This is a genomic window from Corynebacterium sp. TAE3-ERU16 (assembly GCF_019209935.1).
GTDB classification, from domain to species: domain Bacteria; phylum Actinomycetota; class Actinomycetes; order Mycobacteriales; family Mycobacteriaceae; genus Corynebacterium; species Corynebacterium antarcticum.
In genome coordinates this window covers 1-57671 of record NZ_JAHUTN010000008.1, presented here as the reverse complement: position 1 = coordinate 57671, position 57671 = coordinate 1, and the positions used below count along the sequence as shown (strand labels likewise).

Genomic DNA, 57671 nt, shown 5'->3' with positions numbered 1-57671 from the left:
GTCCCGGATGTGTCCGGTGCACCGGATGATCCCGTCGAACCCGGGACGGCGGGTGCCGCCGGATCGGATGTCGAGGTGCCGGTCCTTGGTTCCGGTCCGCTGCCGGTGTTCCGAGGGTCGTTCTTGCGGGCGCGACCATGCGAGCGACGTCGCCGACGGCCACGTCGGCGACGTCCGGGCTGCTTCTCGGCGTGCTGCCGCTCGCTGTCGCTCATATCCCATGATCGTAACCTGCCGGACACCCGCGTGGAACTCCGACCCGCTGCGGCCGGATCCCGACGATCTCCGGCGGGGCCGCTCCGATCCCGCCTGCGCCTGCCTCCGCGCGGTTCCGGGGTCCCGGCACGCCGGGTAGACTCGACCGGGTGAAAAACGAGGAAGCAACAGGACACCCCGGCCAGCGTCCCGGCACCGACACCGGAACGGTATCCGTGCTCGCAGATGCGGAGAGGGCTTTCGCCGAACTCAGGCCCGTGCTGCAGCCTCTTGCACAACGTTTCGCCGACCACGGTGTGGCGCTCTACCTCGTCGGAGGATCGGTCCGGGATGCGTTGCTCGGTCGGCTCGGAACCGATCTCGACTTCACCACCCCCGCCCGCCCTGATCTCGTCAGGAAGATCCTCGACGGCTACGCGGACACCGTCTGGGACACGGGCATCGATTTCGGGACACTCTCGGCGGAGAAGGCCGGAAAGCAGATCGAGATCACGACGTTCCGGTCCGACACCTACGATGGTCAGAGCCGAAATCCTGAGGTCAGCTACGGCGACACCCTCGACGGTGATCTGATCCGACGTGACTTCAGGGTCAATGCGATGGCTGTCGAGTTGCTCCCCGACGGATCCTTCCGGTTCCACGATCCCGTCGGCGGGCTCGCGGATCTCGCTGCGGGTGTCCTCGACACCCCGGCGACACCGGAGCAGAGTTTCAACGATGATCCCCTGAGAATGCTGCGTGCGGCCCGTTTCGTCTCACAGCTGGATTTCCGGCCCGCGGAACGGGTGCATTCCGCGATGAGTGCGATGGCCGGTCAGATCGGCAGGATCACCGTTGAGCGGGTTCAGGCGGAACTCGACAAGATGATGCTCGGTCGGGTCCCCTGGTTGGGTATCGACCTGATGGTCGACACCGGTATCGCGGACATCATCTTCCCCGAGATCCCGGCCCTCCGACTCACCCAGGACGAGCACCGCCAGCACAAAGATGTCTACGCGCACTCACTGCAGGTCCTCCGCCAGGTCATGGACAAGGAGGAGGACGGCCCCGACCTCGTCCTCCGTTGGGCGGCCCTGCTCCATGACATCGGCAAGCCCGACACCCGGGCCTTCAACGGGGACGGGGCGGTCACCTTCCACCAGCACGAGGTCGTGGGTGCGAAGCTCGCCCGACGACGCCTCCGGGCACTGAAGTACCCGAAGCACGTGATCAACGAGGTCAATCAGCTCGTGTTCCTGCACATGCGGTTCCACGGCTACGGAGAGAGCCGCTGGACCGATTCCGCCGTCCGCCGCTACGTCACGGACGCCGGGGACCAACTGCAGCGACTGCACAAGCTGGTCCGCGCTGACGTCACCACCCGGAACCGTCGGAAAGCGGAACGTCTCGCCCGGACGTACGATCACCTCGAGGAGAGGATCGCGGAGATCGGGCAGAAGGAGGATCTCGCCCGCGTCCGACCGGATCTGGACGGCAACGAGATCATGAGACTGCTCGACATCTCCCCCGGCCCGGAGGTCGGTCGGGCGTGGGCGTTCCTGAAGGAGCTGCGACTGGAACGCGGCCCCCTCGAACACGATGAAGCGGTGGAGGCACTACTCGCCTGGTGGTGTGGGCAGAGCGGTGGATCCGTGGCACCGGACACGACGGAGGATCGAGACAATGAGTGAGCTTTTCGGAGACCGGCTCTTCAACGCCCTGGAACGCACCGATCCCGCCCCCGGCATGCTCCTCGTCGCGGCCCCCGGCCTCGTCGCGGGTGAGTTTACCCGGAGTGTGGTGTTCGTCATCGAACACGGCGACACCGGGACGTTCGGTGTCAACCTCGTCGCGCGCAGTGAACTGGCCGTCGACGAGGTCATGCCGGAATGGCTCGCGATCACCGCCAAGCCGAAGGCCCTGTACGTCGGTGGTCCCCTCTCCCGCGACACGGTGCTCTGTGTCGGGGTGACGAAGAACGGGGTCGATCCCTCCGACAATCCGCAGTTGACCCGCTGCGCGAACCGCATCGTGTACGTCAACGGCGCCGCCGATCCGGCGGAGCTCGCGACCCAGCTCGATGGCGTCAGACTCTTCGCCGGTTTCGCGGAGTGGGCACCGGGACAGCTCGACGAGGAGATCGCGCGGGGCGACTGGTACATCGCGCCCGCCCTGCCGGGCGACATTCTCGCCCCGGGGCCGGCCGACCTCTGGAGTGATGTCATGCGTCGACAACCGGCACCGCTGCCCGCTTTCGCCACGTTCCCCGTGGATCCGAGAGACAACTGACGGCCCCCACCGACTTCAGCCGGTCGATGTTTCACGTGAAACCACCGGGGAACGGTGGGCTACCCGGTGGAGCGTCAGGTTCGGTCGATCGTCCCGCGGACGGGTACCGACTCCGGCTGCCGAGCAGCGTAGTGCGATGCCAGGGCGGCGCACATCATCAGCTGAATCTGGTGGAAGATCATCAGCGGCAGAATGAGCAGGCCGAGTTCCCCGGTACCGAAGATGACGGCGGCCATCGGCAATCCGGTGGCGAGGGACTTCTTCGTACCACAGAACTGGATGGCGAGGGTGTCTGCCCGGTTGAACCCCAGTCGTTGCGCGCCGAACCGCGTGAGCCACAGCATGAATGCGACGAGGACGACGGAGAACAGCACCAGTCCGATCAGATCCAGCGGTGTCACCCGGGACCAGATGCCCTCCACCATTCCCGCCGAGAACGCCGAATAGACCACCATGGTGATGGAGCCGCGATCGATGATCTTCGCCGCGGAATGAGACACGATCGATCTGATCCACGGCCGTGCGAGTTGCCCCAGGAAGAACGGCAGGAGGAGCTGTATCGCGATGTCGAGGAACACCTGACTACTGACATGGACGTGACCGCCCTGGCTCATCAGGAGCATTACCAGCACCGGTGTGAGAACCACGCCGAGCAGATTCGACGCTGAGGCACTGATGATGGCCCCGGCGACGTTTCCCCGGGCGATCGAGGTGAATGCGACCGAGGACTGGACGGTGGACGGAACCAGTGTCAGATACACGATCCCCAGGAACAGGCCTGTCGGGAACAGGTTCTCGAAGGGCATGAGTGCCACACCGATCAGCGGGAAGACCACGTAGGTGAAGGCCAGTATGGTGACGTGCAGCCGCCAGTGCCGGAGACCGGCGAGAGCCTCGGTGGGTGAAAGGCGCGCACCGTAGACGAAGAACAGGAGCGCGATCGCGAGCTTCGTCGCCACGGAGAACACCGTCGCCGCCTCACCCCGCACGGGCAGAATCACGGCGAGGAGAACGGCGAGGAGAATGAGGACGATCAGCGGGTCGATCCGCGGACGTCTGATACGACTGAACATGGTGACAGTCTAGGTGGCGCTCCGGAACCGGACAGCCATCCGGGAGCTCACGCGGATCGCATCGGCTGCTGCACATCGTCGTATTCCTGTGGAAACATGGGTTCATGAACTCCAACCGTCCCGAGGCCCCGGTATCCGCAGCGCGAACGACAGTGGACCGGGCGGCGCCCGTCGCGGCAGGCCCCCCGTTCGTGGCGAAGAAAGGCGTGGCATGGGCCACGATCCTCGGGTTTCTGCTGCTTTTCGCGGGACTGCAGTTCCTGAGTGCCGGAGCCGGAGACTCCGACGGGGCTCCCCAGGGTCTGCCGGGCACAGCCGAGTCCGCCCGGGCCGGGCAACTCCAGGAACGCTTCCCGGGCGGCGACAACCTGCCCGCTGTCCTGGTGTACTCCACTGACGGCACGCTGGGTACCGAGCGGTTGAAGGCCATCGACGGATCGGTGGAACGCCTCGCGGGCATGGACCTGCCCGATGGGCGGGCGCTGCGACGTGCGGGTCCGACGGTGCCGCTGTCGGAGCGGGCCGCGCAGGCCACGGTCCTCCTGCCGGCGGACCTGAACGGCTTCGGACTCAACGATGCGGTGACCGAGCTCCGGTCGTCCGCCCGGGAGGATCTTCCCCGGGGTGTCCGCGTCGAGGTGACCGGACCGGCGGGCTTCGCGGCCGACACCGCGGCGGCATTCTCGGGGGCGAACGTCACATTGCTCGCTGTCACCGCCGCGGTGGTCGCGGTACTGCTCATTCTCACCTACCGCTCCCCCATTCTCTGGCTCATCCCCCTGGTCGTCGTGGCGCTCGCGGACCGGGCCGCTGCCGCGGTCACCGCCTGGCTCTCCTCCACCACGGGATGGTTCGCCAACGACGGCTCAACAGCGGGAATCACCTCGGTGCTGGTGTTCGGTGCCGGGACGAACTACGCGCTGCTGCTGGTGAGCAGGTACAGGGAGGAGCTGAGGACGCGGCCGTGCCACCGGCAGGCCCTGGGTTGTGCCCTGCGGAGTGCGACCCCGGCCATTCTGTCGTCGAACCTGACGGTCGTGCTCGCGCTGCTCACCCTGATCGCAGCGACGGTTCCGGCGTTCCGGAGCCTCGGTATCTCGAGTGCGATCGGTCTGCTGCTCGCCCTTCTCTTCGCACTCGTTCTCCTGCCCGCACTGCTTTCGGTCTGTGGCCGGGGGCTGTTCTGGCCGAGGGTTCCCCGTGCTGACGGACACCCGCAGACAGACGACGGTGGAGTTTTCGGGCGGGTCGCCGGGGCGGTCTCCCGACGTCCGGGTGCCGTACTTGCCGTGATGGTCCTCGTCCTCCTCTGCATGACCGCCGGTCTCGCCGGTACGCGATTCGGATTGTCCACGACCGAACAGTTCCGGACCGACTCCGAGGCCGTCGCAGGACAGCGGACCCTCGCCGAGAACGCCCCCGCGGGCGCGTCTGCGCCGCTACTCGTCATCGCTGACATCGAGGCGGTGTCGGGGATCAGAGACGAAATCAGCGCACACCCCGACCTCACCGTGCTCGGCCCACCGGTGGAGAGCACCGACGGAGCGCTCGCCCGGCTCACGGTTCTACCGGACGCGGAACCCGCCTCGCCCCGGTCCTTCGAGCTGATCCACGAGACCCGGGACATCGCACGTGCGGCGGACCCTGATGCCGTCGTCGGTGGTGCGGCAGCCCGAGATCTGGACAGCCGTGACGCCACCCTGAGGGATCTACGCGTCTGCGTACCCCTGATCCTGCTGGTGGTGTTCCTGGTTCTCGTGGTGGTGCTGCGTGCCGTTCTGGCCCCGCTTCTGCTGCTCGCGGCCGCGGCGCTGTCCACCGCCGCCGCCCTCGGTGTGGGCACCTGGATCTCCGACCACGTCTTCGGGTTCCCGGGCCTGGACACGGCCGCCCCCCTCTACTCCATCCTGTTCCTGATCGCACTCGGGATCGACTACACGGTGTTCCTCGTGCTCCGTGCCAAGGAGGAGAGCGGGGGAAGGGGCGTCCGACGTGGGATGGTGCGCGCGGTGGCGCTCACCGGTGGGGTGATCACCTCGGCCGGTATCGTTCTGGCCGCGGTGTTCGTGGTACTCGGGGTGCTCCCTCTCATCACCCTCACGCAGGTCGGCATCATCGTCGGCTTCGGCATCCTGCTCGACACCTTCCTGGTCCGGACCCTCGTCGTGCCGGCACTCTTCGAGCTCATCGGTGAGCGGATCTGGTGGCCGGCGCGGTCGGCGGAACCCGTGGCTGCGGGTACCACGGAGTAGGCGAAGGACGACCGAAGACCCAGGGCCCATGGGCCCTGGGTCTTCTGCATTGTGCGGACGGCCGATTCCGGCGCCGATGTTCCACGTGAAACATCGGCCGCGGCGGGACCGGGTGGCCGCGACTAGGATGCGGTGAGAGTGGTCCCGGCGGCGCTGAGCTTGGCCGGATCCAGCGGCGCCCGTGCGGGTCCCTCGACGACGCTCCCGTCCTCGATGCTGAACACGGAGTTGTGCTTCGGACAGCGGACGGTGTCGCCCTCGACGACCTCCACCTTCGCACCCTGATGGGGGCAGACGGTCGAATAGGCGTGGAAGACACCCGATGTCGGCTGCGCGATGATGAAGTTTCCCACGACGACCGCACTCCCAACCGGTACGTCCTCCGCCTCCACTGACGCGGGAGTCTCCTTCCCGCCGCATGCGGCGAGGACGGCGCCGGCGAATGTCGTGGCGGTCCCGACCAGGAACAGGCGGCGGCTGCAGGACGGTGTGTGGGCTTTCGGGAAGTCATCTTGGCAGCTCATGGGCCCAGTATCTCCCATCCGGACAGCTGTGTCACAAACGGTGAGGCTGACCTATCTCCTCCGGTGCCCGCCGACGGTACGGGTCATCATCCACCACCCGGGTCACCTGATCTCCCGCCGGGACGCAGCCCCGGCACCGGCAAGGGTGCACGCGACGCCGATGGCGACCAGCAGAGTGGTCGTCCACCCGGTTTCGGAGACATCGGTGCTGGTCGGGGTGTGGCTGAATACCGAGACATCGATGACCCAGTCCGGTGCGTTGAACACGGGCCCGAAGATCCAGATCAGTGCGCAGACGATGAGCGGCAGCCAGGCGAGTGTCGCGAACCGGGGACTCGCTCCAACCAGCAGCAGCGCGATTCCGGTAAGGGCTGCCGCGGGGCCGATCTGGGTGAGGAAACTCACGGTGATCGCCGTCGTGGTCTCCCCAGCGTCGTCGGCACCCGGGATCCCCCCGATGAGACCTCCGACTGTTCCGAGCACCACGAGCAGGACCACCGTCACCCAGCTTGACCGGGCGATGGACCGGTACGGGGCTCCACGGGAGACACCACACGATCGGATCAGGTCCACTGTGCGGTGGTTCTCCTCCGACCTGAAGTGGAGCGATGTCTGGACACCCGCCGCCCCGATCAGAATTCCGATCTGGGCCGCGCAGTAGGCGAAGAACGAAGGCACGACATCGTCGTTGCCGAAGATCGTCCCGACCCGTTCGGCCAGCGCCGTCTGTTGCCCGTCGATGGTGAGAGAATCGATCACGGTCTGGAGGAGTGAACACAGCACCACCGCGAACACCACGACCGGGATCAGCCAACCGATCCTGGTGCCACGGTCGAGTACCCGGCGCAGTGCGACCAGGCCGTTCAGGCGGCGGGGCGCCTTCGGCTTGGGGTCTCCGAACGCGATCAGAGGCCTTCCGAACTCGCGGTGTTTCTCCACCGCCACGAGTCCGAGGCTGCAGCCGAGACACAGGATCGCGAGGCCACCGAGGGCCGCCCAGTTGTTCGAGTCGTAGGGCGACGCAATCGCGCGCCACCCCAGTGGGCTGACCCAGTTGAGGTGCGGAAGATCCCGACTGTCCGCCACCGCGCGGATGACGAATTGAACAGCGAGAGCTCCGAAGGCCGCACGGCGGAGGTTCGCGGGATCCCGGACGAAGAGTGTGCACGCGGCGGTCAGGAAAGCTGTTCCGAGGACGGACAGGAGGACGGTTGCGCCGAGAACCAGGGAGCCCTCCAAGGGAAGATCCCCGACAGCCGAGTTCGCGGCGATCATCACGGCGCTGGTGCCCGCGCCGAGGAGCAGACCGCCGATTGCTGCGGTGGTCAGGGCAGCCGCGGGTACGGATCCGGGGCGAAGGCCCGCCGCGCGGATCAACTCACCGGCTCCGGCCTGTTCCGGTCCCCTGAAGAGGCCGGTCACGAGCAGCACCGTCATTACTCCGGCGAGCAGCGTCAGGAGCGCTCCGCCCTCGAGCGACACCAGCTGCCCGAGTGAATCACCCTCGGGTGCCCGACCGTACATCGCCTCGATGACGGCATTGCCCCGGAAGGCGTCGGCGGCGAGCTTCCGGGACGCGGGATCCGGGTACTGGTTGTCGTATCCGGGAGGCAGCGCGCCGATCAATCCCAGGAGCGGGACGATCCACAGCAGAAGAAAGCGGCGACGCAGTCGGAGATTGAATCTCGTCAGGGACAGTGTTTCGGTGATCATCGTTCCTCCCCGTAGTGGCTGAGGAAGATGTCCTCCAGTGATGCCGGTGTGCTCGTGATGTCGTGACCGCCGCTCTCGATGATCCGGTGGAGGAGACCCGTGCTCCCATCCCGGTCGACGGTCGCGGTCAAACGGGATCCCTCCACGGTCACCGCCGCGAGAGCACGGAAGGCTTCGGGTACTCCCCCGTCGAACTGTGCGGAGACATGATGGGCCGAAATCTGTTTCAGATCGTCGACCCGGCCCCTCAGTACCACCCTGCCTGATTTAATCACTGTGACGGAATCGCAGAGCTTCTCCACCTCGCTCATAATGTGACTGCTGAGCAGTACGGTCGCTCCCCTCCTCGCCTCCACGGTGAGTTGTTCCGCGAAAACCTGTTCCATCAGTGGATCGAGTCCCGAGGTGGGCTCGTCGAGGATCAGAAGATCCGCGCCCGCTGACAGAGCGGCGATGAGGAGAATCTTCCGCCGGTTACCCGTGGAGTAGTCCCGGTTCCGGCGGTTGACGTCGAGCTGGAAAACCTCGATCAGCTCCTCCCGTCGCGCCGTGTCCGCACCTCCGCCCCGCAATTTGGCCAGAAAGTGGATCGTCTCCGCTCCGGTGAGCTGCGGCCACAAGGTCACCTCGGCGGGCACGTACGCCACGCGGCGGAGCACCTCCGGGTCTGATCGTGGATCGCTCCCGAGGACCCGGACTTTCCCGGAATCGGGGTGCAGCAGTCCGAGCAGGATTCTGAGCGTGGTTGATTTTCCGGCGCCGTTGGGCCCGAGGAAACCGTGGACGCTCCCCTCCCCCACCTCCAGGGTGAGTCCGTCGAGGGCGCGGACGGTGCCGAACGTTTTGGAGATGCTCTCACAGAGCAGTGGTTTCACGTGAAACTCCCTTGTCGATCGAGCGGGTCTGAGGTGTGTGGGGTGTCATCGGGTTCGGGGCGGGATGGGGCGATTTCCGCGATCCGGGTACACAGGCGGCGGATTCTCGCATCCACGTACCGTGCCTCTACCGGGTCCGGGAAAGCGAGGAGTACGAGCTGCCGTGCGGGCTCCCGTTCAAGAGATCGGAGGTGCCGGGAAATGGCGTCTATGGTTCGCCGGTCACCGATTGTCCGCAAAACGTCAATGAAGTGGTCGGCGGTTGCTTCGGCTGTTTCGATGACCGCTTCGGGATCCAGCTGATGGATGCGGGCGAAACGGTTGATGTCGTCCCGGAATCCCTTCAATGCGGATTCGTCGAGTTTGGACACCGATTTGAACACGTCACCGGGTATCAGGCCGCGGTGGAGAAACAGCTGAATGAGTTGTTTCTCTCTTCGGATGAGTGCCATGGAACGCTCATCGTCCACCCCTGCGGTCAAACGAGCATAGAGGTCGTCGAGCTGGCTGGGAAGCGGAGGAATCAGCTCGAACTGCGTCTCTGTTCGTTTCCCGACGCACCGGTCCGGCAGCATCGAGCGGAGGCTCCGGAGGCGGTCCCGCTGATTCTCCAGATCAGCTATCTGCTGATTGATGGAGTTCTCCGTGGCTTGGAGTTCCCGGGCCACATCGATGCGGTCGTCCGCGATGAGGGTCTGGATTGACGCGAGCGAGAGGCCCGATCGACGCAGGTGACGTATTCTCTCGACCCTGATGAGGTGTTCGAATCCGTAGTCCCGGGGGCCGTCACCTTCGGGTACCGGGAGCAGGCCTACCTGGTGGTAGTAGCGGATGGTCCGCACCGTGGTGCCGGTGTGCTCGGCCAGCTCTTTCACCTTCATGCCTCAATGGAACACTGTGACGTTACGTCACGGTCAAGGGCTCACAGAAACTGTGATGAAGCTGATATTGCACAAGATACCGCTCCGTGCCGGTGGCGGACATGCGAGGACCCCATGTTTCACGTGAAACATGGGGTCCTCGGTGCCGGGTCTATCGCCGGGTCGCGGCTTTCATATCGGCCGTGAAATCACGCAGCTCCCCGAGGAGAGCCGGGAGATCGTCGACGGTACGGGTCGCCGGGGAAGCGCCGGAACAGTGCCGCTCGATGATCCGCGTGATCGCGGAACCCGAGATCGCACCGGCGGCACCGGCGTCAATGGCAGCCCGGACGTGTTCGGGGGTGGAGATCCCGAACCCGAGCAGGGCGGGGGCTCCGCCGAAGCGCCGCAGGTTGGCGACCACATCGGCGAGGCCGTCGGTGCTGGAGGCATTCTCCGCTCCGGTGACACCGACGCGGGAGACCGCGTAGATGTAGCCGCGGGAGTGGGCCGCGACGCCGGCGAGGGTTCGCTCCGAAGCGTGGGGCGGGGCGATGAAGATCTGGTCGACACCGGCTTCCTCAGCGGCCGCGGAGAACGCCGCGCCCTCTCGGACGGGAACATCCGGGATGAGCACCGAGTCTGCACCGGCCTCCGACACGGAGGCGTAGAACTCCCCGCTCCCCCGGGCGAAGGGAACGTTGCCGTAGATGAGCAGTCCGATGGGGAGATCCGGCCACGTATCGCGGATACGGCGGATGATCGAGAACGAGGTGTCCACGTCCACACCGGCGTCCAGTGCCCGGATGTGGGCGGCCTGGATCGTGGGGCCGTCCGCGACCGGATCGGAGAACGGCACGCCCAGCTCCAGGGCGTCCGCGCCGCCCTCGACGAGGGAACGGACGATCTCGAAGGAGGTCTCCGCGTCGGGGTCACCGAGCATGACGAAGGGAACGAAGGCGCCCTCCCCGGCGGCGGCGAGACGCTCGAACAGTGCGGGATAGCGGCTCATCGGTTGTCCTCCATGACGAGTTCGGGGTGATCGGCGAGGGTACGACGGACGTGATCGACGTCCTTGTCGCCCCGCCCGGAAAGTGAGACGAGGATGGTGATCTCCCGGCCGTCCTCCTCGGCTGCCGCGGCTCGCTTGAGGGCGTAGGCCAGTGCGTGCGAGGACTCAAGAGCGGGGATGATCCCCTCGTATCGGCTGAGCAGCTGAAAGGCCTCCAGCGCCTCCGCATCGGTGATACCGACGTAGGTTGCTCGCCCGGATTCGTGCAGATACGCGTGCTGGGGTCCGACACCGGGATAGTCCAGGCCGGCGGAGATGGAGTAGCTCTCCTCGACCTGCCCGTCCGCCGTCCTCATCAGGTAGGAGCGGGCACCGTGGAGGATGCCGATCTTCCCGGCGTGGATGGGCGCGCCGTGGCGTCCCGAATCCAGGCCCTCCCCCGCTGGTTCCACCCCGACGAGTTCAACGGACTCCTCGTCGATGAAGTCGGCGAAGATGCCAATGGCGTTGGATCCGCCGCCGACGCAGGCCGTCACCACGTCCGGCAGTCCGCCGGTCCGTTCGAGCATCTGCGCCTTCGCCTCGGTCGAGATGATCCGGTGGAACTCACGGACGATAGTCGGGAAGGGATGCGGACCGGCCGCGGTGCCGAGGAGATAGTGGGACTCGTGGAACGTGGCCGTCCAGTCGCGGAGCGCCTCGTTGACGGCGTCCTTGAGAGTGCCCGCCCCTGAGGTCACGGGAATGACCTTCGCGCCCATCAGCTCCATCCGGTAGACGTTGGGCTGCTGGCGCTGGACATCCTCGGCGCCCATGTAGATGACGCACTCGAGGTCGAGCAGGGCGCACGCGAGCGCCGTGGCGGTGCCGTGCTGGCCGGCACCGGTCTCCGCGATGATGCGGGTCTTGCCCATGCGCTTCGCCAGGAGCGCCTGGCCGATGACCTGGTTGGTCTTGTGCGCACCACCGTGGACGAGATCCTCACGCTTGAGGAAGATGCGGGCCAATCCCCGACCTCTTCCTTCCAACGGCAGATTCGAGCATTCCGTCAGCGGGGTGGGTCGACCCAGGTAGTCGCGGAGGTAGTCGGCGAGTTCCGTGCGGAACCCGGGGTCGTCCATGGCGTCGACGAAGGCCTGCTCCAGCTGGTCGAGCGCCGGGATCAGCAGCTCGGGTACGTACTGTCCGCCGAACTGGCCGAAGTAGGCTGGCAGAATGGTCGCTCCCCCGGACGTGTCCGGGGTCGTCGAGTGGTGTTCGGGAGGGGTCATTTCTCTACCGCCTGTTCATCGTTGAAGGTGCGTATCGTGGTGAAGGCCGAGGCGAGCCGCGCGGTGTCCTTGTGCCCGGCCCAGGCCGCCGCGTCCGGCCCGTATTCGAGTGCGGAATTCAGATCGAGTCCCGCGCAGCCGACGTCGAGGGCGTCGCGGAGATTGTCCACCCCGATGCCGCCGGCGAGGAACGACCGCTGCTTCACGTTCTCTGGGATCATGGTCCAGTCGAACGCGGTTCCCGTGCCGCCCGAACCGGAGTCCAGAACGAACCTGTCGACGAGTGGTTCTCCCTCGGCGAGTGCGGAGACGGTCTCGGCGGCGTCGCGTGTCGACATCGAGACGGCCCGCCACAGTTCCACGTGGTCGGGAAGCTCGGTCCGGATGCGTCGGATCAGTTCGCCTTCCTCGTCGACCGTGCCGAGGGGGCAGTGGACCTGAACCGCCGCGACGCCCTCGATGCAGAGCTCACCGTAACCGGAGGAACGCCGGCTGACCGCGACGTAGCGCAGCCCGGGTTCCGCTGCGATGATCGATTCCGCCGTACCCGCGTCCACCGCGCGGGGAGAGTTCTCCTCGAAGATGAGCCCACCGTAGACCGCACCGGCCGCGCGGGCGGCCTGCGCGGCACCCGGTGTCCTCAGCCCGCACACCTTGTTCGGACCGTAGACGAGCTCCCGCGCGGCGGCGTCGATGTCGGGCTCACCCGTGAGCTGGGAGCCGACGAGAAAACCGTTCACGGGTGCCCCGATACGACGGACCGTCGCGTTGTCCCGGATCCCGGACTCGGCGATGAGCACGGCGTCATCCGGGGCGAGCGACGCGAGGCGCGCGGAACGGCCGAGATCGATGCTCAGGTCGTGGAGATTTCGGTGGTTGATCCCGATGATCCTCGCGCCGAGGTTGCGTGCGCGGTCCATCTCCACCTCGTCGACGACCTCGGTGAGGATGTCGAGGCCGAGTCTGTCGGCTTCGCCGGCGAGGCGTGTGTAGGTCTCATCGTCGAGGACCGACAGCATGAGGAGGATCGCGTCGGCGCCGAAGTAGCGGGCGGCGTGTATCTGCACCTCGTCGATGATGAAGTCCTTGCACAGGACCGGAAGGTGCGTGGACATTGCCACGGTTGCCAGGTGATCGTAGTCGCCACCGAATCGGTCGGGCTCACAGAGGACGGAGATCCCCGAGGCGTAGCGGGAGTAGATCCGCGCGATGTCGCCGGGCTGGTAGTGCTCACGGATGAGCCCCAGCGACGGGGAGGCGGACTTGCACTCCATGATGAAGCGGTTGGTCCCCCTACCCCGCTCTGGCAGGTCGCCGCCGAGGCTGGCGACGAGGCTGCGGGTTGAGCGGGGCAGCGCCTCCGGGTCCACGTGGCTGATGCGGTGGCGGATGCCCTCGAGGTGCCCCCTGCGGGCGGTGACTATCCCCTCGAGGACCGTCGGCATCGAATGGGTGTCAGGCATAGTCCGCCTCCTCGTGGGTCGCGAGCCAGTTCTCAACCGTCCTGTCGGCGAGAAGCTGCTTCGCCTTCGTCACACCGTCGGCGATGGTGTCCGTGTCACCGTTGAGGTAGAACAGGGCACCGGCGTTGGCGGTGATCGCGTCCAGATGGGCGTCGGGACCTGTCCCGGCGAAGGCGGCCCTGAGGTGGTCGGCGTTCTCTTCCCCGTCGCCCCCCGTGAGGTCTTCCAGGGAGTGCGTGCGCACCCCGAGGTCCTCCGGGGTGAGTTCGTAGTCGGTGACGGTGCCGTCGCGGAGCTCCCAGACGGTGGTGGGCCCGTGGACGGCGATCTCATCGGTCCCCGAGCCGTGGACGACCAGTGCCCGGCTCCGGCCGAGTTCACGCATCACCTCGATGATATCGGGCCCCAGTTCGGGACGCGCTATCCCCATCAGCTGGAGCTGGGGTTTGGCCGGATTGAGCAGCGGGCCCAGGATGTTGAAGATCGTGGGAACCTTCAGTTCCTTGCGCACGGGCATGACGTGGGCGATCGCCGGGTGGTAGGCGGGCGCGAAGAGGAAGGTGAAGTTGGAGGCCCGGAGCTGACGTTCCGCCCGTGCCGGATCGAGGTCGAGGGGGATGTTGAGTGCCTCGAGGACATCGGCGGACCCTGACCTGGAGCTGACGGAACGGTTGCCGTGTTTGACCATCGTCACTCCCCCGGCTGCGGCGACCAGTGCCGCCGCGGTGGAGATGTTGATGGTGTTGGCGCCGTCGCCGCCGGTGCCGCAGGAGTCCATGACGCCTTCCCCGGTGACGGGGAAGGGTCGTGCCGCGTTGATGAATGCCTGGGCCGCTCCGGTGATGTCGGAGACGGTTTCGCCACGGGTGCGCAGGGTCGCGAGGAGCGCGGCGATCTGGGCGGTTGAGTAGGAACCCGTCGTCAGCGGATCGAAGACGGCTCGGGCCTCCTCGACGGAGGGATCGCTGTTGTCCAGGTAGGCGGTGAGCAGTGTGCTCGGATCAGTGTGGGTCATCTGTGGTTCCTTCTCGGTTCTGGGTGAGCAGCGTTTCCACGCTACGGGTGAGGATGTGGGGGCCGGAGGGGCTGAGCACCGATTCGGGGTGGAACTGCAGTCCGAGGGCGGTTCCGTCGACGGTGCGGGCCGCCATGGTGACCTCCCCGATCTCCGAGGGGCAGGTCGCGAGGGACACCATGCCGTCCGGGATCGTGGTGCAGCCGAGTGAGTGGTATCGGGCGATGGGGACCTTGCGTCCGGTGACACCGGGAAGGTCCGGTCCCGCGTCGACGGTGAGACCGCGGAACACGGGACTGTCGAGGCCCTCGTCCGTCAGGGTCATCAGGTCCGACGTGCCGTGGACGGGTCCGCAGGGCTCGACCCTGCCCCCGTGGTGGTCCAGGAGGGCCTGGAATCCCAGGCAGATCCCGAGGAGCGGAATCCGCCCCAGAACGGCGTCGATCAGCTCCATCATCGTGCCCGCGTCACGGGGATGCCCGGGCCCGGGTGACAGGCAGATCAGGTCGGGGCCACTGTCGAGGATGGTGGGCACGGGCACGGTGTTCCGGTAGACGGTGCAGTTGAATCCGGCGACGGCGAAGGCGTCGACCAGGTTGTAGACGAAGGAGTCCTGATTGTCGATGAGGACGATGTGGGGTTGCGTGTCAGTCACCGGATGACCTCCAGGTTCGCGTCGGCGGCGAGGGCGATGGCGTTGAGGACGGCGAACGCCTTGTGCAGTGATTCATCGGCCTCGGCCTGCGGTTTACTGTCACGGACGACCCCGGCCCCGGCCTGGACCACGGCTCGACCGTCGCGGACGAAGGCCGACCGGATGACGATGCAGGTGTCCATGTCGCCGTTTCCCCGCAGGTAGCCGACGGCCCCGCCGTAGGAACCCCTTCTCTTCCCCTCGGTCTCCCGGAGGAGTTCCATGGCGCGCAGTTTCGGTGCCCCGGTCAGTGTGCCCATGTTCATGCAGGCACGGTAGGCGTCGAGGGCGTCGAGTGTCGGGTCCAGGTCCGCGGTCACCCGGCTGACCAGGTGCATGACCCTGCTGTACCTGTCCACCTGGAGGAGGTCGGCCACCCGTCGGGTGGCGGGTACGGCGACGCGGGCGAGGTCGTTTCGTGCGAGATCGACGAGCATGGTGTGCTCCGCGATCTCCTTGGCGTCCGTACGGAGTTCGAGTTCGGCCCGGATGTCCAGTTCGTCATCGACGCTGCCATCCGGATTGAGCCCCCGGGGTCGGGTCCCGGCGATGGGGTACAGCTCGACCTGACGCGTCGCGGCCGTGAACTTGAGGTTCGATTCCGGCGACGCACCGAACAGCTCGTAGGGTTCGCCGTCGGCACGGCCCCGGACATAGAACATGTACGGACTGGGGTTGGTGGCCCGCAGGGCCCGGTAGGCGGCGAAGGCGTCGGGACACGGGGCGAGGAAGCTCCGCGCCGGAACCACCTGGTAGATGTCGCCCACCTCGATGTTCTTCTGGAGGCGGGTCACCTGCTCCCGCACCGTCGCGTCGTCGGTGTCGGTGGTGATCGTCAGCGTGTCGGTGTGATGCGCCGTGGGTACGTAGGCGTCGGCGTGATCGGGTTCCGCTGATTTGATCGCCTCGGCCAGCTCGGCGAGTTCTTCGGCGAGGCGGGTCGCCTCCGTCTCGCCCACGCTGACGCCGACGAGTTCAGCTGTACCGGACTGGTGGTCGATGGTGAGGAGCACCTCGGCCACGAGGAACTGGTAGTCCGGATAGGTGTTCTCGCCCTGCGCGACTCCGGGTAGGGACTCAAAGGTCTCGATGTAGTCGAAGGCGAATCCTCCGGCGATGAACGGGAGGGCGCCCCCTTCATCCCGGTAGCCGGGATCCTGCTGGAGTCGCCGCAGTGGCTCAATGGTGGAGATCTCGGTGAGCCGGCGGCGTTCGTCGAGTTCCGTCCCCGCGGGGAAGCGGAACGAGACCCGGCCCTCTCCCCCGTCGGACGAGGGGGTCTCGGCCACCCGGTCGGCCAGAGCCTCCCGGAGACGTTTCACGTGAAACATTCCGGATTCCGTGAGCGGTCGGGCGCAGACCGTGTTCCCACGGCAGGTGACCCGGACCGAGCCACGGAGGACCGCGACCGACGTGAGGCCCTGCTTCGAGGTGATGTCTGCGCTCTCGAGAAGCACCGAATCGTCGACGGAGGTACCGCCCAGGAAGGCGAAGAGAGTTGAGGCGTTCTCGTGGTAGCGGACGGGGACCCGGTGGATGGTCGCGCCGGGAACCGGGGGTGGGGATGTTGCCCCGTCGGTGGTGGAGCCGGTGTCAATCAACTCGAATGGCCTTCCTGTGTTGTTGGGGTCGGGAGGTTCGGCCGCGTCACCCCGGGCGTTCTTTCTCCGGTGGGTCTCCGGTGGGTACCGGCATGAAGAAAGGCTCGCTGCTTGGGGTTCAAGCGGGCGAGCCCTCGGGTGTTCGATTCTGACGGTGAGAAGACCGTCGCCTACATTCCGCGGCTCGCCTCGAAAGCGTGCCACCACCACTGGGTGTGAAGGGTTACGGAAATGTTGGACATGGAGAACAGTTTAGCACCGGTCGCGGCCGCGTGTGCAAGCATCCCGGCACGGCACATCATCCCGTCGGGGGTGCGTCGGGGTCGACTGTGGAGGCGTCGCAGGAGCGATATGTAGCGGTATCAGTTTTCAGTAGATGCGGTATTCACGCGGACCCGGGCTATGGGGTCGAATAACGTCGGTGACGTAAAAACGGTGTTGAGTCTCCCCTAACACTGATAGACTAAAAATGAAATACGGGGGTGCGAACTCTCGCGGGTTTCCGGTTCGGGATCCGACACGCCGCCCCCGCCACCCCAGGAGAAAGGTGACCACCGTGACCACAACCGACTGCAGGACAGTGCTCGAGGAAGCAGGCGTCCACAATCAGCACATCATCGACTTCGTCAGTGAATGGACTGCGATCCTGGAGCCCGATTCCATCGAGGTCATCTCCGCTGCCGATGATCAGAGACTGATCGACTCCGCGCTCGCGGACGACGAGATCCAGCCCGCCGGCGAGGGTCGCTACTACTCCCGGAGCTACCACAAGGACACCGCCCGGACGGAGGAGAAGACCGTCGTCGCCACCCACGACCCGGCGGACCGGGGCGAGTACAACAACTGGCGGGATGCCGCGGAGGTCACCGCCGAACAGAAGGAGAAGATGGCGGGCGCGTACCGGGGCAAGACGATGTACGTCCTCCCCTACCTGATGAGTCCGAAGGACTCCCCGTTCGCCCCGTGGGCCGCCGGTGTCGAGCTCACCGACAACCGGACCGTCTGCCTGCACATGATCCGGATGGCCCGGGTCGGGATCGACTACCTCAGCGATCTCGAGGACCCGGACCACTTCGTCCGGGCCGTCCACGTCACCGGAGACCTGGAGAACCTCGGCCAGGGCACCGATGACGACCAGCGCTGCTTCGCCACGGTGGCCGACGAGCGCACCATCCTCCACTACGGCTCCTCATACGGCGGCAACGCACTGCTCGGAAAGATCGCTCACGGCCTGCGGCAGGCCTGCTACGACGGCTGGGCCTCCGGGGAGTTCCTCGCCGAGCAGTTCATGCTCATCGGAATCCACGACAAGGTCACCGGTGAACACCGCTACATCTGCGGCGGGTTCCCGTCCGCCTCCGGCAAGACGAACCTCGCCATGATGCTTCCCCCGGACGGCCTGGGGGACCGCTACGAGGTGTTCTTCTACGGCGACGACATCGTGTGGCTGCGGGTGGGGGTCGACGGCCGTCTCTACGGCATGAACCCGGAGTTCGGTGCCTTCGGCGTCGCACCCAACACGAACCGCAACACCAACCCGACCGCGATCGACGCCATCGACGAGGGCACCGGAACGCTCTTCACCAACGTCGCCTACAACACGAAGACCCACCAGGTGTGGTGGGAGGGTATGACCCCGGACTACCCGGAGGACCTGGATGGATGGCTGGACTGGAAGGGTGAGCCGATCGCCGACCGCCCCGTCGAGCACCAGCGTTCGGACGCGAAGGGTGATGAATGGGCACACCCCAATTCCCGCTTCACCACCACGCTGGCCAACGTCCCCAACGTCGCACCCAACTACGAGGTGCCCGGGGGTGTACCGGTCGACGCCGTGATCTTCGGTGGCCGTGTCCGCGACCGGGAGCCGCTGATCCGTGCCTTCCGTGATCCGGCCGAGGGCGTCTACGACGGACTCACCCTCGGGGCCGAAGCCACCGCGGCCGCGGAAGGCAAGGCCGGACAACTCCGCTATGATCCGATGTCCATGCGCCCGTTCATGGCGTACCCGGAGGGACGCTACGCGCAGCACTGGCTGAACATCTTCGACAAGGCCAGGGAGGTCGGCGGCGACAGTGCACTGCCGGTGTTCGCGCACGTCAACTGGTTCCAGCGTGGGGAGGACGGACGCTACATGTGGCCCGGATACCGCGACAACCTGCGTGCTCTGCTCTGGCTGCTCGACTACAAGGACGGCAAGGTCGAGGGAACCGAGACCCCTGTCGGCCTGATCCCGAGGATCGAGGAGCTGGACCTCACCGGTTTCACCGGTGACCGCGACGATCTCGAGGCGGTTCTCACGATCGACCGCGATCTGTGGCTCAGGGAGATGGACTCCCGTGCCGAGCACCTGTCCCGTTTCGAGGGGCTTCCGGAGAGGATCTGGGAGGCGCACCGTCGGGTCGAGAAGAACCTGAAGGATTCGGAGTAGAGGCCGGACACCACAGCGGCTGATTTATACCGAACGATACAGATCCCCGAGGTGGGTGGGTGCGGCAGCTCCGCATTTCCACACACCTCGGCGTCTGTCACGACCGGAGCCCGGGTCCGACCCGGGCTCCGGTCGTGTGTGCGGCGGGGCTCCTCCCGCGCCCGCCCCCCGTATCCGGGTTGCCCGGTCGCGACGGAAGGGACGGTCCGGCAGGGTTCAGGACCGCGGGATTGCGGGTACCGCTTCCGCCCGTCCTGTCCCGGCGTCTGCACGGGTGGCATCTGTATCAATCCGGAAAGTACACACCTCGCCCACCCGTCCGGGTCCGACGTCCCGGACGGGTGCGTTCCGGTGGACTCTCCTCCGTACCGGAACGGGAGGATCCGCGCTGGATCGATGGCCCTACTCGTCCGCGCAGCAGGAGCAGTCCCCGGCCGTCCGGCTCTCCCGCCCGGGAGAGCCGGACGGGGAGGACCCATCGGGAACCGGAACCACGCGGGGCGTTGGCTCTCCCTTCTTCCCGGTTCGGGCCGCCCGTAGGCCGTTCGCGATGATCACGATCTCGGCCGCCTCGTGGATGAACACGATGGTGGCCAGTCCCAGGACGCCGGTGAGCGCCAACGGTGGGAGAACGGTGATGACCGCGAGCGCGAGTGCGATGTTCTGGTTCATGATCGAATGGCCCCGCCGTGCGTGACGGATGGCACCGGGGAGCAGTGTCAGGCTGTGCCCGGTGAAGGCGATGTCGGCGGATTCGATGGCCGCGTCCGTACCTGTCGCACCCATTGCGATCCCGATGTCGGCCGACGCCAGGGCGGGGGCGTCGTTGATTCCGTCGCCCACCATCGCCCAGCCGCGACCCGTCACCGCCCGGGCCTTGTCCTCTGGAAGGAGTTCGGCCCGCACGTCGGTGATTCCCGCGTCGCGCGCCAGTGCCGCGGCGGTCCGGCTGTTGTCACCGGTGAGCATCGTCACCCGCAGTCCCATGTCACGGAGGGCCTCCACCGTTTCGGCGGACTCGGTTCGGAGGGGATCGATGATCCCGATGATTCCCACGGGTGCGTCATCCACCCGGACGACCACGACGGTCGTACCGGCGGATTCGAGTTCGTCGATGCGTGGCGCCATGTCCCCCGGGTCCACGAAGCGGGGACTTCCGACGGTGACGAGACGGCCCGCCACCCTGGCCCGCATTCCGTGACCGGCGATCTCCTCGACGTCGAGCGCCTCGGGGAGAGCACGGTTCTCCGTGGCCCGCAGGATCGCTCCGGCGAGGGGATGGGTGCTGTGCTGCTCCACCGCGGCGGCGAGGACGAGGGTTTCGCCCGAGCCGTCCGTGCACACGACGGTAGGCGTGTTTCGGGTCAGTGTGCCGGTCTTGTCGAAGGCGATGCGGTCAACGGCACCGAAGCGTTCGAATGCTGCACCGGACTTGATGATCACGCCGAAGCGGCTGGCGGCGCCGATCGCCGAGATGACGGTGACGGGCACCGCGATCGCCAGCGCACAGGGTGATGCCGCGACAAGGACGATCAGCGCTCGTTCGATCCACACGGACGGGTCCCCGAGCAGGGAACCGATGGCCGCGACCGCCACCGCGGTGATCAGGACACCGGGAACCAGTGGTCGGGCGACCCGGTCGGCCATCCGTGCCCGGGAGCCCTTCTCCGCCTGGGCCCGGGTGACGAGGGAGACGATCGTGGTCAGGGAGTTGTCGGTTCCGGGCGCGTCTGCGTGGACCTCGAGGGGTGAGCCGACCGCGATGGAACCCGCGGGTGCCGCGTCCCCCGGTCCGACGTTCACCGGGATGGATTCGCCGGTGACCGCGGAGGTGTCCAGGGAGCCCTCGCCGCGGGACACGGTGCCGTCGGTGGGCACCCGCTCCCCCGGTCGGACGATCACGGTGTCGCCGGCGACGAGTTCGGTGATGCCGATCGTCTCAGGTGTCGTTCCCCGGCGCACGGTCACGGTCTCCGGGATGAGGCTCACGAGGCTGCGGAGCCCGGCTCTGGCCCGCGCCATGGCCTTCTCCTCGAGGGCCTCGGCTATGGAGAACAGGAATGCGAGTGCGGCGGCTTCGCCGACATAGCCGAGGGCCACGGAACCGATTGCGCTGACGGTCATGAGGAGGCCGATGCCCAGTCGTCCGCCTCCGGACCCGGTGATGAATCTGCGCACGGACTGCGGGATGAACGTCGATCCACCGAGGGCCAGCCCGACCCAGAAAAAGGCGGGGTGGGCGAGGTGGCCGAGCAGCAGCGCCACCCCGGAGAGCAGCGGGATCACGAGCGTCGGATCGCGCCACCACGGGGTTCCCGGTTCGTCCCGGGAGATGAGCAGCTCACCGGCCGTCCCGTCCGGCGTGGTGTCTTCGCCGCCGCAGCATGCGTCGCTCATCGGTTCGCCTCCACGGGGGTCTCGTTGAGGCAGGTCTCCGAATCGTCACACACGGTGAGGACGATCCGGGTCATGTTACGGAGACTCTCGGCGAGTTCGGGGCCGGCGAGAACGTAGCGGACCTTCCGGCCTTCGGGGTGGGTGCGGACTAGTCCGCAGTCCCGCAGGCAGGCGAGGTGATTCGAGACGTTCGCCCGGGACAGTCCGAGTTGTTCGGCGAGCTGTGCCGGATAGTGGTTTCCGTCCAGGATCGCGAGGAGCAGTCGGCAGCGGGTCGGGTCGGCGAGTGCCCGACCGAGGCGGACGAGCGCCTGTTCGTGGGCTTCAATATGGCTCATGCCCCGAATGGTACACGCTAGGCTGAACTATCGGGAGGGGTGCCGACCCGGGTGGGGCCGCCCGCGAGGGCGGCTGTGATCGTCTGCCGGAACCGTTCGGACAACTCGGGCAGCCGATCGACGGGGAACCAGCGGGCGTCGGTGTTCTCGTCGTCCGCCGCGTGCGCGCACCCGGAATCCCCCACCACCCGGCACAGGAGCGCGGTGTCCATGTATGAGGCGACGTCGCCGTTCGGGTAGGTGACGGGACCCACCGCCCGGACCCAAAGGACCCGCTCCACCTCAGCTTCGACACCGGTCTCCTCGGTGATTTCCCGGACCGCGGTGACGTCGGGTTGTTCACCGGGCTCGGCGATTCCGGTGACCGGGGTCCACGCCCCGGTGTCGGCCCGTCGTACGAGCAGCACCTCCGGAGGCTGACCGGGATCGGCTGCCGGACGGAGAACGACGGCCGTCACCCCCGGCAACCAGAGAGGGGCGTGGCCGATCCGCTCGCGCAGATCGAGGATGAAGTCCGGGGTCGGCACGGGGAGAACCTACCTCCCGTCGGCCTGACTCGCGGCACGTCGCACGGCGTCGAGATCGACAGCCGGTTGCGTGGTGGATTGATCGTCCGCGCCTCCGCCGCAGCACCCGCCGCTGGACGAGCAGCCGTCACCTTCCCCGGCGTTCCGGTTGGCCGCGACATCCGCGGCGGCCGCGACCCGCGCACCGAGGCCAGCACCTGCGCCGACGAACACCAGTCCGGCGATAACGGCGATCACGGGCAGGAGCCACATCCAACCCGTCGCACCGAAACTGATGACGGCACCGACGAGAGTGAGTATGCCGCCGGCGATCCACAGTGGCCCGGCCGCCCGGTGTGCGAGCACCCAGACATCCTCCGACTTCCGCACCTCGGCGACGTGGATGCCGAGCACCGGATTGCCGGGGAGCCTACCGGTCCACCCGAGCACTCCCGTGACGAGCAGGAGCAGCGCGAGAATGAGCAGGACAACGGAGATCACGATCATGTCCCCAGTCTAATCCCCGGACATCCGGGAACCACGATCATCTCTCCCGTGCGACCTCCTCCGGGGCGTGCCCGGCGGAGCCGGGACCGACGCCGGGCACCGGGCGAGCCGCGCCCCGCGGGAAACGGCCCCGTGGGAAACATTGGTGTGTGCTGGACCTGATCCCGTATCGTAAGTTGCAGATGTCGAAAATCTGTGGCTTCACACAGGTCCGACTCAGCCCACGCCTGCGTATCCCGGTCGGTTCCTCGACCGTGGTGGCCGCCGGCGCCGGGTCCCCTCGATCCGACCCGGATCGCCGTGAAAACCCGGCGATCCGGTGCACCGGAACACCCACCGACCTAGGTAGAACACATGGACTTTAAGAGACTGTCTTCCTCACTGCTGTTCAAGATCATCGTCGCGATCATTCTCGGCATCATCTGCAGCTTCTTCTTCCCGGATTCGCTCGCCCGCGTCTTCGTCACCTTCAACGAGCTGTTCGGCAACTTCCTCGGATTCTTCATCCCGGTGCTGATCTTCGCCCTGATCACGCCCGCCATCGCGGGCCTGGGTCGGGGCGCGGGCAAGTGGCTCGCCGTGACGACGGGCATCGCCTACGGATCGACGGTCTTCGCCGGTCTGCTCGCGTTCGGGGCATCCGCGCTGCTGTACCCCTCCCTGCTCCAGCACCAGGAGATGGTCGATGCCGTGGATGTCGGTGAGGGTGCACTGAGCAGCTACTTCTCCATCGAGATGCCTGCTCCCTTCGGCGTCATGACGGCGCTGCTGCTGGCCTTCACCCTCGGCGTCGCGATGACGGCGGTCAAGAGCGACACACTGTACAACACGGTCCGCGACCTCGAGCGCGTGATCATGCGGGTCATCGCGCGATTCATCATCCCGCTGCTGCCCGTCTTCATCTTCGGCCTGTTCCTCTCCATGGGTATGAACGGCAACCTGACCTCCACGCTCACGTCCTTCGGCACCGTGCTGATCATCGCCATCCTGATGACCTTCATCCTCCTGGTCATCCAGTTCGCGATCGCCGGCGCGGTCGCGGGGCGGAATCCCGTGCGTGCGTTCCTCAACATGCTGCCCGCGTACGGCACCGCCCTCGGAACCTCCTCGTCCGCCGCGACGATCCCGGTCACCTACGCCTGCACGAAGCGCAACGGCGTCGCCCCGACGGTCGCCGGTTTCACCGTACCGCTGTGCGCCACCACTCACCTGTCGGGTTCCATGCTGAAGATCTCCCTGTTCGCCTTCGCGATCATGTACATGAACGACATGGAGCTGACCTTCCCGATGGCGATCGGCTTCATCCTGATGCTCGGCATCACGATGGTCGCCGCGCCGGGCGTCCCCGGCGGCGCGATCATGGCCGCCACCGGGCTGCTCGCCTCCATGCTCGGTTTCAACGACGAGCAGGTCGCCCTGATGATCGCCGCCTACATCGCCATCGACTCCTTCGGTACCGCCTGCAACGTCACCGGTGACGGTGCGATCGCCATGGTCGTGAACAAGCTCGCCAAGGGTCAGATCTCCCGCTCCGAGCAGCAGGAGACCCTCGGTTACGAGGTGGACATCATCGAGGAGGACGAGGAGCTCGAATCCGAGATCTAGAAGATCCGGACACTCGTCAGTTGCCCCCGTCCCGCCCGCCCGACGTCCCCGTGGACTCCGGGCGGGCGTCGGCGCGTTCCGGGGGTGTTTCACGCGGAACACCCCCGGAGTCCGGTCCTGACCCGTATCACCGTGTCTTCGACCTATCATGTGTCGGGTGACCAAGACTCGAACGCTATTAGCCTCGCTGCTCGCCGCGGCCTCCGGCGCTCTGGTGACCCCGAGTGCCGGAGCGCTCACGCTCGACCCGTGGTCGGTACCGGACCGGACCGAGATCAGTGTCCGGAATGCCGACGGCACGGTGTTCAGCATCCGGGGCAACCGTCCCGGACCGGCGCTCTCGCTGGCGAAGCTCTATCTCGCGTACGGGGTTCTCGCTGCCGGGGATCCCGCGGACCGGGACGCGGTGACGCACATGATCCGGACGTCCGACGATCTGACCGCCGCGCGCCTCTCCGCGAAACACCCGACCGCGATCGCGGACACCATCGAACGTTTCGGTCTCCACGGGAGCCAGGCCGGCCCGGACTGGGGTTCCGGTGTGACGACCACCGATGACGTCGTCCGGTTCCTCACCGCGGTGCGTGACGACCCGACGGCCGCCCCGATCATCGACGCCATGACGACCGCGAGCCCCGTCGCGGCGGACGGCTACCACCAGAACTACGGGACCGCCACGCTTCCGGGCGCCTGGGCCACGAAGTTCGGTTGGTCCGACGACGGAACCATCAACGCGACCGCAACCTACGGGAACGGATGGACCGCCGCGGCCCGCACCTACGGTCCGCCGGATCAGCTCACCCGGGACATCCACGTCGCCGTGGGCGGATCCCCGGACCCACAGGCGCCGGAGCCAGCGGGGCCACCGCCCGGGTCCGGTTCGTGGGCCATCACCGGCGCGCAGCTGAAGCACCAGGTGCGGTGTGCGGACCCCCTCAACATCCGGAAGGTGGTACCTGACGCGATACTCATCCCGACGATGCTGGCGTCCGCGTTGCCCCGCTGCTGACCGGATCCCCGGGACCGGACCCCGGTCCATGCTGATCGACGTGCGGGACGGCTATAGACTGTTTCCCATGACTAAACCGAGCGAGACTCCCGCACACCGTTACACCGCGGAGCTGGCGGGCAGCATTGAACGCACCTGGCAGAACCACTGGCGTGAACACGGCACCTTCAACGCGCCGAACCCGGTCGGCGACCTCGCCCCGGCGGACGGTACGGACCTGCCGGAGGACAAGCTCTTCGTGCAGGACATGTTCCCCTTCCCCTCCGGGGCGGGGCTGCACGTCGGGCACCCCCTCGGTTACATCGCCACCGACGTCTACGGCCGCTACAACCGCATGCTCGGGAAGAACGTGCTGCACACCCTCGGGTACGACGCCTTCGGTCTGCCCGCCGAGCAGTACGCGATCCAGACGGGAACCCATCCGCGGATCAAGACGCAGGAATCCATCGACAACATGGAACGTCAGCTCGGGCGTCTCGGTCTCGGCCACGATCGTCGGCGGGTGATCGCCACGACGGACACCGACTACTACCGCTGGACACAGTGGATCTTCCTGCAGATCTTCAATTCCTTCTTCGATCCGGCGCAGGACAAGGCCCGCCCGATCGCCGAGCTCACCCCACTGCTCGAGTCCGGTGAACTCCCCGTGCCCGTGGAGCTGGCGGAGAAGTTCGGCACCTCCGACTTCACCGGCCTCGACCGGGTCCAGCGTGCCGAGGTCGTGGACGCCTACCGTCTGGTCTACCGCTCCAATTCCACCGTCAACTGGTGCCCCGGACTCGGCACCGTCCTGGCGAACGAGGAGGTCACCTCCGACGGCAAGTCCGAGCGCGGCAACTACCCCGTTTTCCGCAAGAATCTCTCCCAGTGGATGATGCGGATCACCGCCTACTCGGACCGCCTCATCGACGATCTCGATCTGCTGGACTGGCCGGAGAAGGTCAAGTCCATGCAGCGCAACTGGATCGGCCGCTCCCGCGGTGCCGAGGTCACGTTCGACGCAGGCGGTCATGCCATCGACGTGTTCACCACCCGCCCCGACACCCTGTTCGGTGCCACGTACGTCGTGCTCGCACCGGAGCATGAACTCGTCGATGTCCTCGTCGCCGAGGGAACGGGCTCCTACGAGGGCATCGACGAGCGCTGGACCTTCGGCCAGTCCTCCCCCGCCGAGGCCGTCGCCGCGTACCGTTCCGCCATCGCCGCCAAGTCGGATCTCGAGCGTCAGGAGAACAAGGAGAAGACCGGTGTGTTCACCGGTTCCTATGCCACCAACCCGGTCAACGGTGAGCAGGTTCCCGTGTTCATCGCCGACTACGTGCTCACCGGATACGGCACGGGTGCCATCATGGCCGTTCCCGCACACGACGACCGCGACCACGAGTTCGCGACCGTCTTCGGGCTACCGATCCTCGAGGTCGTCGCCGGCGGCGACGTCACCGAGGCAGCCTTCACCGGCGAAGGAACGGCCGTGAACTCGGCGAACGGTGACGGTCTGGACATCAACGGTCTCGGACTCGCCGAGGCGAAGGCGAAGACCATCACCTGGCTCGAGGAACAGGGCACCGGGCGGGGCACCATCCAGTACAAGCTCCGTGACTGGCTCTTCGCCCGCCAGCGGTACTGGGGCGAACCCTTCCCCATCGTCTACGACGCGGACGGTGTGGCCCATGCCCTGCCCGAGTCGATGCTCCCCGTCGAGCTGCCCGAGGTGGACGACTACCGCCCGGTGTCCTTCGACCCGGAGGACGCCGACAGTGAGCCGCACCCGCCCCTGGCGAAGGCCGGTGAGTGGGTGGAGGTCGAACTCGATCTCGGAGACGGACCGAAGACCTACACGCGCGACACCAACGTCATGCCCCAGTGGGCGGGTTCGTCGTGGTACCAGCTCCGGTACATCGATCCGACCAACTCCGGGGCCTTCTGCGCCCCGGAGAACGAGGCGTACTGGACCGGGCCGCGCCCCGCGGAACACGGTGCGAAGGACCCGGGCGGCGTCGATCTCTACGTCGGTGGCGTGGAGCACGCCGTGCTGCACCTGCTGTACTCCCGGTTCTGGCACAAGGTCCTCTTCGACCTCGGCCATGTCAGCTCTCTCGAGCCCTACCGGCACCTGTTCAACCAGGGCTACATCCAGGCCTACGCCTACACCGATGACCGTGGCGTCTACGTGCCCGCGGCCGAGGTCGAGGAGATCGACGGGGAGTTCTTCCACGACGGCCAGCGGGTTAACCGCGAGTACGGAAAGATGGGCAAGTCCCTGAAGAACTCCGTCTCCCCCGACGAGATCTGCGACAACTACGGAGCGGACACCCTGCGCGTCTACGAGATGGCCATGGGTCCCCTCGACGCATCCCGCCCGTGGGCCACGAAGGACGTCATCGGTGCGCACCGGTTCCTGCAGCGCCTGTGGCGCCTCGCGATCGACGAGAACACCGGCGATCCCGTCGTCACCGACGCCGCGCTCACCGACGATGACAACCGCGCCCTGCACCGCACCGTCGCCGGTGTCCGCGAGGACTACGCGGAGCTGCGGGACAACACTGTGGTCGCGAAGCTCATCGAGTACGTCAACCACCTCACCAAGTCGTACCCGTCGGGCGCACCGCGCGCCGCCGTCGAGCCCCTCGTGCAGATGGTCGCCCCCATCGCCCCGCACATCGCCGAGGAACTCTGGAAGCGCCTCGGCCACGATGCCACGATCACCTACACCGACTTCCCGACCTTCGAAGAGAAGTGGCTCACCGACGATTCGGTCGAGCTTCCCGTTCAGGTCAACGGCAAGGTCCGTGGACGGGTCACCGTCGCCGTGGACGCCCCGAAGGAGGACGTCATCGCCGCCGCGAAGGCCGAGTCCAACGTCGCCGGGCACATCGACGGCAAGACGGTGGTCAAGGAGATCGTCGTCCCCGGTCGCCTGGTCAACCTCGTGGTGAAGTAGCCGGCGGGACCGTTCCGAGCGGCTAGGGCCCCCGGGATCCCATCCCGGGGGCCGGCTGTGTCGCCCGGTGTGCCCCTAGTCGCCTGTGCCACCGAGAAGTGAGGCGAACGTCCACTCCGAATTGATGGCGTGAGCCAGGTACTCCATCAGTCGCCGGAGGTAGAGCTCCTCGGGACCATGGTCGGGCACCCGCTGTTCGATGACCCGGAGGGCCACCGTCAGCGGGGTTCCGTCGCTGGGCACCTGCGGCAACGCCTGGCCCCTGTAGGCCGCGAAGAAGAAGTAGGGGTCGCAGCGTGTCAGATCGGTGACCGTCGGCCACACGCGTGGATCCGCGAGCCGGGCGAGGAACGTGCTGGCCGTATCCGTCAACCAGGGCTGTGAGGTGGGGCTTCCGGTGAAGAACAGATCCAGTTTCCCCACCGGATAGAAGCTCAGACAGGGATCCCAGCGCACGGCGTCCCGACACGGAACCAGGGAGTCGAACAGTTCCCCGAACTGGAATGGAAGCTCACCGCTGACGGCGACCTCCCAGGGAATGCCCAGCTCTCCCCGACCCATGATGTAGGTCCGGCCGTTGATCCGGTAGTCCATGCTGCCCTCGTCGTTGAAGATCAGCCAGAACAGCAGGCGCTGTTCAAAGAGGACACCGGACAATGTGAGGCAGAAGACCCGGAGCTGTTCCAGCGCGCAGTGGGTTCGGGGCGCGTGCAGGGCCGGAACCCCCGAGGCGGGGTCGGTGGTGAGCAGTTCGTCGACGGCCCACAGATGCAGCAGCGCCTCCTCGAGGCAGGTCACCGGAACGTGGTGTCCGGTCGTCGCCAGAATGAGGGCCGCCTCACCGCGGGTTTCCCGGGCGGGCATCGTCGCGAGTTCGTCACGATCGAGTACCGGCCAGTTCCCGAGTGGATCCCGGCCGGTGGCGAAAAGCTGCATCGCACCGTGGAAGGTGGGGCCGGCGGTGAATTCCAGCATCCAGTCGATGTCGCGGGGAACGATGATCACGGGGGTCCGTTCTTGGGTCAGGCCCGTCCCGGAAGGAGTGGGAACGGATCCGGGGTGGCTGGGGGTACGCTGCTCGTCCACTGGTTGGGCCAGCGAAAAACAGTGAGTGGAATCACTAACTTCTCCCGCTTAAATTAGCGGACCCTTGCCTTAGTTCCAAGAGTTCTGCGGGAATTACCGGAAAACTGTCGGGTGACGCTCTAAATATCGCTGGTGGGAGCGCGTTCCGGCTGATTCTCGCCCTGACTAGAGCTGGTCACCCAACTCCACCAGGGCGGCGCGTGAGGTCGCCTCGCCGGGCAGCAGCGGCAGTTCCACGATCGGCAGATCCGGCAACCGCGTGCGCAGCAGCCGCACGAAGCCGTCCTCGAGTTCGGCCCGGGCGGCGAGGAACTCCCCCCGGTCCCGTGGCGAACGCCGGTTGACCACGCACGCGGCGACAGTCATCCCGGTACCGGTCAGCTCCGCGTGCATTTCCACCGTCTCGAGAACGGGCATGCGTTCCGCGGTGAGCACGATGACGAAGCAACAGGTCCCGGGGTCGGTGAGAGTGTCCCGGAAGCGTCCGAACAGTCGTCTGCGCTCCTCCAGGATCTCCCGCAGTCGATCGTTGCGCCGGCGCACCGGGTCCGTCGATGTCCCGGTGGCGCCCCGGGTGCCGAGAAGATCGCGGTCCCGTCGGGATGCGGGCCCCAGTGCGTCAGCGGCCTCGGCGAGTTTCTCCGCCTTCGCCCGTCGGCCCAGCAACCCGTCCGTCCACGCGGCCATCATCTCCGGCAGCGCCATCAGTCTCGAGGTGTGCCCGGAGGGGGCGGTGTCGACGATTATGTGGTCGTACTCCCCCACCGAAACGTCCACGATACGGGCGATCCGCTCCAGAATCGCCGCCTCGTGGGTGCCTGGGGATGCAGCCGCGAGCCTGAGGTGGCGGGAGACCTCGGCGTGCAGGTGCCGGGGCATCATCTCGTGCATGGTCCCCTCGACCCGTGCGAGGTGCGCGGCGGTCGTCGCGGCCGGGTCGATCTCCAAGGCTGCGAGCCCAGCGTCAAGGTCGGTGACGCGGTCCCCGATCCGGGTGTCCCACAGGTGGCCGAGGTTGTGCGCCGGGTCGGTGGAGACGAGCAGCACCCGGCGGCCCCGTCGGGCCAGTGCCGCCGCCGTCGCTGAGGCGAGGGTCGTCTTCCCCACCCCGCCCTTGCCGCCGAAGAACACCACCCGGCGGTTGTCGATGAGTTCTAGCAGCATGACAGGCCCTCGACCGGTGAGCGCTCCATCCCCATGCGCCGGTGCCAGTCGTGGAAGCGGTCGTACATGACCGGAAGGAGCTCGAGGGTGTGGTGGCTGGCCGGGTTCGGTATCCCGAGAGCCTCCCCCATGACGAGCATCATGAACAGGTCATCCTCGTCCCGGGCGGCCCGTCGGAGCGTCGCCCGGTACGGTCCGGCGTAGAACTCGGCCAGCCCGTCGGACAGTGTGCGCAGTCGGATTCGCAGGTCACCGATCCGGGCCACGTCACTGCACCCGCGCCGGGGTGTCGGTGTCGTCCGTGACCTCGGTGGCTTCGTCGAACTCGGCGTCGGTGATCGCGGGTGAGTTCATGGCGTCGCGCATGGCGCGTACGGATTCGGCCACGACCCAGACCGCGGCGACGAGGATGATGACGTCGAGGATGAGCAGCATCCAGTTCCCGGCGGCGTAGAACGTCCCGAGCTGGATGACCAGGGCCCACACGGAGACGGTCATGACGAACACCATCGGGACGAGCACCACCTTGTAGGGCCGACGGAGCCGGATCAGGATGATGCAGAGGATGCAGAGCGTGAGTGCGGCCATGAGCTGGTTCGTCGTGCCGAACAGGGGCCAGATGGCGAGTCCGCCGGAACCGTCTCCACCGGAGGAGAAGGTCAGGCCGAGGGCGACGGCGAGGACGATGACCGTGGCGACGATGTTGGACAGCTTCACACCGAGATGATCCCCGATCTCCTGGACCACAAGGCGCTGAAGCCTGACACCCGTGTCCATCGTGGTGGCGGCGAAAAGCACCGCCATCGTCGCGAGGATCGTGGCGGAGAGGGATGACGGCAGGCCGAGCCCGGCGTGGATGATGCCGGAGCCGCCCTCGACGAAGGCACCGACGCTGCCCTTGCCGAACGCGGAGTAGACCTCACGCCACTGGGTGACCGTCTGGTACCCGGCACAGGTGGCGATGATCGCCCCAAGGGCGAGCAGTCCCTCGCCGACGGCCCCGAAGTAGCCGACGAAGCGTTCGTCGGTCTCCAGGTCGATCTGCTTGGATGAGGTGCCGGAGGAGACCAGCCCGTGGAAGCCGGAGATCGCACCGCAGGCGATGGTGACGAACAGCAGCGGGATCATCGAGGGGGTGCCCTCGGGCAGCAGGGTGTTGAAGGTGGGGGCGACCACGGTCGGTAGGGAGAGCGCGATGGAGCCGTAGAGGATGATGAGGCCGACGAACAGCTGCAGACCGTTGATGTAGTCACGTGGCTGCAGCAGCACCCACACCGGCAGCAGCGAGGCGACACCGGCGTAGAGGAAGAGGACGACGATCCAGAAACCGTTCGGATTGAGGCCGAGGATGGTCTCCGGGAGGACGACCGGGATCGAGTTGCCGATGACCATGAGGGCGTAGAGGGCGATGACACCGACGAGAGAGACCAGCGGAAGGTTCCACTTCAGGCGGTAGATGGCCTGACCGATGAGCAGCGCGACGATGATCGCGCCCCAGGTGGGGATCACCGAGGTCGGCGTGCTCACGAGCAGCTTCGCGATGACCACCGCGAACGCCGCGTTCACCATGAGCAGCAGCAGGAAGATGATCACCAGGAAGAGGTTGCGGCCGTTCCGCCCGATGTACCTGCCCGACAGAGTGCCGATGCTCTGTCCGCGGTGTCGGCCGGAGGCCCACAGGGCGCCGAAGTCGTGCATTCCGGCGATGAATACGGTGCCGATGGTCACCCACAGGAAGGCCGGGACCCAACCCCAGATCACCGCGATGGCCGGTCCGACGATGGGTGCGGCGCCGGCGACCGAGGTGAAGTGGTGCCCCCAGAGCACGTACTTGTTGGTGGGGACGTAGTCGACGCCGTCCTCCAGAGTGTGTGCGGGTGTCCGGAACGACGCGTTGAGTTTGTAGATCCGGGAACCGAGATACCTGGAGTAGAGGAAATATCCGCCGAGCATCATGGCGACGCCGATGACGGCGAGGAAGAGTGCGTTCATGGTGGGGATCTTTCCTTGTCGGCACAACCGTCCTCACGGGGCGGATGTGCGGGTGGCCGGTGAGGGGAATACCCCCGGGGGATAGGGTGCATTAGATCACATATGGCGCAGGCGGAACAGGCGTCCCCGGAAAAACAACACGACGGGGGTACTTCATCGGACCTTCCGTGGAACGGTGCGTCCCGTGGTCTTCGGGCACACGATCGACGGGGCCGGTGGAGAGCTCACCCCTGGCAGCGGGGGCACCAGAACAGGTTCCGCCCCTCCAGGACGGTGGTTTCGACGGGCGTGCCGCAGACGTGGCACGGTTGCGCGGCACGTCGGTACACGTAGACCTCTCCCCCGTGGTCGTCCTCGCGTGGTTCCCGGTGCATCGCCTCGGGGGTGTGCTCGGGACGCACCGTGTCGATCCGCCCGTCCCGCACGCCCGTATTCATGAGCTCGACGAGATCCGCCCAGATTGCGTCGAACTCGTTCCGGTCGAGGCGCCTTCCGGGGGTCCGGGGGTCGAGGCCGAGGCGGAAGAGGACCTCCGCCCGGTAGATGTTGCCCACACCGGCGAACAGCTTCTGGTCCATCATGAGCGCCCCGATGGACTTTCCCGACCGGTGGACCCGGCTCCAGGTGGGTTCCGGGTCGGCGTCGGGTCGCAGGGGGTCGGCTCCGAGCCTGGAGACGGCTGCGTCGCGCTCATCGTCGGTGATCAGTCGGCACCACTGGGGGCCGCGGAGATCGGCGGCGGTGATTCCGTCGGTGATGCGGAGTCGTACCTGGCCGGTCGGAGCGGCGTACGGGGTGAAACGCAAACCACCGATGAGTCCGAGGTGAATGTGGACGATGTGCTCGGGACCGTCGTGGTCCACGTCGATGAAGAGCTGCTTGCCCCAGGCTTCGGCCAGGTCGATGCGGTGACCGTCGAGGCGTGCCGCCTCATCGGCGAAGCGCCCCTGGGGTGAGGAGAACTCCAGCCGCTTGTCCCCGAAGGTGGTGGTGAGGCGTTTCGCGAGCCGGTGGATGACGTGGCCTTCAGGCATGATTATCCGTTTCCATTGTGAGCCGGGGTCGGTCGATCTTCCCGGCACGGCATTCATCGCATCCCCTATTCATCCGGAGGGACTCCGTTTATGCCGGTCAAAAAATCGACTGTACCCACGATTTGAGAAGAAACAATTATAGGTACCGATAATTGACTTTCTCTGCTATCTGTCCGTCGGGCGCTGGTCGGCGAGAACGCAGACGATCAGCGCGCAGAGGGTCACCACAGCGGCGAACGCCACCGGGCCACGCACGAGCAGCCAGAGAGAAAGCAGGAAGAAGGCTGCCCCGATGAGCCACAGGACAGCCCGGAGATGCGGCACGGACGGCATCATCGGATGCGTGGACGGTCTCAGGTACTCGGTGGCGCCCCGGTACCCCGCGAAGATGATGCCACCGAGGAGAACAACCATGGGCAACAGCAGAGGGTCCATACGGCGACCCTACCGAATCAACCGCGCTCCCTACCCAGCCGCCAGTACCCGGAGAAGAAGATCGTCCTGCGGTCCATCCCGCGCTCCTTCGTCAGGTGGCGGCGCAGGGAGGTCGCGATCGACTGTTCGCCGCAGATCCACGCATACGTGAGGTCCTCGATCCCGACGGGAAGGGCGTCGATCGCCGCGACTCCCGCTCGGGGGGCGTCGGCGAGGGGGTCGGTGAGCCGCGTGTAGGACGCGAGTCCGGACACGATTCTGCCCAGGTCCGGATCCAGGAGGTCATCGGAATCCGCGATGACGAGGGCGTGCGTCCGGGCACGCGCCGCTTCGTCAAGTGACTCGATGATGGCGGACAGAGCCGGAACCGCGGTCGAATCGGCGACGAGGAGCTGGGGGCCGGTGGGTGGCCGATAGGCCGCGGAGAGGCACCGGACGCCGACCTCGTCACCCTTCTCCGCGCTGATGGCCCAGGCGGACCCCGGGCCCGAGTCACCGTGGGTGACGATGTCGATGATCATTTCCCCGGGACGGGGGCACAGCTCCCGGATCGTGTAATAACGCATGGAGGGGCGGACGTCCTCATCGACGGCGGCGAGTGCGGCCCGTGGATTCAGGACCGTCGGATCCGGCATCACGAGGTGTTTGCCGGGCTGCGGCATGATGAGTGCGACGTATTCGTCCGGGCCCGCGCTCCCGAGGCCCTTGAACTCGGGGGCGCTGAGGGTGATCCGCCTGAGCTGCGGCGCGAGTGGGGTGGTGTCCGAGACCGTCGCCCGGACGAGCTCCTCGCGGATTCCGGGGTCGGCGGGCATCGCCATGGTGCGTCTCATCACCGCCGACATGGTCTTCATGGTTGTCAGGTAGAGGGTGTTCTTCCACGACATGGCTGCAACGGGCCTTTCTCATCGGGTGCGGGAACACCGGCAACACCGGCATACAGGTCAGCCAAGGCTATCCGATGTTCCTGAAATGTGCAGGCTGCGTGCAATAGTCCGGGAAAGGGTGACTAGACTGCCTCTCGTGGCCATCAGCAAGATTCTCCTCTACTACCGCTTCACCCCGATCCCGGATCCCACGGCGGTGATGCTGTGGCAGCGCACGCTCTGTGAATCGCTGGAACTGACGGGGCGGATCCTCATCTCACGGCACGGCATCAACGGTACGGTCGGTGGCGAACTGACGGCCGTAAAGCGGTACATCCGCGCCACCCGCTCCTATCCGGGTTTCCGGGACATGGAGTTCAAGTTCTCCGAGGGGTCCGCCGCGGACTTCCCGAGGCTGAGTGTCAAGGTCCGCGACGAGCTCGTCGCCTTCGGTGCCCCCGACGATCTCGAAGTCGATGAGAACGGCGTCGTCGGCGGCGGGGTGCACCTGAGACCCGAGGAGGTCAACGAGCTGGTCGCCACCCGCGGTGACGAGGTCGTCTTCTTCGACGGCCGCAATGCCATGGAGGCCGGGATCGGCCGGTTCCGTGACGCGATCGTCCCGGACGTGGAGACCACCCACGATTTCATCGACGAGATCGAATCAGGCAAGTACGACGATCTGAAGGACCGCCCCGTGGTGACCTACTGCACCGGCGGTGTGCGCTGTGAGGTGCTCAGTGCACTGCTGAGGAAGCGGGGTTTCCGGGAGGTGTACCAGCTCGACGGCGGGATCGTCCGATACGGGGAGACGTACGGGAACGCCGGCCTCTGGGAAGGATCCCTCTACGTCTTCGACCGGCGGATGCACATGGAATTCGGGGACGCGACCGACCGGAACTTCGTGCAGCTCGGCCGGTGCATCCACTGTTCCGGGGGAACGAACACCTACCGGAACTGCGCGAATCAGGAGTGTCGACGGCAGGTCCTCATCTGTGACGACTGTGCGGCGACGGGGCCCGGTTCCCACTGCGCCGATTGCCGGCGGGCGGTGTCTGTCGGCGTCTGAGCGCCGCACGGGGCGAATGGGTGAGGACGAGAGGCTGCATCCGTGCTTCATTTCCTGCGTCGTGCGGTTTCCCGGAGTAGGTTGGTGAGCATGAGCATAATAAAGATCAACGCGATCACCGTCCCCGAGGGCAGGGGCGCCGAACTGGAGAAGCGCTTCGAGGCTCGGAAACACACGGTCGACAACTCCCCCGGATTCGAGGGGTTCCAGCTGCTTCGCCCGGTTGCGGGCGAGGAGCGGTACTTCGTCATCACCCGCTGGGCCGATGAGGAATCGTTCGTCGCGTGGCGCGACGGCGATGCCCGGAAGGCACATGCCGGAGAGAAGAAGGAACCGGTTGCCACGGGTGCCGAACTCCTCGAGTTCGAGATCGTTCTCGAAGCCGCGCCCTAGGTTTCAGGAAGACCCGATCACGGCCATGGTCCCCACCCCCGTGATCCAGGCGAGGGTGAACAACATGAGCGGCCAGAGCGCGGCCAACCAGGGGCGCCAGCGTTCGTAGCGTGCCCAGCGGCGGTAGGTGATCCAGGCGGCACCGAGTGTGCCGCCCAGGGTCACCGTTCCCGGGATGACCGGGAAGAGAATCTCGTATGTGCGGGAGCAGATCCAGGAGGATGTGCCTGCGTCACAGAGGGGCCCGCCCTGCGCGCGGGAAATCATCGCGACAACGAACGCCGTGAGAAAGGTCAACGGGGGGATCGCCAGCGCGTAGATGATCGCCTGCCTGGTCGATGAGTTGTTGCGCTCGAGCCGCAGCAGTGGATCCGCCTCGTAGTCCAGGGCGGAAGCGCCCTTCCGTGGTGCGTTGTCGAGGACGGGATCGAGGTGAATGCGTCGATCCCGGCCGTCGCCCCCTGCCCCCTTCTGGGTGTCACTCACTACGTCCCCGCCTTCCGGATCGCCTGATCGGTCACCCCCGACGATAGTCGTGTTCGGGTGCGCCGTGTGGGTGGGTGGATCACTGGCCGTGTGCAGGCTGGATGATCGCCGGTACACGGGAGTGGCGGAGAATCTCATTCGTGCTCGATCCGATGAACACCCGCTCGAGCGACCCCATGAGGGCGGATCCGAGATAGAGCAGATCGCCCTTCTTCCACTTCACGGATTCGACGGCACCCGACCATCCCCACCCGGAGCCGATCTCGGTGTCGACGGTGATCTCCGGGTGCCTCTCGAGGGCGGCGTCGCGGGCCTGGTCGAGAACCGCGAGAGTGTGTTCCCGCCATTCGACGAGAATCTCGGACTCCAGATCGGTGGTGCTCTTCACCGGGGAATCGGCGACCCCCTCGGGGGCGAAGGAGACGATACGCAGTGGCACCCCCCACCGGGATGCGAGATCGGCGGCGTCGGTGAGGAAACTCCGGTCGTTCTCCGAGTCGATGAATGCACAGTTGATGCGGGTCACCCCGTGCCGGGACAGCTTCGGTGCGCGGGGAGTGAGTCCCAGGGGGCGGGGCGAGGAGTGCAGCAGGGCGTCCGCGGTGGAACCGGCCATGAAACGGCGCTTCGGAGCGGATCCGTGGGAGCCGAGGAGAACGACGTCGGCGTCGAAATCATCGGCTGCCTGGGTCAGGATGGCCGTCTCCGACGGGCCGTCGGCGAACACGGACACCGTCTCGTCCCACATTGATTCGGGTAGCTCCGCCGCGGCGAGTGCCTTGCGCACCCGGGACTCACACGCCGCAGCCTCCTTCCTGCGCCACTTCTTGTATTTCCCCCCGAGTCGGCTCAGGGAGGACGACGGCCAGGGTCGGGTGAATGCGGTGACCGCCCTGACCCGGATGGAGGTCGTCCTGGCCAGCCAGGCGGCGAACTCCACCGCCTCCGCGCCCGAGGCATCGGGGCGCCACGCGACGAGAACGCGAATCGGTGGAGAGGCGCCCTCCGGGTCGGCGTTCTTCTTCGACATGCGCTGGTTCGGTCCTCGTTCTCGGTCCACGGTGACGCCGGGCGATCCGGTCACCCGGGTGCGGGAAAGGTGATCAGGCGTTCTTCTGATCAGCGGAGTAGCGTTCCGCAAGCTCAGTGATGACCGGCACGATCTGCTCGGCGATCTCCAGCTTCTCGGGACTCAGGGAAGACAGCATCTCGGCGAGATACGTGGTGCGCTCGTCACCCACGCGCTTGAGTTCGGTTCGGCCCAGTTCGGTGAGTTGGACGCGGACCCCGCGGCGGTCGCTGGTGTCCCGGATGCGCTCGACCATGCCACGGTGCTCCAGCTGGTGCAGAGCGTTCGAGGCGGTCGGCATGCGGATGCCCTCCTGACGGGCGACCTCACTGATGCGGGAGGGACCGTGTTCGGCGAGACGGGTCAGGATCGTCAGCTGCGGGCCGGTCAGATCGGACTGTTCTGCCATGCGGAAGTAGGTCACGTAGAGCTTTGTCATGGCGGGCCGGATCTGGGCGGCGATGTCCATCGGGGTTGCAGCAGTCATGTTCCCAATCTTAACTGCTTTCCGGGACGGCTGTGCAATCCCGATTTAACGGCCATACGCTGCGATGTCTGCGCGGGAGACCTGTCGGTGCTGGTCTCCGCGCCCGCCACCGGTAAAGAAGTTCGTTCGCAAACGAAAGTGACGGTTGGGTCACCGGTCCATCCTCCGGGTTCCCGCGGTCGTCGTCGCGGTATACCGGGGGTTCACCCCGGCGACAGATAGACTGGTCCCCGTGGTCAGGTATTCCGGCGAAGTTACCCATCAGTGGGCGCGCCGCCGCCTGCTGGCTGAGTGGCGGGCCGGCCGGGTTTCCCGGGACACGGTGTGCGACGGAGACTTCCGGCTGCTCGCCGCCTCCCGCTTCCACGGATACCGGGCGGAGCGCCTCTGTCCCATCTGCGACGGTGATGATCTCCGTATCGTTCTGTGGATATTTGGCGACTCATTAGGGAAGATGTCATCTAGCGCCCGTAGCGCCGAGGAGATCGAACGTTTCGCTGAAGCCGGCCGGGAGTTCACGGTGCACACCGTCGAGGTTTGTCCGGACTGTCACTGGAACCATCTGCTCAGCGCCCGGGAGGTCGGTCCGTGAACCTATCGCGGCACGTGGCACGTGAACTCAACAGAAACAATCCGATGGAGTGGACACAAAGGTGACTAGCAACAACCGGTACGACAACAACGACGGGGACGGGGTGCACGCCCCGCGTGGTCCCCGTCGTCGCCGTTGGATCATCTGGTCCCTGGCGACCGCGTTCGTCCTGTTCGTCGTCGCCCCGTTGGGCGCCGTTCTGATCGCCTACACCATGGCGGATGTACCGGAACCCGAGGAGCTGGTGAACAAACAGGTCTCGAACATCTACGCCTCCGACGGGACCACCGAGATCGCCCGTATCGTCCCCCCCGAGGGCAACCGTGAGCAGGTCAACCTCGACCAGATTCCGGAGGCGCTCCGCGGGGCGGTACTGGCGGCCGAGGACCGCGAGTTCTACACCAATCCCGGATTCTCCGTCACCGGGTTCGCACGTGCCATCAAAGGGCAGATCACCGGTGACGATTCGGCTGGCGGTGGTTCGACCATCACCCAGCAGTACGTGAAGAATGCGGTGGTCGGCAACGAACGGTCCTACCAGCGGAAGCTCAAGGAACTCGTGATCAGCGCCAAGATGGCCAACGAGTGGTCCAAGAACGACGTCCTCGAGGCGTACCTGAACACCATCTACTTCGGCCGCAACTCCTACGGCGTGGCAGCTGCATCGGAGGGCTACTTCGGTAAACCCCTGTCGGAGCTCACCCCCGCGGAATCCGCGGTCCTCGCCGCGTCCATCCAGCGTCCCAGCCAGCTTGACCCCTGGACCAACCGGGCGGAAGCCGAGCAGCGGTGGAACTACGTCCTGGACGGGATGGTGTCCACCGGATATCTCACCCAGGCCGACCGCGACGCAGCCGTGTACCCGGAGGTCATCGACCCCGCCCTGAACCAGGCCTACGTGGAGGCGACGGGCGCCAACGGGTTGATCAAGAACCAGGTCGTCGCCGAGCTCGAGAAGGTGGGGATAACCCAGGAGGACCTGGACACGCGGGGTCTGCGGATCACCACCACCATCGATATCCGCAACCAGAACGCCGCCGTCGACAACGTGAACCGGATCTTCGAAGGGGAGGACGAGAAGCTGCGCTCCGCGGTCGTCTCCATCGAGCCGTCCAACGGTGCGGTACGTGCCTACTACGGGGGCGACGACGCGGCGGGATGGGACTACGCCAACGCCCCGATCCAGACCGGTTCGACATTCAAGATCTACGGACTCGCCGCTGCGCTCCAGCAGGGCATTCCCCTGACCACCATGTACTCATCGGCGCCGGTCACCACCGGCAACGTCACCGTCACCAACGTCGGTGGCGGGGGATGCGGCTACTGCACCATCGCCGAGGCACTCAAGCGCAGTCACAACACCAGCTTCATCCGGCTCGAGCAGGACCTGGAGAACGGCTCCCAGGATGTCGCGGACATGGCCCACGCACTCGGTATGGCCCGCTCACTGCCCGGCTACCCAGCGACCCTGACGGAGAACGGTGGCCAGCCCTACGAGGGGATCATCCTCGGCCAGTACGAATCCCGTCCCTTCGATCAGGCCATCGCCCTGGCGACCCTCGCCAATGAGGGCGTCTGGCACGAGCCCTACTTCGTGGAGAAGGTCGAGACCTCGAACAACGAGGTCCTCTACGAGCACACCCCCACCACAGGTCAGCGCCGGGTCGCCGCGAACGTCGCCAACAACGTGATGAGCGCGATGGCCCCCATCGCCGCCTGGTCCAACCAGAACCAGCTCGCCGGCGGACGGGTGTCCGCGGCCAAGACCGGCACCACCCAGTTGGGCGACACCGGCTTCAACAAGGACGCGTGGATGATCGGCGCGACCCCTCAGCTCGCGACAGCCGTGTGGGTGGGGACCGTCGACAACACCGCGCTACGCAACTACTGGGGCGGAAACATGTACGGCGCCGGTCTGTCAGCCCAGATCTGGAAGGCCACGATGGACGGCGCCCTCGAGGGTAAACCTCTCGAGTACTTCCCCGAACCGGAGCCGCTCGGCTTCAACAACGCTCCCGCCCCGCAGTACGTGCCCCCGGCCCCGGGTTCCGCCACACCCACCGAATCCGAGTCGGAGGATGAGGACCCCGACGCCGAACACGGCGAGGAGGAAGGCGGCGGGATCGACGGTGGGGTGCCGGCGATTCCGGTGGCCCCCGCCCCGGGGCCGCCGCCCTCTCCCGAGCAGGTGGAGATACTCCCCGGTATCACCATCCCGAACATCTTCAACTGACCGGACCGTTCCGCTGGGGGGGACCGGAGACACGGTTCTCGCGAGCGGAGGTTGGCAGCCGAGGGCCGGTGGGCGACAATGATACCGACCGACATCCCGACGAGCAGGCACGAATGAGGACCATGAGTACCAGACCGAAGAACCGGAGGCCTGCGGACGTCGACCGCGACCTGGATCGAGTCCAACCCGGCCGCACGGAGCCGCTCGCGCGTGGCTTCATCGAATTCCTGGGTGGCCCGTTCGGACGATTCAGCGCACCGGGAACCGCGTGGTTGGTGACCCCGCTTCGGGTCATCGTCGCCCTCTCCCTCATGTTCCTGGCCCTCGGCTGGCTGGCCAAGGCCAACTGCATCCAGGGGACCGTCGGCGACGACGGGATCGTCAACCTGGATTGGTCGGGGAGCCGGCAGCTGATTTCGGCCTGCTACAGCGACATGATTCCGCTCTACGGGGCGGAAGGGCTCAAGGACGGGCACTTTCCCTACGCCTATTCATGGGTGGAGAATGACACGACCCGCTACATGGAGTACCCGGTCCTGACCGGACTCTTCCAGTGGCTCATGGCCCGCATCACCATGATCATCTGGCCCCTGGTCCATGCCGTGGCGGGATCGATGCCGGAGGTCGGGGTCTACTTCAGCGTCTCGGCGCTGTTCCTGGCGCTGTTCTGGGTACTGGCCGTGCGGTGCGTCTACGCGATGACCGGCAACCGTGTCTGGGACACGGTTCTCATGGCCGCCTCTCCACTCGTCGTGGTGCACGCCTTCACGAACTACGACACTCTCCCCATCGCCGCGGCGCTGGCCGCGATGCTCGCCGCGGCCCGGGGCAGGCCCGGCATCGCGGGCATGCTCATCGGCCTCGGTGTCGCCCTGAAACTGTGGCCGCTATTCATGTTCGGGGCGTATCTGGTGCTCGCGGTGCGCACCCGGCGGTTCAAACCCTACGTCATCATGGTCGCCTCCGGGGTCGCGACCTGGCTCGTGGTCAACCTGCCCATCATGCTGGTATTCCCCGACGGCTGGCGCGAGTTCTTCAGGTTGAACACCGAACGCGGCTGGGAGTGGTCGACGATCTACGCCATCGCCGCCCGGAACACACCCTGGAATGGTTGGGATGAACCCGGGACCGAACCTGTGATCCTGAATGCGGTGTCGCTCGCACTCTTCCTCATCGGCTGTCTCGCGATCGCCGTGCTCGGTGTATTAACCAGACGGCAGCCCAGGGTCGCGGAGCTGGTGTTCCTCATCGTCGCTGTGTTCCTGCTGACCAACAAGGTGTGGAGCCCCCAGTACTCGCTGTGGCTGGTGCCCCTCGCGGTACTGGCGCTCCCCCGGTGGCGTCTCCTCATGGTCTGGGGGTTGGCTGAGGCCATGGTCTGGCCGGTGCTGATGTGGCACATGGCGGGCGACGACGCCAAGGGTGCCCCGCCGGAGCTGCTGGATACGGTCCTGGTGATCCGGGGGGCGCTGCTCATCACGATCATCGTTCTGGTCGTGCTCCAGATGCTCGGCCGCCGCAGTGATCCGGTGATGGAGGCCAACGGTGGCATGGATCCACTCGCGGGTGGGTTCCTCGTTCGACCCGGTTCCACGTACCGCGGCATCATCGGTGCGGTCCGCCCGGTCGGGGAATACGAGACCGGCGGGAAACAGCGGACGGTCGTGCCGAGCGGGGCGGAGAAGGTGCCGGGCGGTACCGGGGGAGCATCCGGTCGTGGATAGCACAGCGGTCATCGTCACCATGGCGAGCGTCTTCGTAGGGTTCCTGCTCTTCGGCGGTTCGTACGCGAGCTTCAGCTACCGCCGTAGCCCGAAACTGACCTGGACCCTGTTCACGTTCGCGATCTTCTTCATCACCGTCATCCCGACCGTCGTCGCCGTGTTCTGGGCCACACTGTTCGCCGGGTCCGGAGCCGGCTGACGGTACCGGAGAGCAACCGGATCCGCGGACCGGGGGAACGGCGTTTCCGCTCCGGCTTCCGACTCTCCGTCAGCCTGGTGTACGCTGGTGGGGTTGCTGACGCAACGAACCCTCCTGCCACACCACAAGGGTGTGGCCGATCCAAAACACTAGACCACAGGAGGTGATGAGGTCCGTGCGTCAATACGAACTCATGATCATTCTCGACCCCTCCCAGGACGAGCGCACTGTCGCCCCGTCCCTGGATAAGTTCCTCGAAGTCGTCCGCAAGGAAAACGGCACCGTGGAGAAGGTTGATATCTGGGGCAAGCGTCGCCTGCAGTACCCGATCAACAAGAAGGAAGAGGGCATCTACGCGGTCATCGAGCTCAACTGTGAGCCGGCTACCGTGCAGGAACTCGACCGTCTGCTGAACCTGAACGACAGCATCCTGCGCACCAAGGTGCTGCGGGCTGACCGTTAAGCAGGGACACTGGTAGGGAAAACTCTTTTCCCGCACGCAGTCCCACCACCAGTGGTGGGCGGTGAACCCCCAGTACACGAGTCATAAAGGAAGGTCGTTCAAGGACATGGCACAGGGAGACACAAACATTACGGTGGTCGGCAACCTCGTCGCTGACCCGGAGCTCCGGTTCACCCCTTCGGGGGCGGCCGTCGCCAATTTCCGTATCGCCTCGACCCCCCGTCGTTTCGACGCTGAGTCGAAGCAGTGGGTCGACGGTGAGGCCCTGTTCCTGACCTGCAATGTCTGGCGTCAGGCCGCGGAGAATGTCGCGGAGTCCCTGAGCAAGGGGATGCGCGTCATCGTCACCGGCCGACTCCGTCAGCGCTCCTACGAAACCCGTGAGGGTGAGAAGCGCAGTGTCTTCGAGGTGGAGGTCGACGATGTCGGCCCCTCCCTGAAGTACGCGACGGCCCAGGTCGCGCGGACCCCCAGGGGTGGCGGCCAGGGTGGCGGAAACTTCGGTGGCGGCGGCACCGGTGCCGGCGGCAACGCCGGCGGCGGTTTCGGTGGCGGCCAGAGCACCGGAGGTTTCGGTGGCGGCAACGCCAACCGTGCCCCCGACAATGACCCGTGGAACAGTGCCCCGCAATCCGGCGGTTTCGGTGGTTCAACCGACGACGAGCCCCCGTTCTGACCTCAGGGTCCCTAGAACGTGGGTACGTCCCAGCATCAATCATCCACATAATTCCCGTCATCCCGGACGCCGCACAGGTGGCGCCAGGTTCGGCGGGAAGCAGAACGAAAGGCAGGGATCATGAAGCTGATCCTCACCGCCGCCGTTGACAATCTCGGTGTCCCCGGGGACATCGTCGAGGTCAAGGCCGGCTACGGACGTAACTTCTTGCTTCCGCGTGGCTACGCCATCGTTGCGACCCGCAACGCGGAAAAGCAGATCGAGGACATCAAGCGTGCCCAGAAGGCCCGCGAGATCCGCGATACCGACCACGCTCGCGAGGTCAAGAACCAGCTCGAGCAGCTCACCGGCGTCTCCATCGCGGTGCGCACCTCTGACAAGGGCAAGCTCTTCGGCTCCGTCACCGCGGACGACATCGTCGACGCGGTGAAGAAGGCCGGCGGCCCCACCCTGGACAAGCACAACGTCAAGCTGGCCAAGGGAACGGTCAAGTCGACCGGCTCCTACCAGGTGGACGTGAAGCTGCACGGTGACGTCACCGCGCCGATCAACTTTGAGGTCGTCTCCGCCTAAGACAGGCGGTCAGACGGCGGTCGGTACACGGTACCGACCCAACGACAACAGCAGCCACGGCCCCCACACCTATGCTCTCCGACACGTTCGACGTGTCCACGGGAGGAGGTGTGGGGGCCGTGGTCTTTTTGTCGTGCTGGTGATCTCCGCCGGCCCCGTGGTTCAGTGCCCCGCGGGCGTTGTGTGGGAGCAGTCAACGGATGGGGTCCGGGTGGTGGAATATCGCGGTTGCGGCCGCATGTGAATATTGTTCCCGAATTGTGGATAACTCCGTGTGCTGAACGTGCAACGCGACGCCCTGACCGGCGATGATCCGCCTAACTCGCGAGGGCCGGTGGTGTCAAACCGGCTGGTTAGCGACAGTTATCCACGGTCCGTGACCGGTTACCCACACCCCATTTACACGGTTTGACCTGCGACTTCAGTTGAAGTTCAGCAAAATTTCGGGCAGTATTCCACAAGTTATCCACAGGCGTGCCGGGAAATCCCCAGCCAGGAGATGAACTATCCCGAGCTTCGTCCACAGTGCCTGTGGATAACTGGCCTTCCATAACCGGGTAAGGGTGACCCTGGAACCCACTAAACTGAGGGGACGGAGCGTTGCGGGTCGGCATGATTTCCCGGGGGCGGAGGGATTCCGCGGAGTGTCATGGGGTAGGTGGCGGTTGGCGGTACTGTTGGCCCTGACGCTTCCCGGCACGCCCGTTGCGGTACCGCGGGCGTCCAGCTCCCCGCAGCCGGTGCCGCAGCCCTGCGGCGGGGACCAGCGATCTTCTTCAGACAGTGAAAGGTGCACCCCAGTGACCTCCGGTTTAAGTGACACCAGCTTCGATGACGACTACGTACCTCCGGAAGCGCCTCCGGAGGAGGACGGGGGTGGTTCGGATTTCGTCCGCTTCGACCGGGCACGGCGCGACCGACCCGGATTCCGTTCCGCCTCCGGTGAGGCCGCGGAGAAGAAGTTCGGTCGGGTACCACCCCACCACCTGGAGGCCGAGCGAAGCGTGCTGGGTGCCATGCTGCTGTCCACCGGTGCGGTCACCGACATCGTCGAGGAGCTCACCCCGGAGGATTTCTACCGGCCCGCCCACCAGATCATCTACTCGGTGATACTCGACCTGTTCAGTGAGCAGAAGGAGGTCGACCCGATCATCGTGTCGGGCCGCCTGGATCGGCAGGGCGATCTGGACAGGGTCGGAGGGGCGCCGTATCTCCACACCCTGATCTCCTCCGTGCCGACGGCGGCGAACGCCCGCTACTACGCTGAGATCGTCGCTGAGAAGGCGCTGCTGCGCCGATTGGTCGATGCGGGCACGAGAGTGGTCCAACTGGGCTACGAGGGCACGGAAACCGCCGAGGCGGACACGGTGCTCGACCTCGCGCAGCAGGAGGTTTTCGCCATCGCGCAGCGCAAGACCACCACGGACTACGCGATCCTCTCCGATGTCCTGGAACCGACGATGGAGGAACTCGAGGCGCTGGCGACCCACGGTGGGCTGGCGGCGGGCATACCGACCGGGTTCGTCGACCTCGATGAACTGACGAATGGACTTCACGGCGGTCAGATGATCATCGTCGCCGCCCGCCCCGGTGTCGGTAAGTCGACACTGGCGCTGGACTTCATGCGGTCCTGCTCGGTGAAGCACGGCAAGGCATCGGTGATCTTCTCCCTCGAGATGTCGAAGTCGGAGATCGTCATGCGCCTGCTGTCCGCCGAGACCGAGATCAAGCTCACCGACATGCGGTCGGGCAAGATGACCACCGAGCAGTGGCAGCGGATCGCGGAACGGGTCGGCAAGATCGCCGATGCCCCCCTGTTCATCGATGACTCCGCCAATCTGACGATGATGGAGATCCGGTCCAAGGCCCGTCAGTTGAAGCAGAAGCACGACCTGCAGATGATCGTGGTGGACTACCTCCAGCTCATGAGCTCGGGCAAGAAGGTCGAGTCCCGCCAGCAGGAGGTCAGTGAATTCTCCCGTCAGCTGAAGCTGCTGGCCAAGGAACTCGATGTGCCCCTGGTCGCCATCTCCCAGCTGAACCGTGGCCCGGAGTCCCGGACCGACAAGAAGCCGCAGCTGGCGGACCTCCGCGAGTCGGGTTCGCTGGAGCAGGACGCCGACATGGTCATGCTGCTCTACCGGCCGGACTCCCAGGACAAGGAGGACCCGCGTGCGGGCGAGGCCGACATCATCATGGCCAAGCACCGTGGTGGCCCGATCGGAACCGTGTCCGTCGCCCACCAGCTGCACTACTCCCGCTTCCGGGATCTGGCCCGCGGAATGGGCTAGCGACGACCGGAAAATGACGGCGGCGGGGGCGGTACCTGTGGGCGCCGCCCCCACCGCCGAGGGGTGTGTCCGCCGGTCAGTGGAAGGTCCGGAGCCGGAGGGAATTGGTGACGACGAACACCGAGGACAGAGCCATCGCCGCGCCGGCGAGCATCGGGTTGAGCCAACCCATCGCGGCGACCGGGATCAGGACGATGTTGTAGCCGAACGCCCAGAACAGGTTGCCGTGGATCGTCCGCAGCGTAGCGCGGGACAACCGGATGGCATCGGCGACACCGTCGAGCCCCTCCCGCATGAGGGTGATGTCTCCCGCCTCGATGGCGACGTCGGTACCGGTACCCATCGAGAGCCCGAGATCGGCCTGGGCGAGGGCTGCCGCGTCATTGACTCCGTCTCCGGCCATGGCGACGGTCCGGCCCCCGCTCTGCAGGCGGCGGACCTCCTCGACCTTGCCCTCCGGCAGAACCCCGGCGAGCACATCGTCCGGGTCGATTCCGACCTCCCCGGCGACAGCTGCGGCGGCACCCCGGTTGTCACCGGTGAGCAGAACCGGGGTCAGCCCGAGTTCCTTGAGCGATGCTATCGCGGCCGAGGAGGTCTCCCGGATCCGGTCCCGAACGGTGAGGACGGCGGTGGGGTCACCGTCGACGTGGAGCACGACCGGCGTGGCGCCGTCGGACTGGGCGCCCGCGATGACGGAGGCGAGTTCCCGCGGAAGACACTCCTCCGGACGCAGCACCGCGACCTGACGTCCTTCGACGACCGCGCTCACGCCACTACCGGCGTGCGCGGTGAAGCCGGAGAACTCCGGCAGCTCCCCCTCCCCCGCTGCCGCCGTCGCGGCGGCGACGATCGCGCGCCCGACGGGATGCTCACTGCCCTGTTCGACCGCGCCCGCCAGGCGCAGCGCCTCCCCGCGATCCGTCCCCGGGATGGTGGCGACGTCGGACAGCGCCATTTCTCCGGTTGTCACCGTTCCGGTCTTGTCCAGGACGATCGTGTCCACCCGGCGGGTCGACTCGAGCACCTCCGGCCCCTTGATCAGGAGCCCCATCTGGGCGCCGCGACCGGTACCGACGAGAAGAGCGGTGGGGGTCGCGAGACCGAGGGCGCAGGGGCAGGCGATGATGAGGACCGCCACCGCGGCTGTGAAGGCCCCGGCCGTGGTCGATCCCAGCAGCAGATGGGCGATCAGCGTCACCAGGGACACCACCATGACGACGGGGACGAAGACCTGCGATATCCGATCGACAAGCCGCTGGACCGGTGCCTTCCGGGACTGGGCTTCGGTGACCATGCGACCGATCCGTGCGAGCGTGGTTTCCCCGCCGACCCGGGATGCGCGGACCACGAGCCGACCGGAGTTGTTCACCGTCGCACCCGTCACCGTGTCCCCCGGGGAGACGTCCACGGGCAGCGACTCCCCCGTCAACATCGACTCATCGACGGAACTCGTTCCCGAGACGATCACCCCGTCGGTGGCGACCGTCTCCCCCGGGCGGACGACGAACTCGTCACCCACGGAGAGTCGATCGACCGGTATCCGCTGTTCCCTGCCGTCGACGAGGATGGTGGTCTCCTTCGCGCCGAGGGTCAGCAGGGCACGCAGCGCCTGCGAGGAACGGCCCTTCGCACGGGCCTCGAACCAGCGGCCGAGCAGCAGGAACACGATCACCATCGCGGCGGTGTCGAGGTAGATGTCGTGGAGCCCGGAACCGCTGTCCGCGAGGAGATGGAAGTGCATCGTCATCCCGGGCCGACCTGCGTCGCCGAGGGTCAGTGCCACGATCGACCACACCAGTGCCGCGGTGGTGCCCATGCTGACCAGGGTGTCCATCGTGAACGCCCCGTGCCGCAGATTCGTGACGGTGGCGCGGTGGAACGGCCACCCGCCCCAGAAGAACACCGGCACGGTGAGCGCGAGCGCGACCCACTGCCAGTAGTCGAACTGGAGGGCGGGCACCATCGACAGCAGCATCACCGGTAGACCGCACACAGCGGACACTATGAGCCTGCGGCGTAGGTCGGCGATCTCCTCCGCGCGGGCCTCGTCGGCGGTGTCCGGCGAATCCCCCGCAGGGTCGGCGGTGTCGGCCCCGGAGCCGGCGGGGGCGACGACGCTCGCGCCGTAGCCCGTCTTCTCCACGACGGACACCAGATCATCCGGAGTGAGGAGACCTGGATCGAAGTCGACGGACGCGGTCTCCGTGGCGAAATTCACGGTGGCGGTGACCCCGTCGAGCCGGTTGAGTTTGCGCTCGACCCGTCCCGAACAGGAGGTGCACGTCATACCCGTGACCGTGAGATCGACGTGTTCGGTACCGGCTGTTGCTGTGGGACCGGTGGGTCCGGTCGGGTCGTTCATGGTTGCTCCTGTTCATGGGAACCGTTGATCCGGTTTCCGGGAAAAGACGACGCCGCCCGGCCGTCGGTACAGCGACAGCGGGGCGGCGTGGTGAGTGGGAGATCCGGGCTGACCGGGGTCAGTCGACCACCTTGTAGCCGGCCTCTTCGATCGCCGTGGAAACGGCTTCGTCGGTGAATCCCTGGCCGGTGACCGTCACCACGCCCTTGTCGAGGTCGACGTCGACACCCTGGGTGCCGGGAACCGTCGACACCTCCTCGACCACCGCATTGCTGCAGTGCTCGCAGGTCATACCTTCCACACGGTAATTCTTGGTCATTGATCGTTCCGTCCTTTCGCGTCGCCGTCACATCCGTCCGACGGGCGCACGGAGAGATCGACCCGATCGGGCCGGCGTTCCTCCGGTACCGTGACGGTGCGGTGCCATCTATCCGCACAAACTACCCCAGCTCACCGGGTCCACCGCAAGGGGGCGGGAATATCGCCCGGGATTTCGGTGTTGAGCGGGATGCACAGTTCCCAACCAGAGAATCCGGAGTGTTTATTCCATGGCCACGATTGATGTAACCGAAGCCACATTCGAAGAGACCGTCACCAAGGGCGGAATAGTCCTCGTCGATGTGTGGGCGTCCTGGTGTGGTCCATGTGTCCGCTTCGCCCCCACCTTCGAGAAGGTCTCCGAGGCGCACCCTGAGGCTGTGTTCGCGAAACTGGACAGCGAAGCGAACCAGGGACTCGCTGCCGCACTGCAGATCCAGTCGATACCCACCCTGATGATCTTCCGCGACGGAATCCTCGTGTTCCGGGAATCCGGATCCATGTCGGCCGCGGCACTGGAGGATCTGTACACCCAGGTCAGTGAGCTGGACATGGATCAGGTCCGCAGTGAGATGGCGAAGGAACAGCAGTCCGAGTAGCGGCCCCCTTTCTTCTCCCCTCCCCCGGGGACGCGCAGGTACTCCCGGGGGGAGGGACTTTTCCGGTTCCGCTCCGTGAGTCGGCTGATGGGGGTGGCCGGCGCGGCTAGACTGGTGGCAGTACAGAAGCCGTTCAACGCGGCGCCGCCACGGTCCCCCGGAAGAGAGTCGACACAAGATCATGGCCAACACATTCGCGAAGGGATGGAAGTACCTCATGGCATCCCTGGACAAGAAGATCGACGACAACGCCGACCCGAAGGTGCAGATCCAGCAGGCCGCCGCTGCCGCGAAGCAGCAACACGCGGACATCGCCCGTCATGCCGCGTCGGTGATCGGGACCCGCAGTCAGTTGGAGATGAAACTCAACAGGCTCCTCGCGGACAAGAACAATCTCGAGGATCAGGCGCGCACCTCCCTGCGGGCCGCGGACGCCGCCACCGAGGCCGGGGAAACCGCCCGCGCCGCCGAACAGATGGCCGCCGCGGAGGTGCTGTCCACGCGCCTGGTGGCGGTGGAGAACCAGATCGAGGAGACCACCGCGCTCCACGGTCGGGCGGTGGAAGCCGCGGAGCAGGCGGAGGCGCAGGTTCGGGAGTCCGAGGCGCGGCTCCGTGAGCAGCTGGACCAGATCGAGAAGCTGCGTGCCCAGGTGGATCAGACCGCGATGCGGGAGACCGTCAACGACGCCGCGGATCCGATGGACGGAATCGGCGACCCCGATTCCGCCGTCCCCACCCTGGACGCCGTCCGTGCCAAGATCGAGCGTCGCTATGCGGAGGCCCTGGGGTCCCAGGAACTGCTGGAGACCTCTGTCGCCGAGCGGATGACGGAGATCAGGGACACCGGCCTCGACATGAAGGCCGCGGCCCGCCTGGAGCAGATCCGGGCGGAGATGCGGAAACCCGAGATCACCGACGGATCCGGGGATTAGGCCCGGGAGATACACGGTGATCCGCCCCCGCCCCGACCAGGTCGGAACGGGGGCGGATGACGCTTCTCCGGCGATCGCCGGTCAGCGGCGGGAGATGTGTAGCAGAACACCCCGGATGCCGGAATGGAACCCGTCGCGCAGATTCACCCGCTGCGATTCGGTGAGGGTGTACTCGTGCAGTGTCTCGCAGGCGAACTGCAGGAGTGGGCGATCGATCTCGGGTGGAAGACCGCCACCGCACAGCTGATGGGCGTTGTTGCGCTGTTCTCCGGAGGCAGCGTTGTCGTACCACCAGCTCGCGTACTGTTGGCCGACGTCGAAGGGGGTCTGGGATCCGTCCGACGCCCAGACCTCGCTCGGCAACGGCACGTACCTGGACCGGAGTTTCCGCCGCGGAGCCATCATCGACGGGTTGGGGACCGGACGGGCCGGTTTCTCCGCGGCATCCTGCTGCGGAGGCTGAACCGGACGCCCGGTGCCGGGCTCCTCCGTCTGTCTCCGGTCCACGGCAGAGGCGTCGGAGGTGTGCTCCGCACCCGCCGGTGTCGGTGCCGCGGTCGCTCTGCGGAGATCGCCGGTTTCGGGGCTCTCCGCGGTGGCGGGCTCGCGGGGGGAATCGGCTCCGGCGTGTGTCGACGGCGACGCCGTCTGGCGCATCGCGGGCGCACCGGGACCGCGGTCCTCGGTGGGGGGTCCGGGCACGTCGACCTGGTTGTCACCCGATCCGTGGAGCTGTCCCTGCCTGATGGTGCCGGGGGTGGGGCCGGAACGGTGTTTCCCGGGATGCCCGGTGTGGTGATCGTCCGGAGTGTTCGTTTGCTCGGACGTCTGTGGGGTGGCTCCCCCCGGGTTCGGCACGCTGGTCGGCCCCGTTTCCTCGATGGGCTCGGCGTCACCGATCGGTTTGGTTCTCACCACCGGTGGGAGAGGCCCTTCGAGGACCTGGAGCTGCATGCATTCAGCGAAGTCCTCGCGGGGATCGAGGATCGTCGTGGAATCGCAGGCGTAGCGCAGCGCCGAGGACATGGAGTCCCAGCCGAATCCGTAGAGATGCACGCGGAGTCCGGCCGCGGTCGCCTCCTGCACTCCCGGCAGCATGTCGGCGTCGCCGGAGACGAGGACGATGTCGGAGCACTGGCCCCGGACCCCGGAGAGAACCATGTCGGCCACCAGCCGGGTGTCCACGGCCTTCTGGGTGCGGCGCTCACCCCACTCGATGAGCTGCCCCGCGCGGAGCTGCACGCCGTCGCATGTCCGGAGCGCGCGCTGGTAGCGGTGCGGGCCGGAATCGGGGATCCCGTCGTACCACATCTGTCGCTGGATGGGCTGGTCGAGTTGATTCCGGATCATCGTGCCGAGAACGGCGACGACCTCGGGTAGGTCTATCTCTAACTGGGCGCGTGCCCCCGTCTCCCATGAGTTGTAAAAGCTGGCGAGCAGGTAGGACGTATCGACGAATACTTGTGTGCGCTCAAGCATGGCTCCTAATTTCCGTTCATTGTCTTGCTAAATCCGTTTAGTCACTTGTGTCCAGCATGCCTGAAAGGGCCCGGTTACGTCGATATCCCGCGGCGAGGCCCCCGGGCGCTGCAGTTGTACGTTTCCATGTCCCGCCAGCACAGGCGGGGGATCTGTGCGTGGCCGGGCATCGATGGGCGCTGTGACTCACCCGTTCGGGGGGTGGTGGGGCGTGGGCTGTACCCCCGTATCTGTCCGGTTCCGACGGGCATTGCGGCCGCCTGGGATTGGTTGTATGGTTAGTTACACAAGTAACCAACCAACGAACCAACGATTCGCGATCCATCCGATGACGGAGAGTGGGCCATGGAGGAAACGACCCTGCCGCTGTTCCGGCAGATCGCCGCACTGGTCGAGGACTCAATCGTCGACGGCTCTCTCGTCGCCGGCGAACGGGCCCCGTCGACCAACGAACTCGCGGCGTTCCACAACATCAACCCCGCCACGGCCCGCAAGGGTCTCACCCTGCTCGTGGACACCGGGATACTCGAGAAACAGCGCGGAATCGGCATGTTCGTCACCGCCACGGCCAGGGAGACGATTCTCCGGCGCCGTCGGGAGGCGTTCGCGGCCGGTTTCCTGGCCCCGCTCATCGACGAGGCCGTCAAACTCGGGATGACCCGGGAAGAGCTGCACACCCTCACCGACCAGGTCGCGGAAAGCCGAGGACTCTACTCATGAACCACAACGACAACACAGTCATCACAGTCATCAACGCGGACGACGTCACCATCGGATACGGGAAGACGCCCGTGCTCACCGGTCTGAGTGTCACCGTCCCGGACGGCGGTATCCACGCGCTCGTCGGACCCAACGGGTCCGGCAAGACCACGCTGCTGCGTTCCATCGCCGGCCAGCACGAGACGAACGGCGGCAGCCTCACGGTGTTCGACGCCCCGCCCTTCGACAACGCCGAGGTGATGGACCGGGTCGTGCTCATGGGCGCTGATGTGTCCCTACCGCGGACCTGGAAGGGGCGCAGGCTCCTGGAGATCGGGGAGGCACGCTGGGCCACCTTCGACATGGCGCGCGCCCTCGAGCTCGCCGAACTGTTCGATCTCGATCTGGACAAGAAGTACTCGGAGTACTCGACCGGTCAGAAGTCCATGCTCCAGGTCGTCATAGGGCTTGCGGCCCGCTGTCCCGTCACCCTCCTCGACGAACCCTATCTGGGGCTCGACATCGAGCGTCGCAAGGTGCTCTACACCGAGCTCCGGGCCGATGTGGAGCAGCATCCCCGAACGGTGATCCTCTCCACCCACCAGCTCGATGACGCAGCGGCCGTCATCGATTCCGTCATCGTCATCGGCTCACGCTCTCTGCTCTTCACCGCCGAGGTCGCCGACCTCAATGAGGGCGTTCTCTCCGCGACCGGGCCGGCGTTCCGCATCGATGCACTCGTCGAGGCGCTCGGGTCCACCGGGACGGTCCTCGCCCGCGAGAAACTCACCGGGCAGGAGCGGGTGATCCTCGACCTGCGGGGCGCCACCGCAGACGCCATCGACTCCCTGTGGACGAAGGCACGCGAACTCGGCGTCCGCGTCCAGGCCGCCGACCTCGAGGACGCCGTCACCGCCCTGGCGGGTGATGCCCGATGACTCCCCACGTGACCCCGGGCGGCGGTGTGGACCGCCGACTGATGCTGACACTCGGCGACTGGCGCCGCGCAGGACTCATCCTCGCCTTCATCCTCGCCGACTACGTGCTGCTCACCGGTGTGCTGATGATGTTCATCGAGGACGGCGGCCGATGGAACGTCCTCTACATCGGACTCGTCCTTCTCTCCGGTGCACTCGTGTGGCTGCGCACCCCGGCCGACGGCTACCGGGCCATGAATCTCACCGGGGCGACCTGGAGAAGACACCACATCGTGCGCTCGGCGGTGTTCACCCTGAGCACCGCCCTCGTCGTGGCCCTCGTGGTCGTCGCACCCGGCTTTCTTCCCCCGCGCGCCCTCGTACCCGTCGGCGTCATTCTCGCCGCGGCGTTTCTCGTGCAGGTCTGGCGGGGACGGTCGATGCCGGAGTCCCGGTCCCGGGCCGACGACGGGAAACCGTGGTGGTTGACGGCGGACCTCGGGATGAGCCGTGGAACGCTGATCGGCTCCTCCCCCACGGCCCAGGTCATCCGCGACCCGGTCCTCCGCTTCACGGTGATGGTCTGGGTCGGGGTACTGGTCTGCCTTCTGATGATCCGCCTCCTGCCGTGGGGCGCCGTCCGGGAGGCCGACGACCTGGCCTTCGTCACGATCATGGTGCTCTCCTTCTCCGGGAGCATGGCATCCCTGGCTCCCCTGGCCGCGAGGACATGGCGGGCGTACGGCTGGCCGCTACGTGACTTCGTCCGCGACTGGAACGTCACGACGCTGCTCAACCTCCCGGTGGCGCTCCTGGTCTGGACCGCCGCGTGGGCCGTGGCGTTCCGGGGAACGATCTCCTTCCACGAGGGGATCCCCGTTATCCTCGCCGTCGGACTCCTCGCCGTCAGCGGGATGGTGCTCGCACCGTGGGCCATCGGGCGGAACGCCTGGTGGTACGCGAGCCTGGTGGCCGCGTACCCCGTCGCCTTCGCGACAGGCTCCACCGACGTCCGGGTCGTATCCGGAGCTCTGGCGACGCTCACGATCTGGACGCTCATCCTGCTGTTCGTGATCTCCCCGCGACTCGCCGGAACCACCGACCTCAGCGGGGCGACGTTCCATGAGCGGTTCTCCGGTAATCGACGATGAGGAAAGATGCGTTGACAGTGAGGACAATGGGTGGTTCATCAACCGCGATCCTCCGCCACGCGAACCCCTGGGTCCTGCCTGTCCTGGTGACCCTGGCCTCCGCCGCAGGTCTCTACGGGTACCTCTTCACGGAAGATCGGCCGCACGCGTGGACCGCGTGGGTCGCTGCGGCACTCGGTGCGGTTCTCCTGGCATCCGCCGGTGGCGCGGACACCTACCGGGCCTTCAACCTCGACCACGCGACCTGGCGTCGGCATCATCTTCTCCGGGTGGGGATCTACACGGTCATCCTCTCCTCCTGCGCCCTGCTCAACTGGTTGTTGCGCGGCGAGGGCGTCGTCCTCGTGAGCGTCGTGTTCTGGGTGGTGGCCGCCATCATCCAGGTCCGCAACACGCGAACCTGGCCGGAGGCGCCCCGGACGGCGAAGTCGAGGTCGGGAGATCCGACGATCAGCGGTGGTGGCCCGCGCCGGGCGTGCCGGGCGATCATCGCCGGCAACGTTGTTCCGCGGAACCTCATCGGCTGGGGGCTCACGGCCGTCGCCGCTGTCATCATCGGTCTCACGAACATCCGGGTGAACTGGATGATCCTTCCCCTGGTGACGGTGATATCGGGTCTCACATCCGACGAACGGCCGGACCGGTGGATGGCCTTCAACGGTCGCCGACGGACCTGGCTGCGGGAACGGACACGACTGGCGTTGCTCCATCCGGTCATGGCCGCGGCCGCGTCACTGCCGTCACTGCTGATCGTGAACCCGGATGACCATCTGCTCACCGGGATCTACCGGTGGATCGCGGTGGGATTCCTGATCGCCACCATCGACATCATCCTCCCCGTGCTCACCGTGTGGTGGGCGCCCTATCTCATCATCATCATGGGCCTGACGGGGATTCCGGTCTTGTTGCCCGCGGACACCGGTCCTGATCCGACCCTCTATCCCGTGGTCGGGGCGGGGCTCCTCATCGTCAACTACATCGTGGCCGACCGGTGGCTGGTCCGGCGTTGGCGGCCGGGGTCGAGGGGGTTGGCGGATTGGTTGGGCATGAATACCGCCAGGGCAACCAACGCGGGGTGAGTGGTGGATGAACATCCCGAAAACTGCCGGTAACCTGCGTGTTTGTGTGTGTGGTGGGGTGTGTGTAGATTAGTGGGAGTCAGCGAGACCGACAGCGCCCCGCCGGGAAGTGATTCCTGTGGTTGTGTGGCGTGAGGAAAACACAAGCTGGCTCCTAAATTGTTCACCTTCCTGGCTGGTTTCCTGTTTCGGGTTGCTGGTTGGTTGTGTGCGTGATGTTTGAGAACTCGATAGTGTGCCAATGTATCTTGCCGGCAGGTGGGACTGCCCTTTGGGTGGTTGTGTCTGTTGGTTGGATTGTTTTTTTGATTCGTTTCCGGATCATCCATGGTCGTGGCGTGTGCCGGGGAGTGTAGGTCGCTTCCTTAATCGACCGCTGTCGGGCGCTCACTGTGTGTGGGTGTTTGTGGTGGTTGTTGACTGTGGTGGTTGGGACGGATGTTTTGTGGTGCGTTTGTTTTTCCTCGTCGAATGACGCGTGCCACTTGGCGGATGTTTCATCTGCTTTTTGTTTTTTTGGACAATCATTTTTGACATCGCCCGGTCTTTGGGTCGGGTGGTGTTGCTGGTTGTTTGTTTTGTCAGGTTTTGGGCTTTTCTTATTGCTTAAAAGCTTTTATGGAGAGTTTGATCCTGGCTCAGGACGAACGCTGGCGGCGTGCTTAACACATGCAAGTCGAACGATGAAGCGGTGCTTGCACCGTGGATTAGTGGCGAACGGGTGAGT

51 protein-coding genes, 1 rRNA gene and 2 pseudogenes (1 of these 54 running past the window's edge) are annotated in these 57671 nt (G+C 66.2%); 24 read left to right on the top strand and 30 right to left on the bottom strand.

Translation table 11 applies throughout. The features are described from left to right. Window positions 1-215 carry the 5' portion of an NUDIX hydrolase gene (locus KRX55_RS09090; protein ID WP_218407427.1) on the bottom strand. The gene continues 790 nt to the left of window position 1, outside the view, so the window shows 215 of its 1005 coding nt (coding positions 1-215); it begins with the start codon at window positions 213-215; its stop codon lies beyond the left edge, outside the window. Between the two features lie 216 nt (window positions 216-431). Between KRX55_RS09090 and KRX55_RS09085 the strand changes: the two genes are divergently transcribed. Together KRX55_RS09085 and KRX55_RS09080 are read left to right on the top strand one after the other, a co-directional pair. Further along, window positions 432-1886, top strand: a complete 1455-nt coding sequence (locus KRX55_RS09085; RefSeq protein WP_370625811.1) for a CCA tRNA nucleotidyltransferase — start codon at window positions 432-434, stop codon at window positions 1884-1886. Further along, complete coding sequence (locus tag KRX55_RS09080; protein WP_200258417.1) at window positions 1879-2484, top strand: YqgE/AlgH family protein; 606 nt, start codon at window positions 1879-1881, stop codon at window positions 2482-2484. The genes KRX55_RS09085 and KRX55_RS09080 overlap by 8 nt, the downstream gene beginning before the upstream one ends. Before the next feature lie 74 nt (window positions 2485-2558). On the opposite strand, the gene KRX55_RS09075 is transcribed toward KRX55_RS09080, so the two are convergent. Further along, window positions 2559-3557: a bile acid:sodium symporter family protein gene (locus KRX55_RS09075; protein ID WP_218407425.1), complete on the bottom strand. Its 999-nt coding sequence runs from the start codon at window positions 3555-3557 to the stop codon at window positions 2559-2561. 104 nt (window positions 3558-3661) lie between these two features. On the opposite strand from KRX55_RS09075, the gene KRX55_RS09070 reads away from it, so the two are divergent. Beyond that, complete coding sequence (locus tag KRX55_RS09070) at window positions 3662-5809, top strand: MMPL family transporter (RefSeq protein WP_218407424.1); 2148 nt, start codon at window positions 3662-3664, stop codon at window positions 5807-5809. Window positions 5810-5931: 122 nt separating this feature from the next. Here KRX55_RS09070 and KRX55_RS09065 read toward each other — a convergent pair whose 3' ends face one another. The 10 genes from KRX55_RS09065 to KRX55_RS09020 form a co-directional block, all read right to left on the bottom strand. Further along, window positions 5932-6279, bottom strand: coding sequence for a Rieske (2Fe-2S) protein (locus tag KRX55_RS09065; protein ID WP_323375438.1), 348 nt, complete (start codon window positions 6277-6279; stop codon window positions 5932-5934). Between the two features lie 156 nt (window positions 6280-6435). Then, window positions 6436-8046, bottom strand: coding sequence for a hypothetical protein (locus KRX55_RS09060; RefSeq protein WP_218407422.1), 1611 nt, complete (start codon window positions 8044-8046; stop codon window positions 6436-6438). Next, complete coding sequence (locus KRX55_RS09055) at window positions 8043-8921, bottom strand: ABC transporter ATP-binding protein (RefSeq protein WP_370625809.1); 879 nt, start codon at window positions 8919-8921, stop codon at window positions 8043-8045. The genes KRX55_RS09060 and KRX55_RS09055 overlap by 4 nt, the downstream gene beginning before the upstream one ends. After that, on the bottom strand, window positions 8918-9802 hold the full coding sequence (locus tag KRX55_RS09050; protein ID WP_218407421.1) for a MerR family transcriptional regulator: 885 nt from the start codon (window positions 9800-9802) through the stop codon (window positions 8918-8920). Before KRX55_RS09050 ends, KRX55_RS09055 begins: the two co-directional genes overlap by 4 nt. Window positions 9803-9953: 151 nt before the next feature. Further along, a complete protein-coding gene (gene trpA, locus KRX55_RS09045) occupies window positions 9954-10793 on the bottom strand; it encodes a tryptophan synthase subunit alpha (protein WP_218407420.1) in 840 nt (279 codons plus the stop codon). Continuing rightward, window positions 10790-12064 (bottom strand): tryptophan synthase subunit beta, encoded by a 1275-nt coding sequence (trpB, locus tag KRX55_RS09040; protein ID WP_218407419.1) that lies wholly within the window; start codon window positions 12062-12064, stop codon window positions 10790-10792. Before trpB ends, trpA begins: the two co-directional genes overlap by 4 nt. Continuing rightward, the gene (trpCF, locus tag KRX55_RS09035) at window positions 12061-13527 is read right to left on the bottom strand and encodes a bifunctional indole-3-glycerol-phosphate synthase TrpC/phosphoribosylanthranilate isomerase TrpF (protein WP_255567720.1); all 1467 of its coding nucleotides are present in this window, start codon (window positions 13525-13527) and stop codon (window positions 12061-12063) included. The genes trpB and trpCF overlap by 4 nt, the downstream gene beginning before the upstream one ends. After that, window positions 13520-14542 carry an anthranilate phosphoribosyltransferase gene (trpD, locus tag KRX55_RS09030; RefSeq protein ID WP_218407418.1) on the bottom strand — a complete coding sequence of 341 codons (1023 nt, stop codon included), beginning with the start codon at window positions 14540-14542 and terminating at the stop codon, window positions 13520-13522. Before trpD ends, trpCF begins: the two co-directional genes overlap by 8 nt. After that, the gene (locus KRX55_RS09025) at window positions 14529-15197 is read right to left on the bottom strand and encodes an anthranilate synthase component II (RefSeq protein WP_218407417.1); all 669 of its coding nucleotides are present in this window, start codon (window positions 15195-15197) and stop codon (window positions 14529-14531) included. Before KRX55_RS09025 ends, trpD begins: the two co-directional genes overlap by 14 nt. Next, window positions 15194-16774 (bottom strand): anthranilate synthase component 1, encoded by a 1581-nt coding sequence (locus tag KRX55_RS09020; protein ID WP_218407490.1) that lies wholly within the window; start codon window positions 16772-16774, stop codon window positions 15194-15196. The genes KRX55_RS09025 and KRX55_RS09020 overlap by 4 nt, the downstream gene beginning before the upstream one ends. A gap of 619 nt (window positions 16775-17393) precedes the next feature. Here KRX55_RS09020 and KRX55_RS09015 point away from each other — a divergent pair. Next, window positions 17394-19268, top strand: coding sequence for a phosphoenolpyruvate carboxykinase (GTP) (locus tag KRX55_RS09015; protein WP_267169240.1), 1875 nt, complete (start codon window positions 17394-17396; stop codon window positions 19266-19268). Window positions 19269-19670: 402 nt separating this feature from the next. On the opposite strand, the gene KRX55_RS09010 is transcribed toward KRX55_RS09015, so the two are convergent. Genes KRX55_RS09010 through KRX55_RS08995 form a run of 4 tightly spaced genes read right to left on the bottom strand, consistent with a single transcriptional unit; the run spans window position 19671 to window position 23016 of the window. Next, window positions 19671-21665, bottom strand: a complete 1995-nt coding sequence (locus tag KRX55_RS09010; RefSeq protein ID WP_218407415.1) for a heavy metal translocating P-type ATPase — start codon at window positions 21663-21665, stop codon at window positions 19671-19673. Next, window positions 21662-22003 (bottom strand): ArsR/SmtB family transcription factor, encoded by a 342-nt coding sequence (locus tag KRX55_RS09005; RefSeq protein WP_218407414.1) that lies wholly within the window; start codon window positions 22001-22003, stop codon window positions 21662-21664. The genes KRX55_RS09010 and KRX55_RS09005 overlap by 4 nt, the downstream gene beginning before the upstream one ends. A 17-nt stretch (window positions 22004-22020) precedes the next feature. Further along, on the bottom strand, window positions 22021-22530 hold the full coding sequence (locus tag KRX55_RS09000) for an NUDIX hydrolase (protein ID WP_218407413.1): 510 nt from the start codon (window positions 22528-22530) through the stop codon (window positions 22021-22023). Window positions 22531-22539: 9 nt separating this feature from the next. Beyond that, window positions 22540-23016, bottom strand: coding sequence for an SdpI family protein (locus tag KRX55_RS08995; protein ID WP_218407412.1), 477 nt, complete (start codon window positions 23014-23016; stop codon window positions 22540-22542). A gap of 354 nt (window positions 23017-23370) precedes the next feature. On the opposite strand from KRX55_RS08995, the gene KRX55_RS08990 reads away from it, so the two are divergent. The 3 genes from KRX55_RS08990 (at window position 23371) to leuS (ending at window position 28571) form a co-directional block, all read left to right on the top strand. After that, on the top strand, window positions 23371-24621 hold the full coding sequence (locus KRX55_RS08990; protein ID WP_218407411.1) for a dicarboxylate/amino acid:cation symporter: 1251 nt from the start codon (window positions 23371-23373) through the stop codon (window positions 24619-24621). Window positions 24622-24778: 157 nt separating this feature from the next. Next, window positions 24779-25630, top strand: coding sequence for a class A beta-lactamase-related serine hydrolase (locus KRX55_RS08985; RefSeq protein WP_218407410.1), 852 nt, complete (start codon window positions 24779-24781; stop codon window positions 25628-25630). A gap of 67 nt (window positions 25631-25697) precedes the next feature. Next, on the top strand, window positions 25698-28571 hold the full coding sequence (gene leuS / locus KRX55_RS08980; RefSeq protein WP_218407409.1) for a leucine--tRNA ligase: 2874 nt from the start codon (window positions 25698-25700) through the stop codon (window positions 28569-28571). A 75-nt stretch (window positions 28572-28646) separates the two neighbouring features. Here the strand turns inward: leuS and KRX55_RS08975 are convergent, their stop codons facing one another. The 7 genes from KRX55_RS08975 to KRX55_RS08945 all read right to left on the bottom strand — a co-directional run bounded on the left by KRX55_RS08975 (window position 28647) and on the right by KRX55_RS08945 (window position 35169). Continuing rightward, complete coding sequence (locus KRX55_RS08975) at window positions 28647-29576, bottom strand: hypothetical protein (protein WP_218407408.1); 930 nt, start codon at window positions 29574-29576, stop codon at window positions 28647-28649. A 246-nt stretch (window positions 29577-29822) separates the two neighbouring features. After that, a complete protein-coding gene (locus tag KRX55_RS08970; RefSeq protein ID WP_218407407.1) occupies window positions 29823-30821 on the bottom strand; it encodes an ArsA family ATPase in 999 nt (332 codons plus the stop codon). Then, a complete protein-coding gene (locus KRX55_RS08965; protein WP_370625808.1) occupies window positions 30812-31087 on the bottom strand; it encodes a cory-CC-star protein in 276 nt (91 codons plus the stop codon). Before KRX55_RS08965 ends, KRX55_RS08970 begins: the two co-directional genes overlap by 10 nt. A gap of 1 nt (window position 31088) precedes the next feature. Beyond that, complete coding sequence (locus KRX55_RS08960) at window positions 31089-32813, bottom strand: carbon starvation CstA family protein (protein WP_218407406.1); 1725 nt, start codon at window positions 32811-32813, stop codon at window positions 31089-31091. A gap of 224 nt (window positions 32814-33037) precedes the next feature. Beyond that, a complete protein-coding gene (locus KRX55_RS08955; RefSeq protein WP_218407405.1) occupies window positions 33038-33847 on the bottom strand; it encodes an Fpg/Nei family DNA glycosylase in 810 nt (269 codons plus the stop codon). 165 nt (window positions 33848-34012) lie between these two features. Beyond that, window positions 34013-34282: a hypothetical protein gene (locus tag KRX55_RS08950; RefSeq protein WP_218407404.1), complete on the bottom strand. Its 270-nt coding sequence runs from the start codon at window positions 34280-34282 to the stop codon at window positions 34013-34015. Window positions 34283-34299: 17 nt separating this feature from the next. Beyond that, window positions 34300-35169 (bottom strand): siderophore-interacting protein, encoded by an 870-nt coding sequence (locus KRX55_RS08945; RefSeq protein WP_218407403.1) that lies wholly within the window; start codon window positions 35167-35169, stop codon window positions 34300-34302. Between the two features lie 136 nt (window positions 35170-35305). Between KRX55_RS08945 and trhO the strand changes: the two genes are divergently transcribed. Then, window positions 35306-36217: an oxygen-dependent tRNA uridine(34) hydroxylase TrhO gene (trhO, locus tag KRX55_RS08940; RefSeq protein ID WP_218407402.1), complete on the top strand. Its 912-nt coding sequence runs from the start codon at window positions 35306-35308 to the stop codon at window positions 36215-36217. Window positions 36218-36307: 90 nt separating this feature from the next. Continuing rightward, the gene (locus tag KRX55_RS08935; RefSeq protein WP_218407401.1) at window positions 36308-36610 is read left to right on the top strand and encodes an antibiotic biosynthesis monooxygenase family protein; all 303 of its coding nucleotides are present in this window, start codon (window positions 36308-36310) and stop codon (window positions 36608-36610) included. 3 nt (window positions 36611-36613) lie between these two features. On the opposite strand, the gene KRX55_RS08930 is transcribed toward KRX55_RS08935, so the two are convergent. From KRX55_RS08930 to KRX55_RS08920, 3 genes are all read right to left on the bottom strand, one after another. Further along, window positions 36614-37096 carry a hypothetical protein gene (locus tag KRX55_RS08930; RefSeq protein ID WP_370625807.1) on the bottom strand — a complete coding sequence of 161 codons (483 nt, stop codon included), beginning with the start codon at window positions 37094-37096 and terminating at the stop codon, window positions 36614-36616. A gap of 79 nt (window positions 37097-37175) precedes the next feature. After that, entirely contained in the window at window positions 37176-38126 is a 951-nt protein-coding gene (locus KRX55_RS08925) for a universal stress protein (RefSeq protein WP_218407400.1), read from the bottom strand. A gap of 73 nt (window positions 38127-38199) precedes the next feature. Continuing rightward, entirely contained in the window at window positions 38200-38652 is a 453-nt protein-coding gene (locus tag KRX55_RS08920) for a MarR family winged helix-turn-helix transcriptional regulator (RefSeq protein WP_218407399.1), read from the bottom strand. A gap of 232 nt (window positions 38653-38884) precedes the next feature. Here KRX55_RS08920 and KRX55_RS08915 point away from each other — a divergent pair, with 232 nt between their 5' ends. The 8 genes from KRX55_RS08915 to dnaB all read left to right on the top strand — a co-directional run bounded on the left by KRX55_RS08915 (window position 38885) and on the right by dnaB (window position 47403). After that, window positions 38885-39244 (top strand): DUF5318 family protein, encoded by a 360-nt coding sequence (locus KRX55_RS08915; RefSeq protein WP_218407398.1) that lies wholly within the window; start codon window positions 38885-38887, stop codon window positions 39242-39244. A gap of 61 nt (window positions 39245-39305) precedes the next feature. Beyond that, window positions 39306-41477, top strand: coding sequence for a transglycosylase domain-containing protein (locus KRX55_RS08910; protein WP_370625806.1), 2172 nt, complete (start codon window positions 39306-39308; stop codon window positions 41475-41477). 122 nt (window positions 41478-41599) lie between these two features. Continuing rightward, complete coding sequence (locus KRX55_RS08905) at window positions 41600-43201, top strand: glycosyltransferase family 87 protein (protein ID WP_218407397.1); 1602 nt, start codon at window positions 41600-41602, stop codon at window positions 43199-43201. A gap of 19 nt (window positions 43202-43220) precedes the next feature. Continuing rightward, entirely contained in the window at window positions 43221-43400 is a 180-nt protein-coding gene (locus tag KRX55_RS08900) for a hypothetical protein (protein WP_255567729.1), read from the top strand. Between the two features lie 175 nt (window positions 43401-43575). Further along, window positions 43576-43863, top strand: coding sequence for a 30S ribosomal protein S6 (gene rpsF / locus KRX55_RS08895; RefSeq protein WP_200258534.1), 288 nt, complete (start codon window positions 43576-43578; stop codon window positions 43861-43863). A 106-nt stretch (window positions 43864-43969) separates the two neighbouring features. Further along, window positions 43970-44539: a single-stranded DNA-binding protein gene (locus tag KRX55_RS08890; RefSeq protein WP_218407395.1), complete on the top strand. Its 570-nt coding sequence runs from the start codon at window positions 43970-43972 to the stop codon at window positions 44537-44539. Window positions 44540-44659: 120 nt separating this feature from the next. Continuing rightward, window positions 44660-45112: a 50S ribosomal protein L9 gene (gene rplI, locus KRX55_RS08885; protein ID WP_200258538.1), complete on the top strand. Its 453-nt coding sequence runs from the start codon at window positions 44660-44662 to the stop codon at window positions 45110-45112. An 800-nt stretch (window positions 45113-45912) separates the two neighbouring features. Next, a complete protein-coding gene (dnaB, locus tag KRX55_RS08880) occupies window positions 45913-47403 on the top strand; it encodes a replicative DNA helicase (protein WP_218407394.1) in 1491 nt (496 codons plus the stop codon). Between the two features lie 76 nt (window positions 47404-47479). Here the strand turns inward: dnaB and KRX55_RS08875 are convergent, their stop codons facing one another. Together KRX55_RS08875 and KRX55_RS08870 are read right to left on the bottom strand one after the other, a co-directional pair. Next, window positions 47480-49768: a heavy metal translocating P-type ATPase gene (locus KRX55_RS08875; protein ID WP_218407393.1), complete on the bottom strand. Its 2289-nt coding sequence runs from the start codon at window positions 49766-49768 to the stop codon at window positions 47480-47482. A 118-nt stretch (window positions 49769-49886) separates the two neighbouring features. Continuing rightward, window positions 49887-50087: a heavy-metal-associated domain-containing protein gene (locus KRX55_RS08870; protein WP_218407392.1), complete on the bottom strand. Its 201-nt coding sequence runs from the start codon at window positions 50085-50087 to the stop codon at window positions 49887-49889. 229 nt (window positions 50088-50316) lie between these two features. Here KRX55_RS08870 and KRX55_RS08865 point away from each other — a divergent pair, with 229 nt between their 5' ends. Together KRX55_RS08865 and KRX55_RS08860 are read left to right on the top strand one after the other, a co-directional pair. Next, complete coding sequence (locus KRX55_RS08865) at window positions 50317-50685, top strand: thioredoxin family protein (RefSeq protein WP_200258546.1); 369 nt, start codon at window positions 50317-50319, stop codon at window positions 50683-50685. A gap of 181 nt (window positions 50686-50866) precedes the next feature. Further along, window positions 50867-51619 carry a PspA/IM30 family protein gene (locus tag KRX55_RS08860; protein ID WP_218407391.1) on the top strand — a complete coding sequence of 251 codons (753 nt, stop codon included), beginning with the start codon at window positions 50867-50869 and terminating at the stop codon, window positions 51617-51619. A gap of 81 nt (window positions 51620-51700) precedes the next feature. Here the strand turns inward: KRX55_RS08860 and KRX55_RS12070 are convergent. After that, window positions 51701-52045, bottom strand: a pseudogene (locus KRX55_RS12070) (NYN domain-containing protein); the annotation flags it as partial. Between the two features lie 479 nt (window positions 52046-52524). Then, window positions 52525-53098: pseudogene (locus tag KRX55_RS12065) on the bottom strand (NYN domain-containing protein); the annotation flags it as partial. A 345-nt stretch (window positions 53099-53443) separates the two neighbouring features. Here KRX55_RS12065 and KRX55_RS08850 point away from each other — a divergent pair. From KRX55_RS08850 to KRX55_RS08830, 5 genes are all read left to right on the top strand, one after another. Continuing rightward, window positions 53444-53818: a GntR family transcriptional regulator gene (locus KRX55_RS08850; RefSeq protein ID WP_218407390.1), complete on the top strand. Its 375-nt coding sequence runs from the start codon at window positions 53444-53446 to the stop codon at window positions 53816-53818. Further along, window positions 53815-54735: an ATP-binding cassette domain-containing protein gene (locus KRX55_RS08845; RefSeq protein ID WP_218407389.1), complete on the top strand. Its 921-nt coding sequence runs from the start codon at window positions 53815-53817 to the stop codon at window positions 54733-54735. Before KRX55_RS08850 ends, KRX55_RS08845 begins: the two co-directional genes overlap by 4 nt. Next, entirely contained in the window at window positions 54732-55865 is a 1134-nt protein-coding gene (locus tag KRX55_RS08840) for a hypothetical protein (protein WP_218407388.1), read from the top strand. Before KRX55_RS08845 ends, KRX55_RS08840 begins: the two co-directional genes overlap by 4 nt. Before the next feature lie 26 nt (window positions 55866-55891). Further along, a complete protein-coding gene (locus KRX55_RS08835; protein ID WP_218407387.1) occupies window positions 55892-56944 on the top strand; it encodes a hypothetical protein in 1053 nt (350 codons plus the stop codon). A 615-nt stretch (window positions 56945-57559) separates the two neighbouring features. Then, window positions 57560-57671, top strand: a 16S ribosomal RNA gene (locus KRX55_RS08830); the annotation flags it as partial.

What these genes read in the sequence shown, in the direction of transcription:
- KRX55_RS08905 (WP_218407397.1), top strand. Translation starts at nt 41,600, where the DNA reads ATGAGTACCAGACCGAAGAACCGGAGGCCTGCGGACGTCGACCGCGAC.
- KRX55_RS08995 (WP_218407412.1), bottom strand. Translation starts at nt 23,016, where the DNA reads ATGATCGTGATCTCCGTTGTCCTGCTCATTCTCGCGCTGCTCCTGCTC.
- KRX55_RS08845 (WP_218407389.1), top strand. Translation starts at nt 53,815, where the DNA reads ATGAACCACAACGACAACACAGTCATCACAGTCATCAACGCGGACGAC.
- KRX55_RS09080 (WP_200258417.1), top strand. Translation starts at nt 1,879, where the DNA reads ATGAGTGAGCTTTTCGGAGACCGGCTCTTCAACGCCCTGGAACGCACC.
- KRX55_RS09060 (WP_218407422.1), bottom strand. Translation starts at nt 8,046, where the DNA reads ATGATCACCGAAACACTGTCCCTGACGAGATTCAATCTCCGACTGCGT.
- rplI (WP_200258538.1), top strand. Translation starts at nt 44,660, where the DNA reads ATGAAGCTGATCCTCACCGCCGCCGTTGACAATCTCGGTGTCCCCGGG.
- KRX55_RS08850 (WP_218407390.1), top strand. Translation starts at nt 53,444, where the DNA reads ATGGAGGAAACGACCCTGCCGCTGTTCCGGCAGATCGCCGCACTGGTC.
- KRX55_RS08960 (WP_218407406.1), bottom strand. Translation starts at nt 32,813, where the DNA reads ATGAACGCACTCTTCCTCGCCGTCATCGGCGTCGCCATGATGCTCGGC.
- trpCF (WP_255567720.1), bottom strand. Translation starts at nt 13,527, where the DNA reads ATGCCTGACACCCATTCGATGCCGACGGTCCTCGAGGGGATAGTCACC.
- KRX55_RS08970 (WP_218407407.1), bottom strand. Translation starts at nt 30,821, where the DNA reads ATGCTGCTAGAACTCATCGACAACCGCCGGGTGGTGTTCTTCGGCGGC.
- KRX55_RS08840 (WP_218407388.1), top strand. Translation starts at nt 54,732, where the DNA reads ATGACTCCCCACGTGACCCCGGGCGGCGGTGTGGACCGCCGACTGATG.
- KRX55_RS08945 (WP_218407403.1), bottom strand. Translation starts at nt 35,169, where the DNA reads ATGTCGTGGAAGAACACCCTCTACCTGACAACCATGAAGACCATGTCG.
- KRX55_RS08955 (WP_218407405.1), bottom strand. Translation starts at nt 33,847, where the DNA reads ATGCCTGAAGGCCACGTCATCCACCGGCTCGCGAAACGCCTCACCACC.
- KRX55_RS08870 (WP_218407392.1), bottom strand. Translation starts at nt 50,087, where the DNA reads ATGACCAAGAATTACCGTGTGGAAGGTATGACCTGCGAGCACTGCAGC.
- KRX55_RS09010 (WP_218407415.1), bottom strand. Translation starts at nt 21,665, where the DNA reads ATGAGCGACGCATGCTGCGGCGGCGAAGACACCACGCCGGACGGGACG.
- trpD (WP_218407418.1), bottom strand. Translation starts at nt 14,542, where the DNA reads ATGACCCACACTGATCCGAGCACACTGCTCACCGCCTACCTGGACAAC.
- KRX55_RS09005 (WP_218407414.1), bottom strand. Translation starts at nt 22,003, where the DNA reads ATGAGCCATATTGAAGCCCACGAACAGGCGCTCGTCCGCCTCGGTCGG.
- KRX55_RS08925 (WP_218407400.1), bottom strand. Translation starts at nt 38,126, where the DNA reads ATGTCGAAGAAGAACGCCGACCCGGAGGGCGCCTCTCCACCGATTCGC.
- KRX55_RS08835 (WP_218407387.1), top strand. Translation starts at nt 55,892, where the DNA reads ATGGGTGGTTCATCAACCGCGATCCTCCGCCACGCGAACCCCTGGGTC.
- KRX55_RS08860 (WP_218407391.1), top strand. Translation starts at nt 50,867, where the DNA reads ATGGCCAACACATTCGCGAAGGGATGGAAGTACCTCATGGCATCCCTG.
- trpA (WP_218407420.1), bottom strand. Translation starts at nt 10,793, where the DNA reads ATGAGCCGCTATCCCGCACTGTTCGAGCGTCTCGCCGCCGCCGGGGAG.
- KRX55_RS09075 (WP_218407425.1), bottom strand. Translation starts at nt 3,557, where the DNA reads ATGTTCAGTCGTATCAGACGTCCGCGGATCGACCCGCTGATCGTCCTC.
- trpB (WP_218407419.1), bottom strand. Translation starts at nt 12,064, where the DNA reads ATGACCCCTCCCGAACACCACTCGACGACCCCGGACACGTCCGGGGGA.
- KRX55_RS08950 (WP_218407404.1), bottom strand. Translation starts at nt 34,282, where the DNA reads ATGGACCCTCTGCTGTTGCCCATGGTTGTTCTCCTCGGTGGCATCATC.
- KRX55_RS09050 (WP_218407421.1), bottom strand. Translation starts at nt 9,802, where the DNA reads ATGAAGGTGAAAGAGCTGGCCGAGCACACCGGCACCACGGTGCGGACC.
- KRX55_RS08990 (WP_218407411.1), top strand. Translation starts at nt 23,371, where the DNA reads ATGGACTTTAAGAGACTGTCTTCCTCACTGCTGTTCAAGATCATCGTC.
- leuS (WP_218407409.1), top strand. Translation starts at nt 25,698, where the DNA reads ATGACTAAACCGAGCGAGACTCCCGCACACCGTTACACCGCGGAGCTG.
- KRX55_RS08865 (WP_200258546.1), top strand. Translation starts at nt 50,317, where the DNA reads ATGGCCACGATTGATGTAACCGAAGCCACATTCGAAGAGACCGTCACC.
- KRX55_RS08890 (WP_218407395.1), top strand. Translation starts at nt 43,970, where the DNA reads ATGGCACAGGGAGACACAAACATTACGGTGGTCGGCAACCTCGTCGCT.
- KRX55_RS08900 (WP_255567729.1), top strand. Translation starts at nt 43,221, where the DNA reads ATGGCGAGCGTCTTCGTAGGGTTCCTGCTCTTCGGCGGTTCGTACGCG.
- KRX55_RS08935 (WP_218407401.1), top strand. Translation starts at nt 36,308, where the DNA reads ATGAGCATAATAAAGATCAACGCGATCACCGTCCCCGAGGGCAGGGGC.
- KRX55_RS08920 (WP_218407399.1), bottom strand. Translation starts at nt 38,652, where the DNA reads ATGACTGCTGCAACCCCGATGGACATCGCCGCCCAGATCCGGCCCGCC.
- KRX55_RS08875 (WP_218407393.1), bottom strand. Translation starts at nt 49,768, where the DNA reads ATGAACGACCCGACCGGACCCACCGGTCCCACAGCAACAGCCGGTACC.
- KRX55_RS09070 (WP_218407424.1), top strand. Translation starts at nt 3,662, where the DNA reads ATGAACTCCAACCGTCCCGAGGCCCCGGTATCCGCAGCGCGAACGACA.